The organism is Thermomonospora catenispora (assembly GCF_006363815.1).
Taxonomy (GTDB): domain Bacteria; phylum Actinomycetota; class Actinomycetes; order Streptosporangiales; family Streptosporangiaceae; genus Thermomonospora; species Thermomonospora catenispora.
The window spans coordinates 1-55,442 of sequence record NZ_RRYT01000018.1 but is presented as its reverse complement, the minus strand read 5'-3'; the positions used below and the strand labels follow the sequence as shown (position 1 = coordinate 55,442).

General features: G+C 73.5%; 54 protein-coding genes and 1 pseudogene (1 of these 55 running past the window's edge). 36 read left to right on the top strand and 19 right to left on the bottom strand.

The genetic code is table 11. The features are described 5' to 3' along the window. Both EIO00_RS15330 and EIO00_RS15325 read right to left on the bottom strand, forming a co-directional pair. On the bottom strand, positions 1–176 hold the start of the coding sequence (locus tag EIO00_RS15330; protein ID WP_140179517.1) for a carboxylate-amine ligase. The gene continues 937 nt to the left of window position 1, outside the view; the window shows 176 of its 1,113 coding nt (coding positions 1–176); the start codon lies at positions 174–176; the stop codon falls past the left edge of the window. Between the two features lie 258 nt (positions 177–434). After that, positions 435–2,093, bottom strand: coding sequence for a PucR family transcriptional regulator (locus EIO00_RS15325; protein ID WP_140179515.1), 1,659 nt, complete (start codon positions 2,091–2,093; stop codon positions 435–437). A gap of 116 nt (positions 2,094–2,209) precedes the next feature. On the opposite strand from EIO00_RS15325, the gene EIO00_RS15320 reads away from it, so the two are divergent. The 5 genes from EIO00_RS15320 (at position 2,210) to EIO00_RS15300 (ending at position 8,100) form a co-directional block, all read left to right on the top strand. Continuing rightward, positions 2,210–2,491: a 4a-hydroxytetrahydrobiopterin dehydratase gene (locus tag EIO00_RS15320; protein WP_140179513.1), complete on the top strand. Its 282-nt coding sequence runs from the start codon at positions 2,210–2,212 to the stop codon at positions 2,489–2,491. Positions 2,492–2,597: 106 nt separating this feature from the next. Further along, a complete protein-coding gene (locus tag EIO00_RS15315; protein WP_140179511.1) occupies positions 2,598–3,893 on the top strand; it encodes an aspartate aminotransferase family protein in 1,296 nt (431 codons plus the stop codon). Next, positions 3,890–5,413: a CoA-acylating methylmalonate-semialdehyde dehydrogenase gene (locus tag EIO00_RS15310; protein WP_241661369.1), complete on the top strand. Its 1,524-nt coding sequence runs from the start codon at positions 3,890–3,892 to the stop codon at positions 5,411–5,413. Before EIO00_RS15315 ends, EIO00_RS15310 begins: the two co-directional genes overlap by 4 nt. 382 nt (positions 5,414–5,795) lie before the next feature. Beyond that, positions 5,796–6,161, top strand: a complete 366-nt coding sequence (locus tag EIO00_RS15305) for a hypothetical protein (RefSeq protein WP_140179509.1) — start codon at positions 5,796–5,798, stop codon at positions 6,159–6,161. Positions 6,162–6,867: 706 nt separating this feature from the next. After that, positions 6,868–8,100, top strand: coding sequence for an ABC transporter substrate-binding protein (locus EIO00_RS15300; protein WP_241661368.1), 1,233 nt, complete (start codon positions 6,868–6,870; stop codon positions 8,098–8,100). Positions 8,101–8,746: 646 nt separating this feature from the next. Here the strand turns inward: EIO00_RS15300 and EIO00_RS15290 are convergent. Continuing rightward, positions 8,747–9,679, bottom strand: coding sequence for a trypsin-like serine peptidase (locus EIO00_RS15290; protein ID WP_140179503.1), 933 nt, complete (start codon positions 9,677–9,679; stop codon positions 8,747–8,749). Positions 9,680–9,949: 270 nt separating this feature from the next. Between EIO00_RS15290 and dxr the strand changes: the two genes are divergently transcribed. The 6 genes from dxr to EIO00_RS15260 all read left to right on the top strand — a co-directional run bounded on the left by dxr (position 9,950) and on the right by EIO00_RS15260 (position 18,200). Beyond that, a complete protein-coding gene (gene dxr / locus EIO00_RS15285) occupies positions 9,950–11,194 on the top strand; it encodes a 1-deoxy-D-xylulose-5-phosphate reductoisomerase (protein WP_241661367.1) in 1,245 nt (414 codons plus the stop codon). A 79-nt stretch (positions 11,195–11,273) separates the two neighbouring features. Then, positions 11,274–12,464: a M50 family metallopeptidase gene (locus tag EIO00_RS15280; protein ID WP_140179501.1), complete on the top strand. Its 1,191-nt coding sequence runs from the start codon at positions 11,274–11,276 to the stop codon at positions 12,462–12,464. 124 nt (positions 12,465–12,588) lie between these two features. Next, entirely contained in the window at positions 12,589–13,758 is a 1,170-nt protein-coding gene (gene ispG, locus EIO00_RS15275) for a flavodoxin-dependent (E)-4-hydroxy-3-methylbut-2-enyl-diphosphate synthase (RefSeq protein WP_140179499.1), read from the top strand. Between the two features lie 201 nt (positions 13,759–13,959). Continuing rightward, positions 13,960–15,531 (top strand): alpha/beta hydrolase, encoded by a 1,572-nt coding sequence (locus EIO00_RS15270; RefSeq protein ID WP_241661366.1) that lies wholly within the window; start codon positions 13,960–13,962, stop codon positions 15,529–15,531. Between the two features lie 130 nt (positions 15,532–15,661). Beyond that, positions 15,662–17,308 carry an alpha/beta hydrolase gene (locus tag EIO00_RS15265; protein WP_241661365.1) on the top strand — a complete coding sequence of 549 codons (1,647 nt, stop codon included), beginning with the start codon at positions 15,662–15,664 and terminating at the stop codon, positions 17,306–17,308. A gap of 49 nt (positions 17,309–17,357) precedes the next feature. Further along, positions 17,358–18,200 carry a GNAT family N-acetyltransferase gene (locus EIO00_RS15260; RefSeq protein WP_206664153.1) on the top strand — a complete coding sequence of 281 codons (843 nt, stop codon included), beginning with the start codon at positions 17,358–17,360 and terminating at the stop codon, positions 18,198–18,200. A 36-nt stretch (positions 18,201–18,236) separates the two neighbouring features. Here EIO00_RS15260 and EIO00_RS15255 read toward each other — a convergent pair whose 3' ends face one another. Together EIO00_RS15255 and EIO00_RS15250 are read right to left on the bottom strand one after the other, a co-directional pair. Then, positions 18,237–18,617, bottom strand: a complete 381-nt coding sequence (locus tag EIO00_RS15255; protein ID WP_140179494.1) for a DUF3037 domain-containing protein — start codon at positions 18,615–18,617, stop codon at positions 18,237–18,239. Further along, complete coding sequence (locus EIO00_RS15250) at positions 18,614–19,444, bottom strand: HipA family kinase (RefSeq protein ID WP_140179492.1); 831 nt, start codon at positions 19,442–19,444, stop codon at positions 18,614–18,616. The genes EIO00_RS15255 and EIO00_RS15250 overlap by 4 nt, the downstream gene beginning before the upstream one ends. Before the next feature lie 20 nt (positions 19,445–19,464). On the opposite strand from EIO00_RS15250, the gene EIO00_RS15245 reads away from it, so the two are divergent. Continuing rightward, positions 19,465–20,112: a cyclase family protein gene (locus EIO00_RS15245; protein ID WP_140179490.1), complete on the top strand. Its 648-nt coding sequence runs from the start codon at positions 19,465–19,467 to the stop codon at positions 20,110–20,112. A gap of 6 nt (positions 20,113–20,118) precedes the next feature. Here the strand turns inward: EIO00_RS15245 and EIO00_RS15240 are convergent, their stop codons facing one another. Continuing rightward, positions 20,119–20,607 carry a DUF4870 domain-containing protein gene (locus EIO00_RS15240; RefSeq protein ID WP_140179488.1) on the bottom strand — a complete coding sequence of 163 codons (489 nt, stop codon included), beginning with the start codon at positions 20,605–20,607 and terminating at the stop codon, positions 20,119–20,121. A 158-nt stretch (positions 20,608–20,765) separates the two neighbouring features. Here EIO00_RS15240 and EIO00_RS15235 point away from each other — a divergent pair, with 158 nt between their 5' ends. After that, positions 20,766–21,476: a response regulator transcription factor gene (locus EIO00_RS15235; RefSeq protein ID WP_140179486.1), complete on the top strand. Its 711-nt coding sequence runs from the start codon at positions 20,766–20,768 to the stop codon at positions 21,474–21,476. Continuing rightward, complete coding sequence (locus EIO00_RS15230) at positions 21,473–22,804, top strand: sensor histidine kinase (protein WP_140179485.1); 1,332 nt, start codon at positions 21,473–21,475, stop codon at positions 22,802–22,804. Before EIO00_RS15235 ends, EIO00_RS15230 begins: the two co-directional genes overlap by 4 nt. Before the next feature lie 46 nt (positions 22,805–22,850). On the opposite strand, the gene EIO00_RS15225 is transcribed toward EIO00_RS15230, so the two are convergent. Beyond that, positions 22,851–23,315 carry an ATP-binding protein gene (locus tag EIO00_RS15225; protein ID WP_161602729.1) on the bottom strand — a complete coding sequence of 155 codons (465 nt, stop codon included), beginning with the start codon at positions 23,313–23,315 and terminating at the stop codon, positions 22,851–22,853. 245 nt (positions 23,316–23,560) lie between these two features. On the opposite strand from EIO00_RS15225, the gene EIO00_RS15220 reads away from it, so the two are divergent. Further along, positions 23,561–24,793, top strand: a complete 1,233-nt coding sequence (locus tag EIO00_RS15220) for a helix-turn-helix domain-containing protein (protein WP_175596237.1) — start codon at positions 23,561–23,563, stop codon at positions 24,791–24,793. 10 nt (positions 24,794–24,803) lie between these two features. Further along, a complete protein-coding gene (locus tag EIO00_RS15215; RefSeq protein ID WP_140179479.1) occupies positions 24,804–25,280 on the top strand; it encodes a hypothetical protein in 477 nt (158 codons plus the stop codon). Between the two features lie 281 nt (positions 25,281–25,561). Here EIO00_RS15215 and EIO00_RS15210 read toward each other — a convergent pair whose 3' ends face one another. After that, a complete protein-coding gene (locus tag EIO00_RS15210; protein WP_140179477.1) occupies positions 25,562–26,173 on the bottom strand; it encodes a TetR/AcrR family transcriptional regulator in 612 nt (203 codons plus the stop codon). Between the two features lie 89 nt (positions 26,174–26,262). Here EIO00_RS15210 and EIO00_RS15205 point away from each other — a divergent pair, with 89 nt between their 5' ends. Beyond that, the gene (locus tag EIO00_RS15205; protein ID WP_140179475.1) at positions 26,263–27,672 is read left to right on the top strand and encodes an amidase; all 1,410 of its coding nucleotides are present in this window, start codon (positions 26,263–26,265) and stop codon (positions 27,670–27,672) included. Between the two features lie 106 nt (positions 27,673–27,778). On the opposite strand, the gene EIO00_RS15200 is transcribed toward EIO00_RS15205, so the two are convergent. The 3 genes from EIO00_RS15200 to EIO00_RS15190 all read right to left on the bottom strand — a co-directional run bounded on the left by EIO00_RS15200 (position 27,779) and on the right by EIO00_RS15190 (position 30,563). Then, positions 27,779–28,540 (bottom strand): glucose 1-dehydrogenase, encoded by a 762-nt coding sequence (locus EIO00_RS15200; protein WP_140179473.1) that lies wholly within the window; start codon positions 28,538–28,540, stop codon positions 27,779–27,781. A gap of 71 nt (positions 28,541–28,611) precedes the next feature. Beyond that, positions 28,612–29,289 carry a deoxyribonuclease V gene (gene nfi, locus EIO00_RS15195; RefSeq protein ID WP_140179471.1) on the bottom strand — a complete coding sequence of 226 codons (678 nt, stop codon included), beginning with the start codon at positions 29,287–29,289 and terminating at the stop codon, positions 28,612–28,614. A 35-nt stretch (positions 29,290–29,324) separates the two neighbouring features. Then, positions 29,325–30,563 carry a serine hydrolase domain-containing protein gene (locus EIO00_RS15190; RefSeq protein ID WP_140179469.1) on the bottom strand — a complete coding sequence of 413 codons (1,239 nt, stop codon included), beginning with the start codon at positions 30,561–30,563 and terminating at the stop codon, positions 29,325–29,327. A gap of 170 nt (positions 30,564–30,733) precedes the next feature. Here EIO00_RS15190 and EIO00_RS15185 point away from each other — a divergent pair, with 170 nt between their 5' ends. Next, positions 30,734–31,186 (top strand): flavodoxin family protein, encoded by a 453-nt coding sequence (locus EIO00_RS15185; protein ID WP_140179467.1) that lies wholly within the window; start codon positions 30,734–30,736, stop codon positions 31,184–31,186. A 38-nt stretch (positions 31,187–31,224) separates the two neighbouring features. Next, entirely contained in the window at positions 31,225–31,524 is a 300-nt protein-coding gene (locus tag EIO00_RS15180; protein ID WP_140179465.1) for a Dabb family protein, read from the top strand. A gap of 99 nt (positions 31,525–31,623) precedes the next feature. On the opposite strand, the gene EIO00_RS15175 is transcribed toward EIO00_RS15180, so the two are convergent. Both EIO00_RS15175 and EIO00_RS15170 read right to left on the bottom strand, forming a co-directional pair. After that, complete coding sequence (locus tag EIO00_RS15175; RefSeq protein ID WP_277752884.1) at positions 31,624–32,283, bottom strand: TetR/AcrR family transcriptional regulator; 660 nt, start codon at positions 32,281–32,283, stop codon at positions 31,624–31,626. A 49-nt stretch (positions 32,284–32,332) separates the two neighbouring features. Beyond that, positions 32,333–33,010, bottom strand: coding sequence for a DUF6348 family protein (locus EIO00_RS15170; protein ID WP_140179461.1), 678 nt, complete (start codon positions 33,008–33,010; stop codon positions 32,333–32,335). Positions 33,011–33,206: 196 nt separating this feature from the next. Between EIO00_RS15170 and EIO00_RS15165 the strand changes: the two genes are divergently transcribed. Then, positions 33,207–34,544, top strand: coding sequence for a serine hydroxymethyltransferase (locus EIO00_RS15165; protein ID WP_140179459.1), 1,338 nt, complete (start codon positions 33,207–33,209; stop codon positions 34,542–34,544). Between the two features lie 21 nt (positions 34,545–34,565). Further along, on the top strand, positions 34,566–35,174 hold the full coding sequence (locus EIO00_RS15160) for an HAD family hydrolase (RefSeq protein WP_140179457.1): 609 nt from the start codon (positions 34,566–34,568) through the stop codon (positions 35,172–35,174). 96 nt (positions 35,175–35,270) lie between these two features. Here EIO00_RS15160 and EIO00_RS15155 read toward each other — a convergent pair whose 3' ends face one another. Further along, the gene (locus tag EIO00_RS15155; RefSeq protein ID WP_175596236.1) at positions 35,271–36,422 is read right to left on the bottom strand and encodes a hypothetical protein; all 1,152 of its coding nucleotides are present in this window, start codon (positions 36,420–36,422) and stop codon (positions 35,271–35,273) included. 193 nt (positions 36,423–36,615) lie between these two features. Between EIO00_RS15155 and EIO00_RS15150 the strand changes: the two genes are divergently transcribed. The 5 genes from EIO00_RS15150 (at position 36,616) to EIO00_RS15135 (ending at position 40,374) form a co-directional block, all read left to right on the top strand. After that, complete coding sequence (locus tag EIO00_RS15150) at positions 36,616–37,287, top strand: peptidyl-tRNA hydrolase (protein WP_241661364.1); 672 nt, start codon at positions 36,616–36,618, stop codon at positions 37,285–37,287. A gap of 110 nt (positions 37,288–37,397) precedes the next feature. Further along, entirely contained in the window at positions 37,398–38,426 is a 1,029-nt protein-coding gene (locus tag EIO00_RS15145) for an aromatic ring-hydroxylating dioxygenase subunit alpha (RefSeq protein WP_140179455.1), read from the top strand. Further along, on the top strand, positions 38,423–38,584 hold the full coding sequence (locus tag EIO00_RS24560) for a hypothetical protein (RefSeq protein ID WP_175596235.1): 162 nt from the start codon (positions 38,423–38,425) through the stop codon (positions 38,582–38,584). Before EIO00_RS15145 ends, EIO00_RS24560 begins: the two co-directional genes overlap by 4 nt. After that, on the top strand, positions 38,574–39,512 hold the full coding sequence (locus EIO00_RS15140) for a PDR/VanB family oxidoreductase (protein ID WP_140179453.1): 939 nt from the start codon (positions 38,574–38,576) through the stop codon (positions 39,510–39,512). The genes EIO00_RS24560 and EIO00_RS15140 overlap by 11 nt, the downstream gene beginning before the upstream one ends. A gap of 28 nt (positions 39,513–39,540) precedes the next feature. Next, positions 39,541–40,374: an IclR family transcriptional regulator gene (locus tag EIO00_RS15135; RefSeq protein WP_140179608.1), complete on the top strand. Its 834-nt coding sequence runs from the start codon at positions 39,541–39,543 to the stop codon at positions 40,372–40,374. Positions 40,375–40,431: 57 nt separating this feature from the next. Here the strand turns inward: EIO00_RS15135 and pcaDC are convergent, their stop codons facing one another. Genes pcaDC through pcaH form a run of 3 tightly spaced genes read right to left on the bottom strand, consistent with a single transcriptional unit; the run spans position 40,432 to position 42,822 of the window. Beyond that, positions 40,432–41,598: a bifunctional 3-oxoadipate enol-lactonase/4-carboxymuconolactone decarboxylase PcaDC gene (pcaDC, locus tag EIO00_RS15130; protein ID WP_140179451.1), complete on the bottom strand. Its 1,167-nt coding sequence runs from the start codon at positions 41,596–41,598 to the stop codon at positions 40,432–40,434. Then, positions 41,585–42,145, bottom strand: a complete 561-nt coding sequence (pcaG, locus tag EIO00_RS15125; protein WP_140179449.1) for a protocatechuate 3,4-dioxygenase subunit alpha — start codon at positions 42,143–42,145, stop codon at positions 41,585–41,587. The genes pcaDC and pcaG overlap by 14 nt, the downstream gene beginning before the upstream one ends. Then, positions 42,145–42,822, bottom strand: coding sequence for a protocatechuate 3,4-dioxygenase subunit beta (gene pcaH, locus EIO00_RS15120; RefSeq protein ID WP_206664151.1), 678 nt, complete (start codon positions 42,820–42,822; stop codon positions 42,145–42,147). Before pcaH ends, pcaG begins: the two co-directional genes overlap by 1 nt. Positions 42,823–43,085: 263 nt before the next feature. Between pcaH and EIO00_RS25815 the strand changes: the two genes are divergently transcribed. Continuing rightward, entirely contained in the window at positions 43,086–44,744 is a 1,659-nt protein-coding gene (locus EIO00_RS25815) for an IclR family transcriptional regulator domain-containing protein (RefSeq protein WP_140179445.1), read from the top strand. Here the strand turns inward: EIO00_RS25815 and EIO00_RS15110 are convergent. After that, entirely contained in the window at positions 44,670–45,626 is a 957-nt protein-coding gene (locus EIO00_RS15110) for a PaaX family transcriptional regulator (RefSeq protein ID WP_140179443.1), read from the bottom strand. The genes EIO00_RS25815 and EIO00_RS15110 overlap by 75 nt on opposite strands. 206 nt (positions 45,627–45,832) lie before the next feature. Here EIO00_RS15110 and EIO00_RS15105 point away from each other — a divergent pair, with 206 nt between their 5' ends. The 9 genes from EIO00_RS15105 (at position 45,833) to EIO00_RS15065 (ending at position 54,675) form a co-directional block, all read left to right on the top strand. Beyond that, on the top strand, positions 45,833–47,014 hold the full coding sequence (locus tag EIO00_RS15105; protein ID WP_140179441.1) for an ABC transporter substrate-binding protein: 1,182 nt from the start codon (positions 45,833–45,835) through the stop codon (positions 47,012–47,014). A 5-nt stretch (positions 47,015–47,019) separates the two neighbouring features. Continuing rightward, positions 47,020–47,790, top strand: a complete 771-nt coding sequence (locus EIO00_RS15100) for an ABC transporter ATP-binding protein (RefSeq protein WP_140179439.1) — start codon at positions 47,020–47,022, stop codon at positions 47,788–47,790. Beyond that, entirely contained in the window at positions 47,787–48,560 is a 774-nt protein-coding gene (locus tag EIO00_RS15095; RefSeq protein WP_140179437.1) for an ABC transporter ATP-binding protein, read from the top strand. Before EIO00_RS15100 ends, EIO00_RS15095 begins: the two co-directional genes overlap by 4 nt. Further along, positions 48,557–49,420 (top strand): branched-chain amino acid ABC transporter permease, encoded by an 864-nt coding sequence (locus EIO00_RS15090; RefSeq protein ID WP_140179434.1) that lies wholly within the window; start codon positions 48,557–48,559, stop codon positions 49,418–49,420. The genes EIO00_RS15095 and EIO00_RS15090 overlap by 4 nt, the downstream gene beginning before the upstream one ends. Then, positions 49,417–50,451, top strand: a complete 1,035-nt coding sequence (locus EIO00_RS15085; protein ID WP_140179433.1) for a branched-chain amino acid ABC transporter permease — start codon at positions 49,417–49,419, stop codon at positions 50,449–50,451. The genes EIO00_RS15090 and EIO00_RS15085 overlap by 4 nt, the downstream gene beginning before the upstream one ends. A 362-nt stretch (positions 50,452–50,813) precedes the next feature. Then, complete coding sequence (locus EIO00_RS15080) at positions 50,814–51,737, top strand: SDR family NAD(P)-dependent oxidoreductase (protein WP_277752883.1); 924 nt, start codon at positions 50,814–50,816, stop codon at positions 51,735–51,737. A 5-nt stretch (positions 51,738–51,742) separates the two neighbouring features. After that, positions 51,743–52,627 carry an amidohydrolase family protein gene (locus EIO00_RS15075; RefSeq protein ID WP_175596234.1) on the top strand — a complete coding sequence of 295 codons (885 nt, stop codon included), beginning with the start codon at positions 51,743–51,745 and terminating at the stop codon, positions 52,625–52,627. Positions 52,628–52,675: 48 nt separating this feature from the next. Continuing rightward, positions 52,676–54,223 (top strand): acyl-CoA synthetase, encoded by a 1,548-nt coding sequence (locus EIO00_RS15070; protein ID WP_140179429.1) that lies wholly within the window; start codon positions 52,676–52,678, stop codon positions 54,221–54,223. Further along, a complete protein-coding gene (locus EIO00_RS15065; protein ID WP_140179427.1) occupies positions 54,220–54,675 on the top strand; it encodes a MaoC family dehydratase in 456 nt (151 codons plus the stop codon). Before EIO00_RS15070 ends, EIO00_RS15065 begins: the two co-directional genes overlap by 4 nt. Here the strand turns inward: EIO00_RS15065 and EIO00_RS15060 are convergent. Continuing rightward, a pseudogene (locus tag EIO00_RS15060) lies at positions 54,666–55,442 on the bottom strand (hypothetical protein); the annotation flags it as partial. The gene EIO00_RS15065 and the pseudogene EIO00_RS15060 sit on opposite strands and share 10 nt — an antisense overlap.

Below are 55,442 nucleotides of genomic sequence, written 5' to 3'. Positions count from 1 at the left end.
AGCTGCTCGCGCTGCAGCTCGCTTCCGATCCCGCCGTCGACCAGCGGGCTCGCGTGCAGCCCCTCCCCCTGGAGGCGGGCGCGGCGAAGGACCGCCCCGGACATCGCACGGGGAGCCCCGCTCTCCGGGTCGACGAGCAGCAGCTCCTCCTCGACCCCGAAACTGCGCAAGCCCACATCACGGTTCTGCCCCAGAGAACCCCATGTCAGGGGGAAGAGCTCGCCAACGCAGGCAAAGTCCGCGCCCGTTCCGCTCCCGGCGACGCTCCCGGCACCGGCGCCGCCGGCGCTCCGGCACGGCGACCGCCTCGAGGAGGGCGCCCTCGGGAGCGCCGTCGGAGGGCGCCCCGGTCCCGTCCCGCATTCGCACGGGACCCGCCCGTGGCGGCCGCCGGCCGCTCCGTCGCCCCGCCGGCGTGCGCGACGCCGGGGCCGTCAGGACGGGCGCTGGCGGATGGAGTCCAACGCCATCAGGGCGACGTGCAGGGAGACGCAGGAGTCGACGTCGTCCAGATCGACGTCCAGGATGCGGGAGATGCGGCGCAGACGCTCATAGAGCGCGGGACGGGACAGGTGCGCCCGCTGGGCGGCCAGGGCCTTGTTGCGGCCGGCGGCCAGATAGACGGACAGGATGCGGGTCAGGTCGGTGCCGCGCCGGGCGTCATGGTCCAGCAGCGGGCCGAGCTCCCGTTCCACGAACGTCTGCAGCCGGGCGTCGTCCCGGAGCAGGTGCAGCAGGCCGCGCAACCGCAGATCGGGCAGACGGTACAGGAAACGGTCGTCCGAGTCGCGGCGGGCCGCGTCGGCGACCTGGTCGGCCTCCAGGAACGACCGGCGCACGTCGCGGATGGACTCCACCACCGATCCGGCCGCCATCACCGCCCCGGAAGGGCAGGAGGCGCGGATGCGATCGGCGATCCGGCGCAGCGCCCGCTCGGCGTCGACGCGGGCGGGCAGGGAGATCAGCACCCCGACCCGCGCCTCCTGCGGCCCGGCCTCGTCCAGCAGGCCGACCAGGGCAGGGAGCCGGGCGTCGCGGCAGGCGGCGGTGGCGGCCTCGGCCAGCGCGGCCAGCGTCTGGTGCTCGCCCGCACCGCCGAGGGCGCCGTCGGCGGCGCCGGAGGCGGTCTCGGCGGAGCCGTCCCGGGGGCGCAGCACGACGCCCAGCAGCCGACGGCCGACCAGCGGGACGCCGAGGGCGCGGGCGCGGGCGGCGGCCTCGGCCGGGTCGGCGTAGGCGCGGGCCAGGATGCCGGAGATGATCGTGCCGTGCGCCTGGCGTTCCAGGCTCTCGGCCTGCCGGTCCAGCAGCCGGACCAGCGCCAGCGTGGTCGCCGCCCGTTCGATCAGCACCACGTCGCGCGGGGTGGGCGGCCCGCCGCCGACGATGATCAGCCGGCCCCAGTCCTCGTCGCGGGCGCCGACCGTGGCGACCAGCCAGCCGGAGGCCGGGTCGTAGGCGGTGCGACGGTCCGGACGCACCGCCCGGGACCGGGTCTCCCACACCGCCAGCAGCTCCGCCGGGTCGGCCCCGGCGGTCTCCACGGCCAGCACTTGATGGGCCAGGTTCTCCAGCACCACCGGGCGTCGCGCCAGCGCGGCCACCTGGCGGATCACCTCCGCGGGGGAGGCGCCCTCCACCGACAGCCGGGTGAAGATCTCGTGCAGCTGCTCGGAAGCCCGCAGCTCGTCCAGCTGGGCGTCCAGGATCCGGGCGTGCACCGCCTCGGTGATGTCGATGAACACCGTCTCCCGGGCGAGCGCGATCACCGGCAGGCCGTGCTCCTCGGCGGCGTCGCGCAGCGCGGCGGGCAGCTCTTCGACATAGCGGCGGCCCAGCTCGATCATCAGCCCGCTGGCGCCCGCCTCGGCCAGCTCGGCCACGTATCCGCGCAGCCGGTCCGGTTCATCGGGCAGGGCGATGCCGGTGGTCAGCACCAGTTCGCCGCCGTGCAGCAGGTGGCCGATGTCGGCGATCTCGGCGACGTGCACCCAGCGCACCCGGGTGTCCAGCCGGTCCGCCCCCGCCACCACCCGGGGCTGTCCGCGGCGGACGGCCTCCAATTCCAGCACGTCGGCCAGGCTGGGGTGCATTCCAGCGAGAATATCCTCCGCATGTCGCGGGCGGCCCGCCCAGGTGGCGCCGCCCGCCCGGAGCGGTGTCGGGGCCGCCGGCCCGGGCATGATGGCGCGCAGGGAGGAGAGGACCCATGAGCCTGCTGGACGAACGGTCGATCGCCGCCGAGCTGGAGACGACGCCCGGCTGGGAACGGGACGGGGAGGCCATCGTCACCACGGTGCGCCTGGCCGACTTCGCCGAGGCCATGGCGTTCGTCAACCGGGTCGCCGAGCTCGCCGAGGAGGCCGACCACCACCCCGACATCACGATCCGCTGGAACACGGTGACGCTCAGCCTGTCCACGCACTCGGCGGGCGGCCTCACCGGCAAGGACTTCGACCTGGCGCGGCGGATCAACGGGCTGCGCGGCTAGCCGCGCCCGCCCGGACGCGCCCGCCCGGACACACCGTCAAGGAACGTCCCGCGGAGCCGACACAGTGTCTCTGGTGCCGCCGGTCCGGCGGCACCAGACTTGACCCATGTCGGACTTGCTCGCACGTCACCGCGCGGTCATGCCGGACTGGGTCGCCCTGTACTACGAACGGCCCATCGAGATCGTCTCCGGCCGAGGGAGGCGGGTCACCGACGCCGACGGCCGCACCTACCTGGACTTCTTCGGCGGCATCGTGACCAACATGCTCGGCTACGACGTGGCCGAGGTGCGGGAGGCGGTGGAGCGGCAGCTGGCCACCGGCGTGGTGCACACCTCGACCGCGTATCTGCTGCGCGGTCAGGTCGAGCTGGCCGAGAAGATCGTCCGGCTGTCGGGCATCGAGAACGCCAAGGTGTTCTTCACCAACTCCGGCACCGAGGCCAACGAGACGGCCCTGCTGCTGGCCACCTACGCCCGCAAGAGCGACCAGGTGCTGGCGATGCGGCAGAGCTACCACGGCCGCTCGTTCGGCGCGCTGGGGGTGACCGGCAACCGCTCTTGGCGCAACAACTCCTACTCGCCGCTGAACGTGCACTTCCTGCACGGCGCCGACCGGCGCCTGCCGCAGTTCGCCGGCCTGTCGGACGCCGACTACATCAAGGTCTGCGTCGAGGACCTGCGGCATCTGCTGGCCACCGCCACCGGCGGCGACGTGGCGGCGCTGATCGCCGAGCCGGTGCAGGGGGTGGGCGGCTTCACCATGCCCCCCGACGGGCTGCTGGCCGCCTACAAGGAGGTCCTGGACGAGTACGGGGCGCTGCTCATCTCCGACGAGGTGCAGACCGGCTGGGGGCGGACCGGGGAGACGTTCTTCGGCATTCAGGCCCACGGGGTGACGCCGGACATCATGACCTTCGCCAAGGGGCTGGGCAACGGCTTCGCGATCGGCGGCGTGGTGGCGCGCGGAGAGCTCATGGACGCGCTGCACGCCTCGGGGCTGTCGACCTTCGGCGGCAACCCGATCGCGATGGCCGCCGCCAACGCCACCTTGGACTACGTGCTGGAGCACGACCTGCAGGCCAACGCCGCGAAGCTCGGCGCGCTGATCATCGGCGGGCTGCGGGAGGCCGCCGGGCGGCTGCCGGTGGTGGGGGACGTGCGCGGCAAGGGCCTGATGTTCGCCGTCGAGCTGGTCGACCCCGGCACCGGCGAGCCCGCCCCCGCGCTGGCGGGCCGGATGATGGAGGAGACCCGCGAGCGCGGCCTGCTGGTCGGCAAGGGCGGCCTGTACGGCAACGTCGTCCGGATGGCGCCGCCGCTCACGTTGACCGAGGACGAGGCCCGCGAGGGCCTGGGCATCCTGATCGACTCCCTGGAAGCGACGAACGAGGCCGCCAAGTGAACGCAGGCACGGTGAACGCGGACAAGCACGTCCGGCACTGGATCGACGGCAAGCCCTACGACGGTCCGGCCGACCGGCAGGGCGACATCTGCGAGCCCACCACCGGCCGGGTGGCGGGGAAGGTCGACTTCGCCGGACCCGAGGAGGTGAACGCCGCGGTCGCCGCCGCCAAGGCCGCCTGGCCCGCCTGGCGGGACGCCTCGCTGGCCCGGCGCACCGCGGTGCTGTTCCGCTTCCGGGAACTGCTGGCCGCGCACCGCGACGAGCTGGCCGCGCTGATCGGCTCCGAGCACGGCAAGGTCCGCTCCGACGCCCTCGGGGAGGTGACCCGCGGCCTGGAGGTGGTGGAGTTCGCCTGCGGGATCCCGCATCTGCTCAAGGGCGGGTTCTCCGAGAACGTCTCCAGCCGGGTGGACGCCTACACGATCCTGCAGCCGCTGGGCGTGGTCGCGGGGATCACCCCGTTCAACTTCCCGGCGATGGTGCCGATGTGGATGTTCCCGATAGCGATCGCCTGCGGCGACACGTTCGTGCTCAAGCCGTCGGAGAAGGACCCCTCGGCCTCGGTGCGGCTGGCCGAGCTGTGGGTCGACGCCGGGCTGCCGGACGGGGTGTTCAACGTGGTGCACGGGGACCGGATCGCGGTGGACGCCCTGCTGGAGCATCCGGACGTCAAGGCGGTCAGCTTCGTCGGCTCCACCCCCGTCGCCCGGCACGTGTACGCGACCGCCGCGCGGCACGGCAAGCGGGTCCAGGCGCTCGGCGGCGCCAAGAACCACATGGTGGTGCTGCCCGACGCCGATCTGGACCTGGCCGCCGACGCGGCGGTGTCGGCCGGGTTCGGCTCGGCCGGTGAGCGGTGCATGGCGATCTCGGTGGTCGTCGCGGTCGAGCCGGTGGGCGACCGGCTGGTGGACAAGATCCGGGAGCGGGCGGCGGACCTGCGCGTGGGCCCGGGCGACGACCCGCGCTCGCAGATGGGGCCGTTGATCACTCGGGAGCACCGCGACCGGGTCGCCTCCTACATCGACGGGGCCCGGCGGCAGGGCGCCGCCGTGGTGGTGGACGGGCGCGAGGTCGCGGTGGAGGGGGCCGAGTACGCCGAGGGCTTCTGGCTCGGCCCGACCGTGCTGGACCGCGTGACGCCGGCGATGGACGCCTATCGGGACGAGATCTTCGGCCCGGTGCTGTCGGTGGTGCGGGTCGGCTCCTACGACGAGGCGATGGCGCTGATCGCGGCCAACCCCTACGGGAACGGAACGGCGATCTTCACCAATGACGGCGGGGCGGCCCGGCGGTTCCAAAGCGAGGTGGAGGTCGGCATGGTCGGCATCAACGTGCCGATCCCGGTGCCGATGGCCTACTACTCGTTCGGCGGCTGGAAGGACTCGCTGTTCGGCGACAGCCACGCCCACGGCATGGAGGGCGTGCACTTCTACACCCGCACCAAGGCGGTGACCGCCCGCTGGCTCGACCCCGGCCACGGGGGAGTGAACCTGGGCTTCCCCACCAACGGCTGAGCCTCCGGGCGGCCCGTGCGCACCGATCCCGCCGGACCTGACTCCGGCGGGATCTTCTTGTCACCCCGAGAGTCGGGACCCTCACAGGGAATCTCAGAAAATCGTGCAAATCACCCGGCGTCGTTCATCGTCGAGGGGTGGCGGCGGCGTCGCGCAGCGTCACCCCGCGCAGGTGTCGGGGGCGGTGTTTTCTCCCGACGGTAGGTTTCCGGCGTGGGAATATGCCGACTCGGTGCGACTGAACAATGGTTCTCCCCCATTGACCCGTCCTAATGCCGTACGACACACTCGGGACCGTCGTAATTGAACGAGCGGCTGAAAAGACGGGACCCGGGGCGGTCGAGGCCGTGTTCGGATTCCGGAATCCTCCAGGGAGCGTCCGGTGCAGACCGAAAACAGCGTACCCATGGACGACCACGCGGCCGAGGTCGAGGCGCTGAGCCGCCGTTATCCGGGATGGTCCATCTGGTTCGGCCTGTCCACCCGCCGTTGGTGGGCGTTGCCGCCCCGTTCCCAGGACATCGGCGATTTCATCGAGGCCGAGACTCCGCAGCGCCTCATCGCCCGCATCGAGGCCCATCCGGTCCCGTCGCCCGCCGCGCCCCGGCCGGCTCCGCCCCGTCCCGCCCCGCCTCAGCCGGCCCCGCACGGCCGGGAACCCGCCCGCTTCTCGCACCTGCCGGACCCGAACCCGCCGACGGCGCACCACGCCGGAGCGGCCGCCTGGCCCGGCCGTCCCGGCCGCTGACCTCCCCCCGCGGCGCCGAGCGGGCCCCCGCGCGAACGCTCCGGGGCGTCCGCCGTTGCGCCGGCCCGGAACCGACCGGGGTGCGGACGACCGCCGTTTCGGCGAGGGACCGGGTTCCGGGAGGGTTCCGAGGGAGTTCCAGAGAGTTCCGGGGGAGTTCCGGGGGAACGGTCCGACGAAACGGCCGGACGCACGGACGGGCACGCCCGGGGAGACCGGGGGAGACGCGTGCTCCCCCTCATCGGAGTCCGTGCGTTCTCCACGGCGTCCGACTTCTCCGCCGCGGCGCGCCGATCCGGTGTTCGGGGCTTTTCCGCCGGACGGCGGAAACGGGCGGCGGTGAATCACCGGGCGGAGGACCGTTCCGACGATCGGCGCGCATGACGCGGGCGGCCCCGCCGCCCGCGGCGGGGGCGGGGTGCGTCGATGACGCGAGCCCGAGGTCGGTACGCTGCGACGATGACAGGGCCCGCGGTCGCGGTGCGATGATCTTCACGCCGCCGGGGACGCGCCGCGACTACGCTGCGCCGTGAACTCTTGTCGACAGGTCACCGGATCCGGCCGCACGGCCGGCCTCCGTTCCGGCCCGCCGCCGGGGACCCGGCGGAGACGGCGGCGTCGCGGAGGCTTCGGTGCCCAGCGGTGGCCGGGCTCGTCCGGCGGAGGTTGTGGGAGAGGTATGAGCCGGTCTGATCCCGTGAGCCGGGTGTCCCGTGCGGCGCGCGGGGCGGCGAAGACGCTGCGAGGGCTGAGCGTTCGTCACCGGGTCGCGGCGGTCCTGGCGGTGCTGCTGGTGGCGGTGGTGATCGTGGTGTCGGCCGCCCGCGACGGGGAGGATCCCCCGGTGAGCACGGCGCGGCCGCTGCAGACGCTCGGGCCCGGCGAAGGCTCCCTCAACCTGGTCACCATGCCCGGGATGGTGGAGAACGGCGGCAGCGACGAACGCGTCAACTGGGTCGTCCCGTTCGAGGAGCGCACCGGGTGCAAGGTCAATCTCCGGTCGGCGGACTCCGCCAAGGAGATGATCGACCTGATGTCCAACCCGGAGCGGCGCTACGACGGGGTGCTGGCGCCCCCCGAGGTGGCCGACCAGCTCATCGACACCGGGCACGCCGCGCCGGTGAACGCCGACCTCGTCGACGGCTACAAGCAGCTGGCCTCCCGGCTGCGCAATCTGTACAAGCGCGACGACACCGTCTACGGCGTCCCGTACGTATGGGGCGCCAATCTGATCATGTACAACCGGCAGGTCGTGCGTTCGGCCCCCTCCGGCTGGGCCGATCTGTTCGACCCCGAGCGCGCCAAGCGGTACGGCGGCCGCCTCATCATGCGGGACACCCCCCTCGTCCTCGCCGAGGCCGCCCTCTACCTGAGGTCCAGCGAGAAGTCCCTGAACATCACCGACCCCTACGCGCTCAATCGGGAGCAGCTCGACGCCGCCGCCGAGGTCGTCCGCGGGCAGCGCCCGCACGTCCGGGAGTACTGGTCCGAGCCCGCCGAGGCCGTCAGCGCGTTCGCCGGGGGAGAGGCCGTCTTGGGGCAGGTCTCCTCCTACCAGCTCGACGTGCTCACCCGGGCGGGCCGTCAGGTCGCCGGCATCGTGCCCGAGGAGGGGGTGACCGGGTGGGTCAACACCTGGCTGATCGGCGCCCGGAGCGAGCACCCCAACTGCATGTACGAGTGGCTCAAGTGGGCCTCGTCCCCGGACGTGCAGCAGCAGGTCGCCGAGTGGGCCGGGGTCGCCCCCGCCAATCCCGAGGCCTGCAAGGGCGACCGCCTCGACGGGGCGTTCTGCGCCGCCCACCGGGTCGGCGACGACGCCTACCTCAAGAAGGTCATCTTCGCCCGCGCCCCCGGCAAGAACTGTCGGAACGGCCGGCACGAGTGCACCGACTACAACGACTGGATCCGGGCCTGGGAACGCGCTCACGCCCGATAGCCCCGCCGCGGCCGCCGAGACCCGTCCTCGGGCGATGAGCGCCCCGGAGAGATTGCGGCCCGCGGGCGGAGGGAGAAAAGAGAGAGGGCGTGTCCGGCCGCCCCCTGCCGAACACGCCCTCTCGTGGAGCCGGGTGCTCTGGGCAACCCCCCGAAAACCCAGAACACCCTCCTGTGGAGCAATCAGCGGTGGGACACCGCTTCTCCCGGGGCCGGACCGTTGACCGGCCGGTCCGCCCCGCTCCCCGGTTCCGGCGGGCGGGGCCTGGGCAGTGCGGGTGCGCAGTCCTCGCACGCGAACACCCCTGAGCCGCTCGGCAGGCGCCCCACCCGCACGCGCGGGCGAGGCCACCTCTTGTGGCAGGCGACGCAGGCGTCACCGGCGCACTGCGCGGCGCCGAGCGCACCGGGGTCGAACACGAGTTCGCCCATGCGTCCCATTCCTCACCCCCGCGATGCGGGAACCGGTTAACGTGATTCCTTTATAGGTGACCGGCCGTGTGCCGGCCGTTATCCCGCCTCCAAGATGCGGCAAACTCTGTTCCCCGTCCGCCGGCGCGGCCGGAGGGGGGAGAGGTCGCCGGAGGGGCGACGGCCCCTCCCGGACGGGGATGCGGCCGCGGCGGGAGGGACCGTGCGAAGGCGGTTCAGGCGCTCTGCGCGCGGTAGTACAGCGCCCGCTCGGAACCGCCGAAGTAGGTGCCGAACAGCTGGTCGGGCAGGGACCGGTACCGGAAGCTGGTGACCGAGTTGATGACGCCGGTGCCGGACGACTCGCTGAAGTTGATCAGCCAGGGACCGCCGCTGGCGCCGCCGACCATGCCGCAGCGCATGCCGATGGCGCGGGTGCGCAGGGAGTCGTCGAACGTGCCGCCGCTGCAGTAGATCAACCGCTCGCCGGTGTAGGGCGTCTGCGCCGGGTAGCCGAAGGCGTACATGTTCCGGCGGCGCGGCTGGTTGAACGCGATGCCCTGACCGCCGACCACGTCGACCAGCCGGCGCCCGTTCAGCGGGTTGACCACGGCGGCGCCGACGTCGTGGTCGAGGTTCTCGTCGGCGGCCCATTCCCCGGTGGTCATCGTCTGGCGCGCGGTCCAGACCCCGTACGGGCGGTCGCCGTTGTCGTAGCCGGGGACGAAGACCCAGTTGGTGTGCCAGGCCCCGTCCAGCTTGACGCAGTGCCCGGCGGTGATGACGGTGCTGCGGTTGGCGCTGGCGACCGCGCTGGCCGAGCAGGAGGCGTCCCGGCCCTGGTAGGTGAAGAACACCCGTCCGGCGGTGCGGGCGATCACCCCGCCGGCCCGCCACGGCGCGCCCGTGGTGGGGAACTCCCGCCGCCGATCCGCGGTGGCGGGGGCGCTCTGCGACGGCCGCAGCAGGCGGTCCATCGGCGTGGCCTGCTGCATGCGGTCGAGGGTCCAGTACTGCAGCACCTTCTGCTGCGCCGTGGCCGTGGTCGCCTGAGCCTTGACCGTCGGCTGCGGATCGGCGGGCGCGTGCGCCCATGCGGGGGACGCGGTCGAGGCCGCCAGGAACGCGACCGCGATCACCCCCGTCCTCCGGGACGTTCTTCGCTTCATCTGGGTTGTCCACCTTTCCCGCCAGGCGGGTTCGCCCGGCCGTGATGCCGGATCTGCTCGTGATGCCGGATCTGCTGCCGTCCGCCGCGTCGCGGACGACGGCCGGTCAACACGGTATGAGATCAATTGATTACTCGCTGCATATGGAGGCCGCTCAATCCGTAAGGAATGCGGGAAGCCGCCTTCAGGACCGGCTGGCGTTCAGGGCGAGCCGGTCGAATCCGGCATCCGGTGCTCAAGGAGGGTCGGGCGGACGCGACAATGGGCGGCATGATGGCTGCCTCCTCAGTGCCCCCGGATTCCGGCGCGACCGGCCCCCGTGACGTCGTGCTGTTGGGCTCGACCGGTTCGATCGGCACCCAGGCCCTGGACGTGATCCGCCGCAACCCGGACCGTTTCCGGGTGGTCGGGCTCGCCGCCGGGGGAGGACGGGTGGACCTGCTGGCCGCGCAGGCCCTGGAGTTCCGCCCCGAGGTGGTCGCGGTGGCGAAGGCGTCGGCCGTCCAGGACCTGCAACTGGCCTTCTACGCGGAGGCGGCCAAGCACGGCTACAGCTCCGGCGACTACCCGATCCCCAAGATCGTGGCCGGCCCCGACGCGGTCGCCGAGATCGCCGCCTGGCCGTGCGACGTGGTGCTGAACGGGGTGACCGGAGCGCTCGGCCTGTCCTCCACCCTGGCCGCCCTGGACGCCGGCCGCACGCTGGCACTGGCCAACAAGGAGTCCCTGATCATCGGCGGTCCGCTGGTCAAGGAGCGCGCCGCCCCCGGCCAGATCGTCCCGGTCGACTCCGAGCACTCCGCTCTCGCCCAGTGCCTGCCCGGCTGGAGCTATGGGGACTCCGCCGCCACCGAGCGCGTGCGCCGGCTGGTGCTGACCGCCAGCGGCGGGCCGTTCCGCGGCCGGACCCGCGCCGAGCTGGCCGATGTGACCCCCGAGCAGGCGCTGGCCCACCCCACCTGGGACATGGGCCCGGTCATCACCATCAACTCCGCCACCCTGGTCAACAAGGGCCTGGAGGTCATCGAGGCGCACCTGCTGTTCGACGTGCCGTTCGACCGGATCGAGGTGATGGTGCACCCCCAGTCGGTGATCCACTCGCTGGTGGAGTTCATCGACGGATCCACCCTCGCCCAGGCCAGCCCGCCGGACATGCGGCTGCCGATCGCGCTGTCGCTGAGCTGGCCGGAGCGGCTGGCGGACGCCGCGCCCGCGGTGGACTGGACCAAGGCGCACACCTGGGAGCTGCTGCCGCTGGACGACGAGGCGTTCCCGGCGGTGTCGCTGGCCCGGCACGTCGGTGAGCTGGGCGGCACCGCCCCGGCGGTCTACAACGCCGCCAACGAGGAGTGCGTGGAGGCGTTCCGCGCGGGACGGCTGGCGTTCACCGGGATAGTGGACACGGTCGCGCGGGTAGTAGGCGAGCACGACGTGGTGGCCGGTGCCGGCGTCACCCTCGACGACGTGCTCGCAGCCGACGCCTGGGCCAGGGCGCGCGCCCGCGAACTGACCTGACGCCCCGCGGCCCCGGGGGCGCCTCCGGGCGTTCCCCGCCGGGCGCCGGACCGGCCGGTGGAAGGGCGAGAGGAGGCCGATGGGGTATCTCCTCGGCGTCGTCGCGTTCGCGGCCGCCCTGGTGCTGTCGGTGATGCTGCACGAGGCGGGCCACCTGCTCACCGCCAAGCGGTTCGGCATGAAGGCCACCCAGTTCTTCGTCGGGTTCGGCCCGACCCTGTGGTCGACGCGGCGCGGTGAGACCGAGTACGGCGTCAAGGCGATCCTGCTCGGCGGCTTCGTGCGGATCGTCGGCTACACCGCGCTGGAGAGGGTCGAGGAGGCGGATCGGCCGCGGGCCTTCTACCGGCAGCCCGCCGGACGGCGAGCGGTGGTGATCGGCTCGGGGGTCGCGGCCAACTTCCTGGTCGCGTTCCTGCTGCTGACGACGCTGGCGATGACGATCGGGGTGCGCGAGGAGGGCGCGGCCACCACCACGGTGCAGAAGGTCAGCGCCTGCGTCCCCGAGGCCCTCGGGAAGAGGTGCGACGCCGCATCCCCGCCCTCGCCCGCCCGGCGGGCGGGGATGCGGGCCGGCGACCGGGTGGTGGCGTTCGGGGGAGTCCCGGTGGCCGACTGGACGGCGCTGCGGGAGCGGATCCGCGCCGCGCGGCCCGGTCAGGAGGTGCCGGTGGTGGTCGAACGCGACGGCCGCCGGTTCACCGTGCGGGTCGTCCTCGCCGAGGTCGGCGGCGAGCCGTTCCTCGGCATGACGGCGCGGGTCGCGGGAGCCGGGTACGACCGGCTCGGTCCGCTGGAGGCGGCCGGCTTCGCCGTCGGCGGGATCGGCCGGACCGTCGTGGAGACGGTCCGCGCCCTGGCCGCGCTTCCCGCCGCCGTGCCGGAGCTGTTCTCGCCCGAACGCGCCGAGACCCCCGGCGGCCGGGTCGGCAGCGTGGTCGGCGCGGGTCAGGCGTCCGGCGAGATCTTCTCCGCCGACGCCTCCTGGCGGGACAAGACCGGCGCCTATCTGGCCCTGACCGCGTCGATCAACGTCTTCCTCGGCGCGTTGAACGTGCTGCCGCTGCTCCCGCTGGACGGCGGGCATCTGGCGGTGCTCGGCTACGAGCGGCTGCGGGCGCGGGCGGCACGGGCCCGCGGACGGCCCGATCCGGGCCCGGTGGACCTCACCCGCCTGCTCCCCGTCGCCTATCTCGTCATCGTGCTGTTGGTGGGACTGTCGGCGCTGCTGATCCTGGCCGACCTGGTCAACCCGCTCGGCGCGCCCTGACGGACGCCGGCGCGCGTGCGTCCCGGGACGGAAGATCCGCCCCCCGCGCCGCGGACGCTCCCGGGCGCATAGGCTTGGGAGCCGACCTAACCGACCCGCGACCCTGCAGCTTGAGAAGAGAGCGATGAGCGTTCAACTCGGAATGCCCGCAGTCCGCGCCCAGACCCCCCCGGTGGCCACCCGCCGCACGTCGCGACAGGTGATGGTGGGGTCGGTGCCGGTGGGCGGTGACGCACCGGTGTCGGTGCAGTCGATGACGACCACGCCGACCGCCGACGTCAACGCCACTCTCCAGCAGATCGCCCAGCTCACCGCGGCAGGGTGCCAGATCGTGCGGGTGGCGGTGCCCTCTCAGGACGACGCCGACGCGCTGCCGCAGATCGCGCGCAAGTCGCCGATCCCGGTGATCGCCGACATCCACTTCCAGCCCAAGTACGTGTTCGCGGCGATCGACGCCGGATGCGCCGCGGTGCGGGTCAACCCGGGCAACATCAAGAAGTTCGACGACAAGGTCGGTGAGATCGCCCGGGCGGCCAAGGACGCGGGCGTGCCGATCCGGATCGGGGTCAACGCCGGGTCGCTGGACAAGCGGCTGCTGGCCAAGTACGGGCGGCCGACCGCCGAGGCGCTGGTGGAGTCGGCGCTGTGGGAGTGCTCGCTGTTCGAGGAGCATGACTTCCGCGACATCAAGATCTCGGTCAAGCACCACGACCCGGTGGTGATGATCCAGGCGTACCGGCTGCTGGCCGAGCGCTGCGACTACCCGCTGCACCTGGGGGTGACCGAGGCCGGCCCGGCGTTCCAGGGCACCGTCAAGTCGGCGGTGGCGTTCGGGGCGCTGCTGTCGGAGGGGATCGGCGACACCATCCGGGTGTCGCTGTCGGCGCCTCCGGTGGAGGAGATCAAGGTCGGGATCGCGATCTTGGAGTCCCTCGGGCTGCGCGAGCGGGGCCTGGAGATCGTGTCCTGCCCCTCCTGCGGGCGGGCCCAGGTGGACGTCTACACCTTGGCCGAGGAGGTCTCCGCCGGGCTCAAGGGATTCCCGGTGCCGCTGCGGGTCGCGGTGATGGGCTGCGTCGTCAACGGCCCCGGCGAGGCCCGCGAGGCCGACCTGGGAGTGGCCTCCGGCAACGGCAAGGGCCAGATCTTCGTCAAGGGCGAGGTCATCAAGACCGTTCCGGAGTCGCAGATCGTCGAGACCCTCCTGGAGGAGGCCATGCGCATCGCCGAGGAGATGGGCGTGGAGGTCGACCCCGACGCCGACGACGGCGCCGCCCAGGTCGTGGTGTCCTGACAACCGCGGTGAACTCCGCTCGGCCCCGGCCCCACCGGCCGGGGCCGAAGTATGTCCGCAATGTCAGGAGAATTCGTAGATCCATTACGATTTGACAACCGTCTGTTGAGTCCCTTCTGTACTTTCCATCACCGAGCGCACAATCTCCACCTGTTGTCCGAGTGAGGTCCACCCCGGACTTCACACGACAGAGGGAGTCAAGTGAGAAGGCTCGGACTCGTCACGGCCATGGCCTCCCTGGGAGCCGGCCTGCTGGTCGGCCTCCCGGCGAGCGCAGCAGCGGCCGCCACCCCCGCCATCACGTGGGGCAAGTGCGCGGTCAGCGGTCCAGACGACCCCATGAACCAGGCCGAATGCGCCCAGGTTCCGGTGCCGCTGGACCACGACAAACCCAACGGCCGCAAGATCTCCATCGCGATCTCCCGCATCAAGGCCACCGACAGGGCCAACTACCAGGGCGTCCTGCTGGTCAACCCGGGCGGCCCGGGCGGCAGCGGGCTGGCCTACTCGGCCGGGCTGGCGCGCTGGCTGACCGCCGTGGGGCACGCCGAGACCGCCGCCCGCTACGACATCATCGGGTTCGACCCGCGCGGCGTCGGCTCCAGCGAGCCCGCCATCTCCTGCGACCCGGGCTACTTCACCCCGGTGCGCCCCGACTACAACGTCACCACCGCCGCTCAGGAGAAGGCCTGGCTGGACAAGTCCAAGGCCTACGCCGACGCGTGCGCCGAGAAGTACGGCTGGATGCTGCCGTACATGCGCACCACCGACACGGCCCGCGACATGGACGTGATCCGCCGGGCGCTCGGCCAGGACAAGATCAGCTACTACGGCTTCTCCTACGGCACGTACCTCGGCGCCACCTACGGCACGCTGTTCCCCACCCGCGTCAAGCGGATGGTGCTCGACGGCAACGTCAACCCCAAGGAGGTCTGGTACCAGTCCCAGCTCTCCCAGAACGTGGCGTTCGAGCGGAACATGAAGCTGTGGTGGCGGTGGATCGCCAAGTACGACTCCCTCTACCACCTCGGCGCCACCGAGGAGGCGGTGGAGGAGAAGTACTACGAGATCCGCGCCGCCGCGAAGAAGAAGCCCATCGGCGGCATGGTCGGCCCGTCCGAGCTGGACGACATCATGCTGACCGCCGCCTACAGCACCGGCTGGTACCAGCTGCTGGCCACCGCGCTGTCGGACTGGGCGACCGAGCAGGACCCCGAGCTGCTGCTGGCGCTGGTCAACCCCGGCGGTGAGGACAACGACTTCGCCGTCTACAACGCCGTGCAGGCCGCCGACGCCAAGTGGCCGAAGCAGTGGTCCACCTGGCACCGGGACGCGGTCCGCACCTACCCCAAGGCCAAGTTCATCACCTGGAACAACGTCTGGTTCAACGCCCCCATCCACTTCTGGAAGGTCAAGGGCGGCCCCGCGCTCAAGCCGAAGGGCAAGGGCCTGCCCGGCGTGCTGCTGGTGCAGTCCGAACTGGACGCCGCCACCCCGTACCAGGGCGGCCTGGAGATGCACAAGGCGCTCCCGTCGTCCCGGCTGGTGGTGGAGCTGGGCGGCAAGACCCACTCCAACACCCTGAACGGCAACGCCTGCCTGGACGACAAGGTCGCGGCGTATCTGAACGACGGCACGCTGCCCCCCTCCAAGAAGGGGCCCGACGCCTACTGCCAGGCCGTGCCGGAACTGAACGACCCCGACCCGCTCGCCGCGCGCACCATGGCCGCCACCCGCGTGCCCGGCAAGGACCTGCCGATCGGCATCCGGTAAACGCCTCCTCTCCGCCGAAGGGCCCCGGCCACTCGCCGGGGCCCTTCGCTGCGTTTCGCTGCGTTTCGCGGCGAACCTCCCGTTCCCCCGGTTCCACCGGCGGCGCGACCCGGGCGGTTACAACGACGGAGTGCTGAGCAACACGCCATCGAGGAAGCCGTCGAGGAAGCCGTCGAAGAAGGTCGCCGGCCTGGCCGCCGCGGCGGTGCTGGGCGCCGTCCCGGCCGCGCCGCCCGCCCCGGCCCACGCCGCTCCCGTCATCAGGTGGGAATCCTGCCCCGCCGACGACCCCATCGAAGGGAAGGCCCTCAAAGGCCTGGAATGCGGCACGCTGTCGGTGCCGCTGGACCACACCCGTCCCGCCGGCCGGCGGATCACCCTGGCGCTCACCCGGGCCAGGCACACCGGCAAGCGGTACCGGGGAGCGGTGCTGCTCAACCGGGGCGGTCCCGGCGCCCACGGCCGCGACCTCCCCGCCCTGTTCACCAAGGCGCTGCCGAAGAGGCTCGCCGCCTCCTACGACTGGATCGGCTTCGATCCGCGCGGCGTGGGGGCCAGCGAACCCGCGCTGACGTGCGACCCGACGTACCTGAATCCCGACGGGCCGCGGGCCGACACCCTGCCGCGCACCGCGGCCGAGGAGGAGGCCTGGCGGGCCAGGGCCAAGCGCTACGCCGACGACTGCGCCCGCAGGCACCGCGACCTGCTCCCGTACATGGGCACCCGGAACCAGGTCGCGGACCTGGAGGCGGTCCGCAGGGCCCTGCGCCACGAGCGGATCGACTTCTTCGGCTTCTCCTACGGCTCCTACCTGGGCGCCGCCTACGCGACGGCCCATCCGCACCGGGTGCGGCGCATGGTGCTGGACAGCGTGGTCCGCCCCAGCGGGGTCTGGTACGACAACAACCTCGACCAGAACGTGGCCTTCGAGAAGCGGATCCGGGCGTTCTTCCGCTGGATCGCCGACCACCACGACGTCTACGGGCTCGGCACCACCGCGGAACAGATCGCCCAGGCCTACTACCGGGTCCGCGCCGATCTGGCGCGCGAACCCCTCCGCGGGGAGGTCGGCCCCTCGGAGCTGGACGACGTCTTCCTCACCGACGGCTACTCCACCCAGCAGTGGAGCAAGCACGCCTGGGCCCTGTCGGACTACGTCGTCCGCGACGACTCCACGGCGCTCGCCGCGCTGTGGCGCCCGCCCGGCGAGCTCGGCCAGAACAACTACGCCATGTACCTGGCCACCGAATGCCGGGACGCCCCCTGGCCCCGGGACTGGTCCGTCTGGAGCCGGGACGCCAGCCGCCTGTACGCCGCGGGCAACCGCTTCGAGACCTGGAGCAACACCTGGTACAACGCTCCGTGCGCCTACTGGCCGGTGGAGGGCGGGCCGCGGCCGGAGATCGGATCCCCCGTGCCGCGGATACTGCTGGTGCAGGCCTCGGAGGACGCGGCCACCCCCTACCCGGGCGCGGTGGAGATGCACCGGCTGTTCCCCGCCTCCCGGCTGGTGGTCCAGCGCGGCGGCGGCAACCACGGCATCTCGCTGAGCGGCGACGCCTGCGTGGACGAGACGGTGGTGGCGTACCTGCGCGACGGCGCGCTCCCACCCGACCGTCCGGGCCCCGACCGCGTCTGCCGGGCCCCCGCCCCGCCGCGCCCCGGGCCGAGGCCGGACCCGGACGCGGAGCCGAAGAAGGACTCCGCGTCCGACCGGGGAGTGCCGGCGGCCGCTTCGGGCATCCCCGCAGAGGCGGTGATCCCGCCGACGGCATAGGCTTGAAGGCGTGGTGCCGAGGCGGGTTCGGGACGTGTGAGCCATGCGGATACTGGGAGCGACGCCGGTCCGGGTCCTGGACGATCGGCACAGGGACGAGGTCCTGGAGATCCTGGACGCCGATCCGGTGTCGAACGTGTTCGTGAGCTCTCGCGTGCACGCGGCGGGGCTGGACCCCGGCAGGCTCGGCGCCCAGATGTGGGGCTATGTCCGCGACGGTCGACTGACCTCGCTGTGCTACTCGGGTGCCAACCTCATCCCGATCAACGCCGACGACGAGGCGATCCGGGCGTTCGCCGAACGGGCCCGGCGCCAGGGCCGGCGCTGCTCGTCGATCGTGGGTCAGGTCGACGCGGTGAGCCGGCTGTGGGAGCTGCTCGGCCCGTACTGGGGGCGCCCCCGGGCGATCCGCGCGGTGCAGCCGGTGATGGCGACCTCCCGGCCCGCCCCGGTCCCTCCCGACCCCAAGGTCCGGCGGGTGCGGGTGGAGGAGTTCGACATCGTCTATCCGGCCTGTGTGGAGATGTTCACCGAAGAGGTCGGCGTCTCCCCCAACGCCGGGGACGGCGGGGCGCTGTACCGGGCGCGGGTGGCCGAGCTGATCCGGACGGGACGCGCGTTCGCCCGGATCGAGGACGGCCGGGTGGTGTTCAAGGCCGAGATCGGCGCCGCCACCCCGTACGCCTGCCAGGTGCAGGGCGTGTGGGTGCATCCGGAGCTGCGCGGCCGCGGCCTGTCGGTGAGCGGCATGGCGGCACTGGTGGACGAGGCGCTGCGGTCGATCGCCCCCACGGTGTCGCTGTACGTCAACGACTACAACGCGCCCGCCCGCGCCGCCTACCGCCGGGTCGGCTTCGAAGAGGTCGACACGTTCATGTCGGTCCTGTTCTAGCCGGTCCCGGCCGGTCGCCCGTGGGGCGTCCCGGGCTCAGCGCACCAGCAGGTGCAGCAGCCGGTCCAGCTCGGCGGCGGGGTCGTCGGTGAGGCCGGCGTGCACCGGACCCGGCTGCACGACCGTGCTGCGCGGGGCGGTCAGCCAGCGGAACCGGCTGCCGGGCGACTCGGCGGCGGCCTGCCCGGCCGCATCGCCGCCCCGGCACACGCACTCCACCGCGTGCAGGGCCGAACGCACCCCGGCCAGGTCCAGACGCCGGTCCAGCGCCCGCAGCCGCTCCTCGTCCACATGGGTGCGGCAGCCGAGGAAGTCCTTGGCGCGGCAGTAGACGACCACGCCCACGTTCATCGTCTCGCCCCGCTCGGGACGGGGGATCACCCGGATCACCGCGTACTCGAACACCGAACGGGTCATCGGACCGGCCCTTTCAACCAGTCGGGACGGTTCGCGCCGGGCGCGGGGTCGGGGGAGGGGCGGCGGCCGCCGACCGACAGGTCGGGCAGCCAGGCGCGAGGCTCGGCGGCGCGGGCCAGCAGCAGGTCGCGGTAGGCGGCGCGGACCTCCTCGGGACCGGAGAACCCCGGCTCGTCCGCCAGCCAGGCGTCCGGGACCAGCGCGATGACCTCGGTCAGCAGCTCGCCGGTGAGCCGGGGCAGCAGCTCCTCCTCGGCCTCCTCGAGCCGGGTCGCGTACGGGGCCATCACGTGGTCGTCCGTGTCGTAGGGCCGCAGCACCAGCGTGTCCGCGGTGGCCCAGGCGTGGTGGAAGTACAGGCTGGCGCCGTGGTCGATCAGCCACACCCGGCCGTGCCAGACCAGCAGGTTCGGATTGCGCCAGCTGCGGTCCACGTTGCCGAGGAAGGCGTCCAGCCACAGCAGCCGGGACGCCAGGTCGGGGTCGGCGGTCCAGCCCGCCGGGTCGTAGCCGAGCGAGCCGGGCAGGAAGTCCACCCCCAGGTTCCAACCGACGCTGGCCTTGAGCAGGTCCTGCACGTCCGGATCGGGCTCGTGCCGGGCGATCGCCGGGTCCAGGTCGATGAGCACCAGATCGGGCACCCGGAAACCGAGCCGGCGGGCCAGCTCCCCGGCGATGATCTCGGCGACCAGCGCCTTGCGGCCCTGGCCCGCGCCGGTGAACTTCATGACGTAGGTGCCGAGGTCGTCGGCCTCCACCAGTCCGGGCAGCGACCCGCCCTCGCGCAGCGGGGCCACATAGCGGGTCGCGGTGACGAGAGACAGCACGCGACCTACCCTAGGGGCTCATGACGTGGATCGACCTGTCGGTTCCGGTGGTGGCCGGGATGCCGGTGTATCCGGGGGACCCGCAGGTCGAGGTGGGGCCCGCGCTGACCGTCTCAGAGGCGGGCGTGAACGTGGCGCGCGTCCATCTGGGCTCGCACGCCGGGACGCACGTGGACGCCCCCTTCCACGTGGACGGCTCCTGGCCGCCCCTGGAGGAGGTGCCGCTGGACCGGTTCGCCGGCGAGGCGGCGGTGATGGACGTACGGGGCCTGCCGCCGCGCGCCCCGATCGGCCCGGAGCTGGTGCCGCCCGGGCTGCGGCCGGGCCGGATGCTGCTGGTCGTCACGGGCTGGTCGGAGCACTGGGGGACGCCGGAGTACCTCGCCCACCCCTATCTGACCCCCGAGGCCTGCGAGCGGATCGTCGCCTGCGGCGTCCGCACGGTCGGCGTCGACGCGCTCAGCGTGGACCGCACCCCCGGCCCGGGGGAGGAGGAGTTCTCCCTGGCCGCCCACCGGGCGCTGCTGGGGGCGGGTGCGGTGATCGTGGAGAACCTGACCGGCCTGGACCGGCTGATCGGGGCGACCCGCGTGGAGGTGTTCGCGTTCCCGATCCGGCTCATCGGCGACGGCGCGCCGGTCCGCGCCGTGGCCCGGGCGCGCCGCTGAGCCGCGTCAGCGGATCAGCGGGAAGCACAGCCAGGCCGGCATCCGCCAGTACTCACCCCTCCCGGCCTTGATCGCGCCCATGATCAGCAGCACCCATTGGGCGACCATGTGGAACAGCAACACCGGGACGATCAGGATCAGCCAGGCCGCCTGACCCGCGATGAGCGCCAGCGGGATCGCGACCGCCAGCGGCGCCAGCATCTGGATGAGGCTGGTGATCGTGTAGTTCAGCGCCTGCGCCGCGTGGAACCGGGCGAGCGCCGACTGGTTCCGCTGGGCGAAGTAGATGACCAGCGGCGCGAGGAAGCCCACGAGCAGCATTCCGATGTAGCTCATCACGGCCCAGGTGGTGTCGTCGCCGGTCCGCGCGGCCTGCGGCGCGCCCCACGGCCCGTAGCCGGGCTGGGGCTGGACCCCGGGGCCGTACAGGTGGTCGTAAGGGCCGTGCCCGTACTGGTACTGGTAGCCGGGCGGCGGAGTCGGAGGGTGGGTCATCGCTCTCCCGAGGCTCGACGGGACGTCCTGGTAAAACTACTGACGCGTAGGGACCGTCGCCGGTTCAGTGCCGGCGACGGTCGCGGCCGCGCCGCAGGCCCTCGGTGATGAACCGGGAAGTGTGCCGCAGAAGGCGCATAGTGGTCTACGGTGCGGGCATGGCGACTGTGCTGGTTGTGGAGGACGACCCGAACCTCCGCGCGGCCCTGATCCGGGAGCTCGGCGCCCGGTCGCACACCGTGCGAAGTACGAGCACCGCGATGGGCATGCTGCGGGACGTCGCACAGAACCCGCCCGACCTGGTGATCTTGGATCTGGGACTGCCCGACCTCGACGGGGCGGAGGCGCTGAAGATGCTGCGCGGGGTCTCCGACGTCCCGGTCATCATCGCCACCGCCCGAGACGGCGAGGCCGAGATCGTCCGGCTGCTGCACGCCGGCGCCGACGATTATCTGGTCAAGCCGTTCACCGCCGAGGTGCTCAGCGCCCGGATGGCGGCGCTGCTGCGCCGCGCCGGCCGGGCCGGGTCGATGATGCGGCTGGCGGTGGGCGGTCTGCACATCGACGTGGACCGCAGGGAGGCCTCGTTGGACGGCAGGCCGTTGGAGCTGACCCGTCGCGAGTTCGACCTGCTGGCCTATCTGGCCGCCCGGCCCGGGCGCGTGGTCTCCCGGCGGGAGCTGCTGGCCGAGGTGTGGCACCAGGCCTACGGCGACGATCAGACCATCGACGTGCACCTGTCCTGGCTGCGCCGCAAGCTGGGGGAGACCGCGGCGTCCCCTCGCTATCTGCACACCGTTCGCGGGGTCGGCGTCCGGTTGGCCGCCCCGCCCGAGCATCGGCCGGAGAACGCCGCGGGCCCGTCATGAGGCGCGCCCTGGGCCTCGTCGCCCTCGCGGTGACCTCCATGGTGGCGCTGGCCTTTTTGATCCCGCTGGCGTTCACGGTGCGGGAGGTCGCCCGGAGCCGGGCGCTGGCCGGGGCCGAGCGCGAGGCCGCCGCGATGGGTCCGGCGCTGTCGCTGTCGCTGCGGCCCGCCGACGTGGAACGGGCGATGGCGGCCACCGCCGCGGGCTCCTCCGGCCGGATGGCGGTGCATCTGCCGGACGGCGCCGTGGTCGGCGCCCGCCGGGTCGCGCCCGGCGAGGTGGCCGAGACCGCCCGGCAGGGCCGGCAGCGCACCGTGGAGGCGCCCGGCGGGCTGACGGTGCTGCAGCCGGTCATGCTCGCCGAGGGCGGGGCGGTCGTGGTGGAGGTGTTCCTGCCCGGCGCCGATCTGGGCCGCGGGGTGCTGCAGGCCTGGCTGGCGATGGGGGCGGTGGGCGCGGTGCTGGTGGCCGGCTCGGTGGTCGTCGCCGACCGGATGGGCGCCCGGGTGGTGCGCGCCGCCCAGCGGCTGGCCGAGGCGGCCGCGGCCCTCGGCGAGGGGGATCTCAGCGTCCGCATCGAGCCCGACGGGCCGCCGGAGCTCGTCGAGGCGGGGCTGGCGTTCAACGCGATGGCCGATCGGGTCGCCCAGCTGCTGGCCGCCGAGCGGGAGATGGCCGCCGACCTGTCGCACCGGCTGCGCACGCCGCTGGCCGCCCTGCGGCTGAACGTGGAGGCGCTCGACCCCGGTCCGGTGGCCGACCAGACCCGCTCGGCCGTCGATCAGCTGGAACGCGAGGTCGACATGATCATCAGGGCGGTCCGGCAACCGGCCGGGCGGGGCAGCTGCGACGCCGCCCAGGTGCTGCGCGAGCGGGTGGAGTTCTGGTCGGCGCTGGCCGAGGACGAGGGCCGCTCCTATGAGCTGATCGGCGCGGAGGGCAGCGCGCCGGTCCCGCTGCCGGCCGCGGAGCTGGAGGCGGCGGTGGACGCGTTGCTGGGCAACGTGTTCCGGCACACCGACGAGGGCACCGACTTCGCGGTGACCCTGCACGTCGGCGAGGGCGTCACCGGCATCCTGGTGGCCGACGCCGGTCCGGGGATCGCCGACCCCGAGGCCGCGCTGGAACGCGGCCGCAGCAGCCGGGGGTCCACCGGGCTGGGGCTGGACATCGCCCGGCGCGCCGCCGAGTCCACCGGCGGCTATCTGCGGATCCACCGTTCGGTGCTGGGCGGGGCCCAGGTGCAGATGTGGCTGCGCACCGGCGAGCGCCCCACTCCCCGCCGGTCCCGTCGCTCCCGCCGGCGCAAAGGACGGGCGCGGATCTGACGGGCTCGTCGGCCGGGCCGGCCGGGCGCGGGCGGGTCGCCGGGGGTCAGCCCCGGCCGGGCCAGGCGATCAGCTCGAACCAGACGGCCTTGCCGCGCGGGGTGGCGTGCGCGCCGTGCTCCTCGGCCGTCGCGGCCAGCAGGAGCAGCCCGCGGCCGGCCTCGTCCAGGGCGTCGGTGTCGCGGGGGCGGGGCACCCGCGGGTCGCCGTCGTGGACTTCGCAGCGCAGACGCTCCCCGCGCCGGAGGACGACGAGCTCGAGCGGGGCGTCCGGCTCCGCCGCCGCGGCGTGCCGGTGGGCGTTGGTGACCAGTTCGGACACGCACAGCTCGGCGGCCTCGGCGACGCAGGCGGCCCGCCAGGCGGCGGTGAGCAGGCGGACGAAGGCGCGGGCCCGACCCGCGGCCCGCGGGTCGTTCGGCAGCACCAGCCTGCCCAGCACGCCGTCCGGGCAGGGGGAGGACACGGGGAACGGGGTCGGTTGCTCGGTCTCGCGGAGATCGACCGGCACGGGACACCTCCTTCGAAGCGGGATCCCGGATGCCGTCAGGGAGGGGGCCACGCTGCGAACCGGGGCACGGGATTCGGCTGTATGCACGAGCGTGCTGGCTCGGGCGCGCGTGCGGCGCGGAAATTCCTGAGGCGACTGAAGGGATTACTTGTCGAACTCGAGCGCGCACGAACAGTGATCTCTACCCTAGGGTCATGGACCGGACCCCACACAGCCTCCCGCCGGATTTCTGGTCCAGTCCTCCCGTGTCCGCGGCCCTGGCGTGCTGCGACATGCCGACGTTGCTGGACCGCATCCGGCAGGCGCACGGCTGGACGCAGACCGACCTGGCCGCCGCCGTCGGCTACTCCCAGAGCTGGGTCTCCAAGGTGCTGCGCGGCGTCCAGCCGCTCACCATCGACCAGGTGCGGGAGCTGTCCCGCCGCCTGGGCATCCCGGCCGGGCTGCTGCGGCTCGGCGACGCAGGAGGTGACGATCCCACGAACCGCCGCGACTTCGGCAAGGCCGTGGCGCTGGCCCTGCTGCCCGTGCCGAGCCGCACGCCGGTGGACGAGACCACCGCCGCCACGCTGACCGCCGTCACCGGCGGCCAGCGGCGGCTGGACGCCACCACGCCCGCCCGGGAGCTGGTGCGCGGCGTGGTCGCCCATGTCGAGATGGCCGATCGGCTGCATGAACGGGCCGGGGACGGACCGCTGGCCGCCGGCATCGCGGCGGCGCTCAGCGAGGCCGCCGGGCTGGCCGCTTGGCTGCACGCCGACATGCTCGACGTCGGCAGCGCCCGGAGGTACTACCGGCTGGCGGTGGACCGGGCCTGCCGGGCCGGGCACGACCTGCTGGCGGTCTACATGCTGGGCAGCCTGGCCGCGTTCGAGATCGAGGCCGACGACCCGGCGCTCGGCCTGGCCCACGTCGCCGAGGCCCGCCGTCGGCTCGACTCCTGCCCGCACCCCACTCCGCAGGCCTGGCTGCGCGCGATCGAGGCGCTCGGGCACGCCACCGCCCGCCGGGACGAGCAGCGGGCGACCCGGGCGCTGCTGGCCGCCGAACGGGCGGTGGAGGCCGCGCCCGCGACCGCGCCGCCGTGGCCGTGGGTGTTCCCCTTCGACGCGGCCAAGCTCGCCGGACATCGGGCGCTGGTGGCGGTCCGGCTGGGCCGGCCCGATCAGGCGCTGGCGGCGTTCGCCGAGTTCGCCGGCGGCCGGGGGAAGGCCGCCTGTCGGACCGCGGCGCCCAAGCAGCGCGCCGCGGTCATGCTGGAGGTCGCCACCGCGGTTCGGCAGAGCGGCTCCCGGTGGCGTGACACCGAGCGGGTCGACGAGGCGTTCCGCCTGGCGGGGGAGGCCCTGGAGACCGGGCTGACCTATGCTTCAGAGCGGATCGTCCAGCGGGCCCGCCGGTTCCGCCGCGAGTACACCGGTCCGGTGACCGAATCGGTTCGCGAGTTCGACGACCGGTTGGGCGTGACCTTCGGATGAGGCGACAGCCATGCCCCGTATCGCCATCTCCGGCCATCGTGGCCTCCCCCCCGACACCGAGCACCTGATCGATCAGGCCCTGCGCGCCGCCTTGGCGGAGATCGGCTCCGGCGTCATCGGGCTGTCCTGTCTGGCGGACGGCGCCGACCAGATCTTCGCGCGCGCCGTGCTGGACCACGGCGGCACGCTGGAGGCGGTCGTTCCCGCCGAGCGCTATCGCGCGGGCCTGCCGCCCGAGGCGCACGCCGAATACGACCGGCTGCTGGCCGCCGCGGCGCGGGTGCACCGTCTGCCGTACCTGGACTCCGAGCCTCGAGCGCACATGGCCGCGAGTGAGCGGATGCTGGACCTGGCCGACGAGCTGTGGGCGGTCTGGGACGGCAGGCCCGCCCGGGGCTTCGGCGGCACCGCCGACGTGGTCGACCGCGCTCGTGATCTCGGCATGGCGGTCCGGGTGTTCTGGCCGCCGGGCGCCCGGCGCGGATGAGCGCGGCGGATGCGGTGACGGGGCGGCATGAGCGCCGCTCAAAGGCCGCGTGACCGCGGGTGAGAAGCCTTCTCTCAGGCGGATCGGGCCGCCTGGCGTCATGGGCGTCGCAAGGGACGACCGCACCGTGCGCCATGACGGATGCGCCGGCCGGGCGCACCTGCCGGCCCGGTGCGGACGTCGGCCGGTGCCCGGCCCGGTTCCCGACGGGCGAGGCGGCCGGCTCGGACGGTCCGAACCCCCGGGCCCCGCGGGTCGGCCGCCGTCGGGGCCGCTCGGGCTCATCCGCCGCGGGACCCTCCGTGAGGCTTCTCGTGGGACTCCTCGCGGGGCAGGACCCCGTGCAGCAGCAGCCGGAGGGCGTCGGCGGTTCCGGAGGCGCTGTCGTCCCCGGTGGCCAGACGGCGGACGGCCAGCCCGTACAGCAGCGCCACGACGGTGGGGGCGTGCCGTTCGGCGTTCGGGATGCCCAGCGCGGTCAGCACGCCGACGGCCAGCCGGTCGTAGGCGGCCACCGAGCGGGCGGAGACGTCGCCCATGCCCGGGTCGCGGGCCGAGTGCAGGTGCAGTTCCAGGTTGGCGATCTGCTCGGGGCCGTAGGCGAAGTCCACGATCGCCTTCTCGACCTCCTCGGCCGCCTCCTCGGGGCCGATCCCGGCGTCGCGGAGCCGGTCGAGGCGGCCGCTGATGCGGGCGATCTCGTTGTCGACGAACGTCCGCAGGCTCTCCCGCAGCAGGTCGCTCTGGCTGGGGAAGTGGTAGGTCAGCGAGCCCAGTGAGACGCCGGCGGCCTTGGCGACCGCCCGGTTGGTGACCGCGCCGACGCCCTGCTCCCCGATCAGGCGTAGGGTGGCGTGCAGGATCCGGTCACGGACCGTAACAGGGGTATCCATCGCCGTTCAGTCTCTCGCACCGTGGGCCCCTTCCGTCCCTCCATGTCGACACCGTATCGTTCGTTCGAACGAACGATACGGGAGGCGGCGTGGATCTGGACGCACTCGGGTTGGCGGCCCAGGCCGAACTGCTGGCCCTGGGCGAGCTGTCGGCCACGGAGCTGGTCGAGCGCTCGTTGGAACGGATCGCCCACCTGGAAGGCCTGGGGGCCTTCCGGGTGGTGCGGGCCGAGGCGGCCCGGGCGGAGGCGGCCGAGGCCGACCGGCGGCTGGCCGCGGGGGAGCGGCTGCCGCTGCTGGGCGTGCCGATCGCCATCAAGGACGACACCGACCTGGCCGGGGAGACCACGCCGTTCGCGGTGCCCGGCGACCATCGGCCCAAGGAGCGCGACACCGAGCACGTCCGCCGGCTGCGCGCCGCCGGAGCGGTGATCATCGGCAAGACCACCACCTGCGAGCTGGGGCAATGGCCGTTCAGCGAGTCGCCGGGGTTCGGCAGCGCCCGCAACCCGTGGAACCCCGACCACACCCCGGGCGGATCCAGCGGCGGCTCGGCGGCGGCGGTGGCCGCGGGCATGGTCCCGGCGGCGGTCGGATCCGACGGGGCCGGGTCGATCCGCATCCCCGCCGCCTGGACGGGGCTGGTCGGGATCAAGCCGCAGCGCGGCCGGGTGTCGGCCTATCCGCTGCGCGACCCGTTCTACGGGCTGACGGTGTGGGGGCCGCTGGCGCGGTCGGTGGGGGACGCGGCGCTGCTGCTGGACGCGCTGTGCGGCAGCCATCCCGAGGACGTCCACCGGCTGGACCCGCCGGTCGGCTCGTTCGCCCAGGCGGCCCGGCGCGACCCGGGCAGGCTGCGGATCGCGGTCTCGTTCCGCACCGCCTTCGGCGTCCCCGACACGGTGGACCCGGAGATCGTGCGCGCGGTGGAGCGGATCGCCCGGCGGCTGACCGAGCTCGGGCACAAGGTGTTCCCCGCCGACCCCGACTACGGGCCGGTCGCCCTCGGGCTGGTCGCCCGCGGGCCGGCGGGGGTGGCCGACTGGCTGGACTCCCTCCCCGGGGCCAGGCCCGAGCCCCGCACCGAGACGGAGGCCAAGGTCGGCCGGGTCCTCAGCCGCCGGCTGCTGCCGTTGGCCCGCCGCCTGGACCCGATGCTGCGCCGCAGGGCGGGCCGCATCTTCCAGATCGCCGACGTGGTGCTCACCCCCACCACCGCGCGGCTCCCGTTCCGGGTCGGCGCCTACGAGGGCGCCGGCTGGTACCGCACCCAGTCCGCCGCCGCGGCGGCCTGCCCGTACGCCTGGCCGTGGAACGTGCTGGGCTGGCCCGCCGTCAACGTGCCCGCCGGGTTCAGCTCCTCCGGGCTGCCGATCGGCGCTCAGCTGCTGGGCCACGACTCCGACGAGGCCCTGCTGATCTCGCTGGCCGCTCAGCTGGAGGCGGTCGAGGGCTGGCACGAACGCCGCCCGCCCCTCTCGACGCCGCAGGCGGCCTGACGGGGAGGCGTGCAGGGAGGCGTGAGGGGGCGGCGGGCGGCGGCGGGCGTCGGGCCCGGCCGGCGCCCGGGCGGCCCTCTTCCGCCCGCCGGAGCCGGCGGCCGGTCTAATAGCCGGCGCCGGTGAGCATCCCGCCGTCGACCAGCACCTCGCTGCCGGTGCAGTAGCTGGAGTCGTCGGAGGCCAGGAACACCACCAGCCCGGTCACCTCGCGGGTGCGGCCCATCCGCTTGAGCGGCAGCGCCTTGAGGAACGCCTCGGCGCTGTCGGCGGTGGCGGCGACCACGTCGGGGTCGGAGACCATGGGGGTGAGGATGCCGCCCGGGTGGATCGAGTTGACCCGGATGCCGTACTCGCCCAGCTCCCGCGCCGCGGCCTTGGTCAATCCGCGCACCCCGAACTTGCTGGCGCTGTAGGCGGCGAGCCCGGCGGCCCCGATGAAGCCCTCGGTCGAGGAGACGTTGATGATCGAGCCGCCGCCGGCCGTCTTCATCGGCTCGATCACCGCCTTGACGCCCAGCCACTGCCCGATCAGGTTGACCTCCAGGACCCGCCGGAACTCCTCCAGCGGCATGTCCTCGATGCGCCGGTGCCGGATGATCCCGGCGTTGTTGACCAGCACGTCGAGCCCGCCGAACTCCTCGGTCGCGGTCCGCACGGCGCGCTCCCAGTCCGGCGGCGAGGTGACGTCCATCCGCACGAAGCGGACCTCCTCGCCCAGCTCGGCGGCGAGCCCGGCGCCCTCCTCCCGCAGGACGTCGCCGAACACCACGCGGGCCCCTTCGGCCACGAACCTCCGCACATGCGCCCTGCCCATGCCGCGGGCCCCACCGGTGATGAGCGCGACCTTGCCGTCCAGCTGCCCCATCGGCGTTCCTTCGCTCCGGGTGATCGCCGGTCACGCTAACCGCGCGGGAACGGGCCGGACAACGCGGTGTCTCACTCAGCGGCGAGCGCCCGGCGGCTCAGCCGGTCGGCGCGCCGGGTGGTCTCCGGCAGCCGGTAGCGAGGGGACAGGGCCAGCACGTGACGGCAGGCGGTGTCCAGGTCGATCCGGTGCCCGGCGGACACGAACACCGGGCGCACGCCGTCCTGGGTGCGCAGCACCCGCCCGATCACCTCGCCCCCGTCGACCAGATCGGACACCGAGCCGCGCGCCCGGGCCGGAGGGAGGTACTCGCCCACCAGGCGGGTCTTGCCGACCCCCAGCGACGGCAGCCCGGTGAGCACCCCGAGGTGGCAGGCCAGCCCGAACCGTCGCGGGTGCGCCAGCCCGTGGCCGTCGCACACCAGCAGGTCCGGCACCACGGTCAGCCGCTCCAGCGCCTCGACCAGCGCCGGCAGCTCCCGGAAGGCGAACAGCCCCGGCACGTACGGGAACGTCGCCGTGCCGATCACCACCGACTCCTCGACCTGCCGCAGCGTCGCCGCGTCCAGCACCACCACCGCGGCGGCCAGCCGGTCCGTGCCCTCCTGATACGACACGTCCAGCCCGGCCACCGTCTCGATCTCGGCCGGACCGGGCCCGTCCAGGTCCAGCAGCGGACGCAGCCGGTCCTGAACGGCCTCGGCCTCCTGCGGGGTCTCGGGCCACGAATGCAGCGCGCGCACCTTCACGGCCGCGTACGCTACCGGCCCGGCCGGCCCGGCGGTCAGCCCAGCGAGGAGTACACCGCCTCCACCAGCCGGTGGGCGCGCAGGTCGATCGAGAACCGGCCGCCCAGCAGATTGGGGATGTAGGCGACCGCGACGCCCGCCTCGACGTCGCCCATCCCGATCGAGCCGCCGGCGCCGCTGTGCCCGAACGCCGTCTCCCGCGCGGCCTTCGGCATGAAGAACGTCGTCGCCGGGCGCATGTACCCCAGGCCGAACGAGGTCTCGACGGTCAGGACCTTGTCGGGGCCCTGCACCCGGCGCCGCAGCGCCTCCCGCAGCGTGTCGGGCGCCAGGATCCGCCCGCCGATCAGATCGCGGTAGAACGTCGCCAGCGCGGACGCGGTGGTCACCATTCCCGCGCCCGGCCAGCCGCCCGCCAGCACCACCGGGTTGTTGAAGCCCCCCTTGCCGGTGGAGGGACGATTGAGCGCGCGGTTCAGCAGGTCGTCCGGGGCGGCGGTCTTTGCGGCGTCCGCCGAGGCGGCCTCGCGCCCGGCGGACGCCTCGGCGGACGCGCCGGCCTGTGCACCGCCCCGTGCTTCGTCGGCCTGCGCGTCGGCCCGCGTCCCGGTCCGCGCGCTCGGCGGGCGCCGGTCGGCCGACAGCCGGGCGGCCCGCTCGATCACCTGCGGCGGAGCGCCGATCCACAGGTCCAGCTCCCCGGCGAACTCACGGCGGACGAACTCCCCGACGGTGCAGCCCGCGTGCCGCCGCACGATCTCCCCGGCCAGCCAGCCGAACGTCACCGCGTGATAGCCGTGTCCCTCGCCCGGCGTCCACAGCGGGGCCTGCGCGGCGAGCAGCGCCGCCATCGCGGCGGGGTCGGCGGCGTCCTCGGCGGTCACCGGGTCGTCGAAGGCCGGCAGCCCCGCCTGGTGGGTGAGCAGGTGCTCGGCGGTCGTGCGGTCCTTGCCGTGCGCGGCGAACTCCGGCCACCACTCCGCCACCGGGCCGGTCAGGTCGTAGGCCCCGCGCTCGGCCAGCAGCAGCGCCGCCGTCGCGGTCACCGCCTTGGTGCACGAGAACGCCGCGCACGGGGTGTCGCGCAGCCAGGGACGTCCGGTCCGGCGGTCGGCCACGCCGCCCCACAGCTCGGCGACCAGGCGGCCGTCCGCGTACACCGCCACGCCCGCGCCCAGCTCCCGGCCGCGGGCGAAGGACTCCTCGAACGTCTCCCGCACCGCCTTGAACGCCGGGTCGCAGTGTCCCTGGATCGTGCTCTGCTCACTCGCCACTGGGGGTCCTTCCGGGGTGTTTCGGGGGATTTGCAGTGAATCATGCTCCCTGTCCCGGTGTCCGGTCGATGGGCGCGCGGCCCCGATCGGGCGCCGACGGCGGTTCCCGGTCACAACCCCCGGCCGCGGGCCCGGACGCGCCGCCGGGTCCGGCGCTAGGCTCGACACCGATGAAGACCCTGCTGATCGTGCACCACACCGCCTCCCCGAATCTGCAGGCGATGTTCGAGGCGGTGCGGGACGGGGCGAGCACCGACGAGGTCGAGGGCGTCGAGGTGGTGGCGCGGCCGGCGCTGACCGCGAGCGCCGTGGACGTGCTGGAGGCCGACGGGGTGATCCTGGGGACCCCGGTCAACATCGGCTACATCTCCGGCGCGCTCAAGCACTTCTTCGATCAGATCTACTACCCCTGCCTGGAGGCCACCGTCCGTCGCCCCTACGCCGCGTACCTGCACGGGGCGAGCGACGCGAGCGGCGCGCTCCGGGCCATCGAGACGATCACCACCGGGCTGTCCTGGCGGGCCGTCCGCCCCCCGCTGGTGGTGACCGGCGAGCCCACCAAGGCGGACCTGGAGGCCTGCTGGGAACTGGGCGCGATCACCGCCGCGGAACTGGCCGGATGACGCCCCCGGGGCGGGGCCGGGTCCACTACGGTGGCAGAATGAGCGGATTGCGACATGTGGCGCTGTTCCGCTGGGCGGAGGGGACGACCACCCGCCAGCAGGAGGAGGTCGCCGCCCGGCTTTCTGAGCTGCCCGCCAAGATCCCCCAGATCCGGTCCTACAGCCTGGGCAGGAACGCCGGGATCAACCCCGGCGGCTACGACTTCGCCGTGGTCGCCGACTTCGACGACCGCGAGGGCTACCTGGCCTACCGCGACCACCCCGAGCATCGGGCCGTCGTGGAGGAGGTCATCGCCCCGCTCGTGGCCGATCGTGCCGCCATCCAGTACGAGCTGTGAGCCGGCGGGCCGCCCTCCGGCGAGGGGGCGCCCGAGGCCCCGGCCGACGGGCGCCGTCCGCCGGCCGATGAGCGGGCCGTCGGCCGGGGCGGGGCCCGCCTATCGGCCGGGGGCGGCGATCCCGTCGAACATGACCTTCAGGTAGTGCTCGGCCAGGTCCGCCGTGCTCAGCGGGCCGCCCGGCCGATACCAGCGGACGGTGACCCAGATGGTGTCGCGGATCATGCGGTAGGTGAGCCTGGCGTCGATGTCGGCGCGGAAGGCGCCCGTCCGCCGGCCCCGCTCGATGGTGTCCACCCACATCTTCTCGACGTCCTGCTCCACCTTGGTCAGATAGGCGAAGCGGGGCATCGACCGCAGGTAGGCCCAGTCGTTCTGGATGACGGTGACGGCCGCGCGATGCGGCTCCAGGGTGCCGAAGGCGATGCGCACCAGCTCGGCGAGGGTCTCGCGCGGGTCGCCGCCCTTGTCGACGGCGGCCCGGTAGGCGGTCAGGACCTCGTCGAAGAAGCCCGACAGCACCTCGTCGACGATCGACTCCTTGGAGTCGAAGTGGTGGTACAGGCTCCCGGACAGGATCCCCGCCTCGCGGGCGATGTCGCGCACGGTCGTCGCCTGGAACCCCTTCTCGGCGAACAGGTCGGCGGCCAGCCGGACCAGATGCTCACGCCGCTCGGACGGCGGTGCGGCGGATCGGCCGCCGCGCCGTCGCCGCCCCTCGCCGTCGGTGCGGGCGGACCGGGTGCCTGTGGTCGTCACCTTCCCAGTATGTACGCCCCCGGCGGGCATGCCGCCGCTTCGGCGGCCGTCAGCGCGGCACCGCCAGCGCCCAGGACTTCACCGTGCCGTGCCCCTGCCAGGGGAGGTGGTCGGCGATGTGCCCGAATCGGGTGCCGATGTCGCTGTTGAGCAGGGTGACCTCGGTGATCGGGCCGCCGGGCATCCGGGCGCAGAAGGTGAAGAGCCAGATCGGCCGGTCCGGCAGCGCGTATCCGGTGAACAGCTCCTCGACCACCGCCATCGTCGGCGGCCGGTCCGCCACCGCCTGGTGGAACTCCTCGGTCAGACCGCCGAAGTCGCGGATCGTCGCCGGCCCGTAGTGGACGTCCATGGCGCGGGTCCCGTCGTGGAAGCGCGCCGTCCAGGCGCGTTCGGCCAGGTCGCTGTCCGGCAGCGCTATCGCGGCGAACACCGGCAGCACGTTGTGCACCCATCCGTCCAGCGCGTCGGCGACCGGGTGGCGGTCCCGCCCGCCGATTCCCACCGCCTGGTCCCAGGCGAACTCCCCGCTCCAGCGGGGATGCCCGACACCGATGGGCAGCTGGACGACCAGTCCGTTGTCCTGCATCCGAGGGGCGTCCACCGTGATCCGCAGTCCGCACTCGCCCAGATCGATCATCGCACCGTCGCGGCGGGCGGACAGGCCGTGCCCCTCGGCGCACAGACGTGCCAAGAGATCGGCGGCGGTCTCGGCGGTGATGTCCATGATCGCACTTCCTTCGCAGAGCGTTCGGCGGGACACGGTAGCGGCGCCCTCCGCGGAGATCGAACGAAATATCGGACAAGGTCGGGCGAGGTCGGCGAGGCGGCGAGCGGAACGAATGAGTACGGCGGGTGATGCCCTGGAATTGGCAACTATGTCCCTGGCGTCCGGTGCATGGTGTTCTCTACCGTTCGTCGGTATGGAACAGCAGAGTGGAACGGTCCCACACGTCGCCCCATGGGCCCCGCCGGTCGCCCACGCCCGCATCGCGGAGGTGGCCGCCGACCTCGCCGACCTGTGGCGCGACCCCTCGGCCGACCGCGTCGCGCGGGCCGCCCGGGAGGCGTTGGACGAGCACGCCCGGCAGTTCGACGACGAGGGCATCGTCCTGTACGCCGGGACCAATGTGATGAGCGAGGCCGCCCGGCGGGTGTCCGAGTCCACGGTGAGCGGGCGGCCCAGCATGGGGTGGCCGGGGGACAAGTACCAGGCGGGCCTGGACCGTCTCGACCGGTTGGAGGTGCTCGCGCCCGCCCTGGTGGCCCGGCTGGTCGGAGCGCGCTTCGCCGAGGTCCGCAGCCACAGCGCCACCATGGCCAACCTGGCGGTCTACACGGCGCTGACCCGGCCCGGCGACACCATCGCGGTGCTCCCCGAACGCGCCGGCGGGCACACCAGCCACCACGCCGCGGGCGTGCCGGGCGTGCGCGGGCTGCGCGTCGTCGACCTGCCCTACGACGTGGACGCCTACGACGTGGACCTGGCCGCGCTGCCGCGGTTCCTGGAGCGCGAACGGCCCCGGCTGGTGGTGATCGGCGCGAGCCTGCTGCTGTTCCCGCACCGGGTCGCGGCGATCCGGGAGGCGACCTCGGCGGTGGGGGCGCATCTGCTGTACGACGCCTCGCACATGGCGGGACTGGTCGCCGCGGGGAGGTTCCAGCGCCCGCTGGCCGAGGGAGCCGAGGTGCTCACGTTCTCCACCTACAAGTCGTTCGGCGGGCCGCCCGGCGGGGTCATCGCCACCGACGATCCCGAGCTGGCGGAGCGGATCTCCACCGCGGTGTTCCCCGGGCTGACCGCCAACTACGACGCCGGGCGCCTGGCCCCGCTCGCCGTCACCGCCGCCGAGATCGCCGACGACGGCGGCGCGTACGCCGACAGGTGCATCGCCGCCGCCCGGACGCTGGCCGCCGCGCTGCACGAGGAGGGCTTCGCCGTCGCGGGCGCCGACCGGGGCTTCACCGACTCCCATCATGTGGCGGTCGACGCGGCGGCCCTGGGCGGCGGTCGTGCGGCGATGGCCCGGCTCGCCGAGGCCGGCATCTACCTCAGCGCCATCGGGCTGCCCTGGCAGGCCCCCGGAGAGCCCGACCGCGGCCTGCGGATCGGCACCCAGGAGGTGGTCCGCCGCGGCCTGGGCGAGGCGGAGCTCCGGCAGGTCGCCGTGCTGATGGCGGATCTGCTGCTGCGCGACACCGACCCGCGGACCGTGCGCAAGGCCGTGGTGCGGATCAGGGAGGAGGCCCGACGCGCCTAGGCCGCGCATAGGCTGGGCGGCATGCCCGAGGCGATCGTTTTCGACCTCTACGGAGTGCTGGCCCGGGACCAGTCCGAGGCGGACAAACGGGTCATCGAACGGCTGGCGGGCGTCGCGGACGGGCGCGCCCGCCGGTTCTGGGAGGCCTACTGGGAGCTGCGCCCCGCCTACGACGCCGGCCAGCCCACCGCCGAGTACTGGCGGGCCGTCGCCGCCCGGCTGGGCACGGTCTTCCCCGATGTCGCCGCCCTCGCCCGCGCCGACCTGGAGAGCTGGACCAGGGTCGACGAGGAGATGGTGGCCCTGGTCGAGGAATTGGCCGACCGCGGCCACCGCCTGGGCCTGCTGTCCAACATCATCAGCGACCTGGTGCCGCTGATGGAGGAACGGCACGGCCGGTGGTTGGGGCGTTTCCACGCCCTCACCTACTCCTGTCGCATCGGAGTCGCCAAGCCCGACCCGCGCGCCTACCGGATCTGCGCCGACCGGCTCGGCGTGCCCGTCTCCCGGGTGCTGTTCTTCGACGACCGCGCGGAGAACGTCGAGGCCGCCCGCCGCGTCGGCATGCTCTCGGAGGTCTTCACCTCCCCGGCCCAGGTCCGCCGGGTCGTGGCCGAGCACTTCTCCTGACGTTCTCCGCCGTCCTCCCCGACGTTCCGGACGGCGGCCTCCGACGCCCCGGCGCGGAACCGTCGAGCCGGGGAGCGAGCCCGCCGGATGAGGCGTTCACCGGCGCGGATGGCCGTCCGGCCCGTCCGCGGTCGCCCCGCCCGGCGCGGGAGGGCCGCCGGTGAGATCACCGGGGAGGGCGTCGGAGAGGCCGCCGGCGGCTCCGGCGGCCTCGGCGAGGTCGGCGCGCAGGCGGTGCAGGAGCGACTCGCCCTCGGCGGTGAGGCGTTCGATGACGGGGAGGGCCAGCTCGTCGCGGACGGTGGCGGCCAGCAGGTCGTCGTACTCGTGGGCGGACGAGGCCAGCTCGCGCAGCCGACGGTGGACGCCCAGCAGCCGGTCGGCGGCGCGGACCCGGTCGGCGTACCGTTCCAGGGCCTCGATGCGACGGGTCACGGCGCGCACCGAGGCGGCCAGCCTGCCGCGCCGATCCTCCAGCACGTCCTCCAGCACGGCGGCGAGCTCGGGCACGGCGAGGTCGGCGGAGTCGGCGATCTCCCGCTCCCGGCGGCGCAGGACGGACTGGCGGGCCAGCGCCTGGGCGATCTCCCACTCCTGCTGGGGAAGGGTGCGGGCGTTGTCGGCGGCGTCGAGCAGGCCCTCGCGGCAGACCGCCGAGTCCAGCACCGCGCGGACCGCCCCCTGCGCCCGCACCAGCAGGGCCTTGGCCTCCTCGTCGAAGTCCTCCGGCAGCAGATAGCGGTCGCGGCGGCGGTCCAGCGCCCGGGCGCGCCGCAGATCGTCCGACAGGCGCGCACCGAACACGGCGGTCAGCCCGACCGGCGCGGCGAACATCAGCCAGGCCGGGCCGAGCGCCGGCACCCCCGCCGCGCACGCCAGCGCCGCCAGCGCCGGGACCAGCCGCGCCGGGAGCCGGTGCCGGGCCACGATCCGGTCGAGCTCGGCGCGCAGCGTCGGGTCCGCCACCGGGCGGGGCTCGGGACGCCGCCGGCCCGGCTCCCCGGCGGGCCCCACCATGCGCCAGTTCGTGCGGGTCCGGGTCTCGAACGCGAAGTCGGTGGGCTCGATCTCCACCTCGGTCGGCCCGGCGGGCAGCGGCCAGGACCCCACCGGCTCGCCGCCGTCGGGGCCGGTGAACCGCACCCACCAGCCGCCCCTGCCGTCCTCGCAGCGGTAGCGGCCCGGCTTGATGTCGACGCCCACCAGGAACGTGCCGGCACGGGGGATGGTGTCGCCCGGACTGGTCACCAGCGACCTCCGACCAGTTCTCGCGCGGTGTCGCCCCAGAGGCCGTGGAGACCGCCGGCACCGCGTGTCCCGTTTATGTCCTGTTGTGGACCCTCTCGGGTTCGATGTCCCGAGGGGGCTGAGAGATGCCGTACCCATTTCCCGGCCCGGGAAGTCGACCGGGCCCTCGGCGGGCGATGGAATACTCCTCCCCGTGGGAGGCGACATCGGGCCGTTCGACGATCCGCCGTGGGCGATGCAGCTCGCCGTGCGGGTGGAGAAGACCGCACCGCCCGCCCACGGGGCGGTCTGCGAGGCCGCCGCGACGGCGGTGGTCCGCCTGCTCACCGACCCCCGCGCCGCGGACCCCGGAGGCGAGTGGCGCGACCGGGTGCGCCGCTGGGAGTCCGGCCGGATCCGGAAGGTGACCAGACGGGGGCGCGGCATCCGCTGGCGCGAGGCGGCCGAGCTGCCGGGCGTGACCGTCGAGCACGCCGGCGCGCAGGTCCGCGCGTTCGTGCCCGGACCGGTCGACCGGGTGCCGCCGCCGCTGGCGAAGATGCAGGTCGCCGGGCTGGAGCTGGTGCGGGAGGAACCCGGGCCGCCGCCGGAGCCCCCGTACGCGGCGCTGGTCCTCAATCCGGACGTGACGATGAGCACCGGCAAGTCGGCGGCCCAGGCCGGACACGCCGCCCACCTGCTGCTGCGCAACGGCCCTCCCGCGGACGTCGCCGCCTGGGCGGCGGCGGGCGCGCCCGTCCGCCTGGTCGCCGGCGCCCCGTGGGAGGAGTGCCTGCGGCGCGCCGCGGTGGTGGTCCGCGACGGCGGCTTCACCGAGGTCCCGCCGGGGACGACGACGGCGCTGGCCTGGCTGGTCACCGCCTGAGGAACCGGCGATCCTTCCGTCAGACGGAAGCGCTGTGGCGTCCGTCACGGCCGGTGGGTGAGAGTCGGCTCACATCCCCCGTTTCCCCTGCGAGGCAGGAGCTGTGAGCCATGCCCTTTGTGCGGAACCAGTGGTACGTCGCCGCCCACTCCGAGGAAGTCGGTGACGAGCTGCTCGCCCGGACGATCTGCGGGGAGCCGATCGTCTTCTACCGGACCTCCGCCGGAGAGCCCGTCGCCCTGGCCGACCGCTGCGTGCACCGGCGCTACCCGCTGTCGGCCAGCCGGCGGGAGGGCGACCGGATCGTCTGCGGCTACCACGGCTTCACCTACGACCCGGACGGGACGTGCGTCGCCGTTCCCGGCCAAAAGCGCATCCCGCGGACCGCTCGGGTCCCCGTCTATCCCGTGGTGGAGCAGGACACGCTGGTCTGGGTGTGGATCGGGGACGCCGACAAGGCCGATCCGACGAGGATCCCGCGCGCGCCGTGGCTGGGATCGCCGGACTATGTGACGGTGCGCGGGATGGAGCCGCTGGCGGCCCGGTACGAGCTGCTGGTCGACAACCTGCTCGACCTGTCGCATGAGACCTATCTGCACGCCGGCTACATCGGCACGCCCGAGGTCGCCGAGACCCCCATCACCACCGAGGTCGACGAGGACGCCGGGATCGTCTACGTCAGCCGGCGGATGAAGGACGCCGAATGCCCGCCGTTCTACGCCAAGTCCACCGGCATCACCGGCCGCATCGACCGCTGGCAGGACATCGAGTACCACCCGCCGTGCCTGTACCTGCTGCACTCCCGGATCGCCCCGACCGGGGTGGAGCCGGGGCCGGACGGCGACGACCCGGCCGCCTGCCACGCCGAGATCGTGTACGCGATCACCCCGGAGACCGAGACGACCACCCACGACTTCTGGATGGTCTCCCGCGACTTCGCCCTGGATGACGAGGAGGTCTCCAAGTTCCTGGCCGAGAGCAACCGGACTGTGATCCTGCAGGACGTGGCGGCGCTCAACCTGCTGGAAGAGGTCATCGCCGGCGAGCCGGAGGGCTACCAGGAGCTGAGCATCAACATCGACACCGGCGGTCTGGCGGCCCGCCGCATGCTCAAGAAGATGCTCGAGGCGTCCTCGTGAGCAGGCGGCTCCAGGTGGTGTGGGAGCCCGGCTCGGATCTGCTGATCGGCGTGTGCCACTGCGGCGCCGAGAGCCGGGCCGCCGACCCCGTCGAGATCTGGCACTGGCTGCTGTCCCACCCCGACCATCCGAGCCCTCGGACGGAGCATGAGCACTGAACCGTGGATCGAGGTCGTGGTCGACCGCCGGGAGCGGGTCGCCGAGGAGGTGGTGGCGCTAACGCTGCGCGCCCCCGCCGGCGGTCCGCTCCCGGCCTGGTCGCCGGGAGCGCACATCGACCTGCTGCTCACCGAGGACCTGGTGCGCCAGTACTCGCTGTGCGGCGATCCCGCCGACGCCTCCGCCTGGCGGGTGGCGGTGCTGCGCGAGCCGGACGGGCGGGGCGGCTCCGCCTACGTCCACGACAAGCTGTCGGTCGGCGACCGGCTGACGGTCCGCGGCCCGCGCAACGCCTTCCCGCTGGTGCCGTCGGAGCGGTACCTGTTCATCGCCGGCGGCATCGGGATCACCCCGATCCTGCCGATGGTGCGGGCCGCGCGGGCCGCCGGGGCGGACTGGCGGCTGGTCTACGGCGGGCGCCGTCGGGCGACCATGGCGTTCACCGGCGAGCTGGCCGCGCTGGACGCCGACCGGGTCGACCTCCGGCCGCAGGACGAGACCGGCCTGCTCGACCTGGACGGCCTGCTGGGCGACCTGCCGGCCGGCACGCAGGTCTACTGCTGCGGACCCGAGTCCCTGCTGACCGCGGTGGAGGAGCGCTGCCCCCCGGAGGCGCTGCACGTCGAGCGGTTCGTCCCCCGCGCCGTCGAGGGGCCGGAGAGGGAGTTCGAGGTCGAGCTGGCCGCCAGCGGCCTCACCCTGACCGTGCCCGCCGGGAGGTCGATCCTGGAGACGGTCGAGGCCGCCGGGGTGCAGGTCCTCTCCTCCTGCCGGGAGGGCACCTGCGGCACCTGCGAGACCGGGGTGCTGGAGGGCGTTCCCGACCACCGGGACTCGATCCTGTCCGGCCCGGAGCGCGACACCTGCGAGTTCATGATGATCTGCGTGTCGCGCGCCCGGTCGCCCCGGCTGGTGCTGGACCTGTGAGCCGCGGTTGGATGAGGCGGTGACCGCGATGACGGGGCCGGACCGGCGGACGGGGACCCGACCGCCGGTGACCCGGCGGGTGCTGGGCATCCTCGAGGCGTTCACGCCCGAGCGTCCGGCGCTCACCCTGACCGAGATCTGCCGCCGGACCGGGCTGCCCATGGCGACCGCGCACCGCCTGGTGAACGAGCTGGTCGCCTGGGGCGCGCTGGAACGCGGAGCGGATGGCGCCTACCGGGTCGGGCTGCGATTGTGGGAGGTCGCGTCGCTGGCCCCGCGCGGGCCGGGGCTGCGGGAGGCGGCGCTGCCGTTCATGGAGGACCTCTACGAGGCCACGCACCAGAACGTGCAGCTGGCCGTGCTGGACGGGCTGGAGGTCGTCTATCTGGAACGCCTGTCGGGTCGGGACGCGGTGCACGTGTTCACCCGGGTCGGCGGCCGGTTCCCCGCGCACGCCACCGGGGTCGGCCTGGCGCTGCTCGCGCACGCCGATCCCGAGCTGCAGGAACGTGCCATCGCCGGGCCGCTGCGGCGGTTCACGCCCAAGACGATCTGCTCGGGGCGTCAGCTGCGCCGGGTCCTGGCCGAGGTGCGCCGCACCGGGGTGGCGATCAGCGACGGGCAGGTGGAGCTGTTCGCGTTGTCGGTGGCCGCGCCGGTGCACGGGCCGGACGACTCGGTGGTGGCGGCGCTGTCCATCGTCGTGCCGTCCGACGCCTATGACCCGCGTGCTCTCGTGCCGGCGGTGCGCGCCGGGGCCCGGGGCATCTCCCGCGCCCTGGGCGCCCCCAGCGCGCGCCGGCCTCCGGCGTCGGCCGCCCGGGAGAGCGGCCCGCCCCCGCGGATCGCCGAGGGAGGCTGAGGGGCGGCGCGGCCGGTCCGCCCGCGGGCCGGGACGGGGCCGCGGGCGGACGGCTCCTCACCCGTCTCGGCGCTCGCCGCGCTCCTCCCGCAGCACCCGGTCGGCGACCGCGAACGCCGAGTTGGCCGCCGGGACGCCGCAATAGATCGCCGACTGCAGCAGCACCTCGCCGATCTCCTCCGGGGTGAGGCCGTTGCGCAGCGCCGCCCGCACGTGCATGGCCAGCTCCTCCAGATGTCCGCGGGCCACCAGCGCGGTGAGCGTGATGCAGCTGCGGGTCTTGCGGTCCAGCCCGGGACGGGTCCAGATCTCGCCCCACGCGTACCGGGTGATCAGATCCTGGAACGGCGCGGTGAACTCGCTGGTCCGCGCGACGGCCCGGTCCACGTGCGCGTCGCCGAGCACGGCCCGCCGCACCGCCATCCCGGCGGCGTGCCGGGATCCGTCGTCGGTTCCGGCCGACAGGTGGTCGACGAGCGCGGCGGTGACCGGCCCCGGCCTCTCCACCCCGGCCAGATGGGCCGCCCCGGCGACCTCCACCAGGCCCGCGCCGGGGATCGCGTCGGCCAGCGCCCGCGCCTGGGCGGGCGGGGTGGCCGGGTCGTCGCGCCCGGCGATCACCAGCGTGGGGGCGGTGATCCGCGGCAGCGCGTCCCGCAGGTCACAGTCCGCCAGCGCCTCGCAGCAGGCCGCATAGCCCGCCGGGTCGGCGCTCCGCAGATCCTCCAGCAGGTCGGCGGCGGCGGGGGAGTCGGCGAAGCCGGGGGTGAACCAGCGTCCCGCCGAGCTCTCGACCAGCGGTCCGGTGCCCTCGGCGCGCACCAGCGCGGCCCGCTCGTGCCAGCCCGCCGGCTCGCCGAACCGCGCCGCCGAGCACACGATCGCCAGCGAGGCGATCCGATCGGGATGGTGGGCCGCCAGCCAGGCCCCGACGGCCCCGCCTAGGGAGATTCCGGCGTAGGCGAACCGGTCGAGGCCGAGCGCGTCGGCCAGTTCCAGCACCAGCCGTCCCAGGTCCGCGATGGCGGGCCGGTCCGGCAGCAGCGCGGCGGGGGAGCCGCCGTGGCCGGGCAGGTCCCAGCGGATCACCCGGTGGGTGCGGGCCAGCGCGGGCACCTGCGGCGCCCACACCTGCAGCGAGGTGCCCAGCGAAGGCCCGAGCAGCAGGGGCGCGCCCGCCCCGTCGACGCGGTGGTGGAGCACGCCGGTGTCAGTCGAAGGCAAGAAAGACCGTCTCCTCGTGGTTCTCGTCGCCCTGCAGGCGGATGTCGAATCGGTACACGCGGTCCCGCTCGGGCGTGGCGATCAGGGTCTTGCGGTCGCGCGGCTCCAGGGAGTCCAGCAGCGGGTCCCCCTCCGGCTCGCCCAGGTACGCCCGGGTGAACAGATGGTGCAGCAGGCCGCGGGCGAACACGCACACCGAGATGTACGGCGGCCCGCCCGGCGGCAGCGTCCGCAGCGCATAGTGGCCGTCCGCGTCCGTCGGCACCCGGCCGAACCCGGTGAAGGCGACCCCGTCCCGGCCGATGACCGCTCCGGTCGTGGGGTCGCGGCGCAGCGAGCCGGGCGCCCCGGACCGCGAGCCGTCCGGGCCGGCCTGCCAGAACTCCAGCAGCGCGTCGGGGATCGGCTGCCCGGCTCCGTCGAGCACATGGCCGTGCAGCGTGATGGTGCGCGGGTCGCCGGGCGGGGCGATCTCGCCGCCCTTGGCGAACGGCAGCGCGTATCCGTAGAACGGCCCGACGGTCTGCGACGGGGTGGGCGGAAGCATCAGCGACCCTCCTCGAACACGGTGGCGGTGGGCCCGTCCAGCACGATGTCCCAGCGGTAGCCCAGCGCCCACTCGGGCTTGGACAGATCGTGGTCGTAGGCGGCGACCATCCGCTGCCGGGCGGCGTCGTCGGTCACCGATTGCATGATCGGGTCATAGGGGAACAGCGGGTCGCCCGGGAAGTACATCTGGGTGACCAGGCGCTGGGTGAAGGCGGTGCCGAACAGCGAGAAGTGGATGTGCGAGGGCCGCCAGGCGTTGTCGTGGTTGCGCCACGGGTAGGGGCCCGGCTTGATCGTGATGAACGTGTACCGGCCCTCGTCGTCGGTCAGGCAGCGGCCCACCCCGGTGAAGTTGGGGTCCAGCGGGGCGGGGTGCTGGTCGCGTTGGTGGATGTACCGACCGGCGGCGTTGGCCTGCCAGATCTCCACCAGCTGCCCGCGCACGGGGCGGCCGTTGCGGTCGATCACCCGGCCGGTGACGATGATCCGCTCGCCCAGCGGCTCGCCGGTGTGCTGGCGGGTCAGGTCGTTGTCCCACTCGGTCACGTCGGTGTGGCCGAACACCGGTCCGGTCAGCTCCACCGCCTCCGGGTCGCGCACCGGCACCGGCGGCCGTTTGGGGTGCCGCAGCACGCTGCTGCGGTACGGCGGGTAGTCGCGGTGGGGGTGGTCCATGCGCGGGGCGCCGTCCGCGACCGCCTTGGCGTAGGCGTCCCGGCGTTCGGCGATCTCCGCGCTGATCTCCTTTTGGGTGGGCGAAGTCAACGGGGGCTCCCTTCACGCGGCTCCGGGTGCGCTCGAGCGCGCCACCGGACCCGACGCTTCGACCAGAGATGTTCGCCTAGTGAACTAGTGTTCATTATCGTGGTCATGAGTGTCATCGCCCGCCTGCCCGCTGTCAATGCGGGCTTGCGCGGAATGGAAGATCTGGAGCGGACATGCCGGTGAGCGATTCCTCTGCCGTTCCCCCCGCCGAGGCGGTCGGCCCGCTGATGCGCGGGTTGGCGGTGCTGCGCGCGCTGACCGCGGCCGGCGGTCGGCGCAGCGCGGGCGACCTGGTGCGCGACACCGGCCTGGCCCGCTCCACCGTCGACCGGGTGCTGAGCACGCTGGAGCGGCTGGAGTACGTGCGGATCGCCGGCCGGGACGCCCTGCTCGCACCGCCGGTGATGGAGCTGGGCAACGCCTACCTGGCCGCGGTCCGGCTGCCCGCGCTGCTCGGCCCGGTGGCCGATCGGCTGGCCGATGTCCTGGAGGAGTCGGTGTCGATCGCGGTGGCCGACGGCGACGGCGCCCGGTTCGTCCATCAGGCGCCCAGGCGGCGGACGATGTCGGTGGCGTTCGGGGTCGGGGACCTGCTGCCCGCCGAGTGCGGGGCGATGGGCGCGCTGCTGGCCGCCGACTGGACCGAGGCCGACTGGGCGCGCTGGCGGGAGCGGCGGGCCGCCGACCCGGATCTGCGCGGCTTCCCGGCGGTGCCGCCGGGGGCGGCCCGCGCCGCCGACTCCTTCGCCGAGCGGGTCGCCTTCGCCCGCCGGAGCGGCTGGGCGCTGGACGACCAGCTGATCGAGCCGGGGCTGGTGGCGCTGGCGATGCCGGTCCGCGATCCGGCCGGGCGGATGTGCGCGGTCAGCGTGGTCAGCCACACCAGCCGACACACCGCCGAATCGCTGCGGGAGGCCATGCTGCCCCGGCTGCGCGAGACGGTCGCCGAGATGGAACGGATCCTGGCCGAGGAGCGGGTCCGGTCCGGCGAGACCGACCGGGGGCCGACCGGGACCGCCGAGCGGGCGCGGGAGTCCAAGCGGGCGCTGGGCGCGGAGTTCCTGCAGTCCCTGGCCCGCGGGCTCGGCGTGCTGGCCGCGTTCGACGAGCACCGGCCCGAGCCGACGCCGGCGGCCCTGGCGCAGGCGACCGGGCTGCCCCGGGCCACCGTGCGGCGCTCTCTGCTCACCCTGGCGCACCTGGGGTACGTGACCGCGGCGGACGGCCGGTTCCGGCCCGCTCCGCGGGTGCTGGACCTGGGGTTCACCCCGTTGAACGGCCTCACCCTGCCCCGGATCGCCCGGCCGCATCTGGCCCGGCTGGTCGAGCGGGTGCACGACTCGGCGTCGATGGCGGTGCTGGACGGCGACGACATCCGGTACGTCGCCCGGGTGCCGACCGTGCGGATCATGAGCGTGGAGATCACGGTGGGCACCCGCTTCCCCGCGTACGCGACCTCGATGGGGCGGGTGCTGCTGGCCGGGCTGCCGGAGGAGGAGCGCGCCGGGCGGCTGGTGCGGACGGACCTGCGTCCGCTGACCCGGCGCACCGTCACCTCGCCCGAGCGGCTCGCCGCCCTGCTGGACCGGGCCGCCCGCGACGGCTACGCGCTGGTGGAGGAGGAGCTGGAGGAGGGCCTGCGCTCCATCGCGGTGCCGGTGCGGGACCGGGACGGGCGGGCGGTCGCCGCCATCAACGTCTCCTCCCACGCCGGGCGGCGTTCCGCCGAGGAGACGCGGGAGACGGTGCTGCCGCCGCTACGGGAGGCGGCGGCCGCCATCGAGCGCGACCTCCACATCGCGGGCCGGTTCGTCCGCGTCCCCGTCGGGTGAGATCTGCACCGGCGGGACCGTGATGTACTCGATCGCCTCGTTGGCCAGCCGCCGCGCCGGCTCCTCATAGCGCTCCCGCAGCTCGTGCACCCGCTGCTGGGCGCGCACCCCCGGCCAGCCGGCGGGCAGGTGCTCCACCGGCAGCCCGGGGTCCATCCGGACCAGCTGCAGCCACTCGGTGGTCATCCACAGGTAGCGGGCCAGGTCGTCGGGCGCGTCGGGGATGGGGTCGGGCCGGTCCCAGCGCTCCAGGAACGCCCGGTACCCGGAGGCCAGCGCGTCCAGGTCGAAGGCGTCGCGGATCATGGCGGTCACGTCGGTGGGCTCCTCGGCCCGTCCGGTGAACACCTTGACGTGGTCGCGCAGCCCCAGCCCGTCGATCAGCGGGCCGACCTCCACCCGGCGGGGGGCGATCCACAGGCCGTTCCCGATCGATCCGAACCCGGCCCAGATCAGCGCCGACCGCAGGTCGTGCCGGCGGCTCTGCCAGGACTCTGGCATGGAGAACGCCAGCACCGTCCAGCGGCCGTCCCAGTCGGCGTTGATCACGCTGCGCCGCCACACCCGCCGCTCACCGTCGGTGAGGATGCGCACCGACCGGGGGGTCAGCCCGAAGTGCATCCGGCGGCCCCGCCGGTGCCGGGACAGCAGGTCGCGGGTCACCATCCGGCTGAGCGTGGAGCGGATGGCGTGCTCGCCCACCCCGAGCCGGGCGAAGATCTCGATGAAGCTGCTCGAGGAGACCGCGATGTTCCTGCGCAGCACATAGTTGCCCAGGAACGTGAGCATCAGCGACTGTGGACGTAGCCGCGGCGACGGGCCGTCGGCTCCGGCGGCGCCCTCGGGTGCGGGCGGCCGGTCATCGGTGGTGAAAGCGTCCATCACCCGTTCGGCTCCCATCTGTCGGTTCGGCGGAGCGGCGGCCCCTCGAGGATCCGGTGGTCTCAGTCAATGTTCGGCAGACTATTGACCGCCGTGACATATCTGCCTAAGTTCAGCTTACCCCCCTGATCGGGCCCCGGGCGGTGCCCCCGCTCCGGGATCCGGTCCGGCCCGGCAGGAGCACGCACACCCCCAGGAGGACTCCTGTGCGCAGACTCATCCCGTTCCTCACCGCCGCCGCGTTGGTGCTCGCCGGCTGCGGCGGATCCGGCGGATCCTCCGGCGACACCATCAAGATCGGCTTCATCGAGTCGCTGACCGGCAACTACGCCCCGCTCGGCAGCGAGGCCAAGAAGACCGTCGACCTGGCCGTCGAGCAGATCAACGCGCGCGGCGGCATCAAGGGCCGCAAGATCGAGCTGATCACCCTCGACGACAAGACCGCTCCCGATCAGGGGGTGCTGCACTTCAACAAGCTCAAGGCCGAGAAGGTCACCGCGATCATCGGCTCCACGTTCTCCAACGTGGGCCTGGCGGTGGAGCCGCTGGCCGAGCGCGAGCGCATCCCCTACATCTCCCTGGCGCCCGCCGACGAGCAGGTGAACCCGATCCGCAAGTACACCTTCGTCGTCCCGGCGCTGTCGTCCACCTACGCCGAGGCGATGCTGCAGTACTGGCAGGCCCACAAGATCACCAAGGTCGCCGTCGCCTATGACACCAAGAGCGCCTACTCGGTGGCCGGCCTCAACGGCATGAAGAAGCGCGCCGCCGAGTACGGCGTGCAGATCGTCCGCGAGGAGCCGTACGAGACCACCGCCTCGGACTTCAGCCCCATCTTCGCCCATGTCCGGGGCAGCGACGCACAGGCCTTCATGGTCTGGGCCAGCGGCGCCCCCGGCGTCACCATCGCCAAGCAGTACCCCACCTCCGGGCTCAAGCTGCCGCTCTTCATGACCGGCTCGCAGGCCAGCAAGCTGTGGCTGGACCCGGTCGGCCAGGCCGCCGAGGGCGTCTACGTGCAGAGCGCCATCGGCGTGGTCGGCGAGCACCTGCCGGACGGGGCGCTCAAGAACGCCATCAAGGAGATGGCCGAGCCGTTCCGGCAGAAGTACGGCTATGAGCCGCCCCAGTTCGCCCAGGACGGCTACGCCGGCGTCAAGCTGCTGGCCGCCGCGATCGAGAAGGCCGGCACCGACCGGGAGAAGATCCGCGACGCCCTGGAGGGCCTGACCCTGGTCACCCCGAACGGCAAGTACTCCTACAGCCCCACCGACCACTCCGGGCTGCGTTCCACCGACATCTCCATGAACCGGGTGGAGAAGGGCAAGCTCGTGCCCACCGAGTGGTCCAAGGAGCGGCTCGCCGAGACCGCCCGGGCGGCGGAGTGAGCCCGATGCTGCAGATCGACTCGGTCAGCCGGGCGTTCGGCGGCGTGTACGCCGTCCGCGACGTCAGCCTGACCGTGGCCGAGGGCGAGACCCGCGCCGTGATCGGCCCCAACGGCGCGGGCAAGTCCACCCTGTTCAACCTGATCAGCGGCCATCTGCTGCCCGACTCGGGCACGGTGTCCTACGGCCCGGAGGGGGAGCGCAGGCGCATCGACCGGCTCACCCCGCACGCCCGGGCCCGCCTGGGCATCGCGATCGTCTTCCAGGGCGCCCGGCTGTTCGGCGGGATGACCGTCCTGGAGAACGTGATGGTCGGCGCGCACGCCCGCACCCGGCACGGCTTCCTGTCCGCCGCGCTGCGGCTGCCCCGCCATCGCGAGGAGGAGGCCCGCATCGAGGCCGACGCGCTGGCCGCCCTCGACCGGGTGGGGCTGCGGGATTGGGCGCACCGGACCGCCGACGCCCTCCCGCTCGGCCAGCAGCGGTCCCTGCAGGTGGCCCGCGCGCTGTGCGCCAGGCCCCGGCTGCTGCTGCTGGACGAGCCCGCCTCCGGGCTGCGCGCCGCCGAACGCGAAGCGCTCGCCCAGCTCATCGAGAGCCTTCGCGAGGAAGGGCTGACCACCATGCTCATCGAGCACGACGTGGCGTTCGTGTCCCGGCTCGCCGACCGCGTCAGCGTGCTGGACCTCGGCCGGCACATCGCCGAGGGCACCGTGGAGGAGATCCGGCGCGACGAGGCCGTGCTGAGCGCCTACCTCGGGGAGGGCGTCTCGTGAGCGGCCCCGTCATCGAGGTGAGCGACCTCGTCGTCCGGTACGGCACCGCCACCGCCCTGGACCGTGTCGACCTCACCGTCGGCGCGGGAGAGCTGGTCGCCCTCATCGGCCCCAACGGCGCGGGCAAGTCCTCCCTGGTCAACGCCGTGATGGGGATCGTCCGCCCGGCCGGGGGACGGGTCCGCCTGAACGGCCGGGCGGCGCTGGTGCCCGAAGGGCGGCAGATGTTCGCGGACCTGACCGTCGACGACAACCTCAAGCTCGGCGCGTGGCGCCGGCGCCGCGTCCCCGGCGCCCGCGACACCGCCCGGGTGTACGAGGTGCTGCCGGAGCTGGCCCGCGTCCGCGGCCAGCGGGCCGGCACCCTCTCCGGCGGCCAGCAGCAGATGGTGGCCTTCGGCCGCGCCCTCATGGCCGACCCCGACGTGATCGTCGTGGACGAGCTGTCGCTGGGCCTGGCCCCCAAGGTCACCGCCGGGCTGGCCGAGCACCTGCGCGACCTCAACCGCGAACGCGGGCTGGCGGTGCTGCTCATCGAGCAGAACGCCCGGCTCGCCCTGGAGTTGTGCGGCCGCGGCTACGTCCTGGAGGCGGGACGGATCCGCGCGCAGGGGACCGCGGCCGACCTCCTCGCCAGCGAGGAGGTCGCCGCCGCCTACCTCGGCGGTCCCGCGGGCGACGTCGCGGCGGCGAAGGAGGCCGCGATGGAGACGGCCAAGGAGACGGCCAAGGAGACGGCCAAGGAGACGGCGAAGGAGACATCGCCATGAGCGACTTCCTGCAATACCTGATCTCCGGGCTGGCCGTCGGCTGCGGCTTCGCGTTGCTGGCCAGCGGGCTGGTCACCATTCACCGGGTGACCCACGTGGTCAACTTCGCGCAGGGCATGTTCGCCGTCGTCGCCGGGCTGACCGCCGGCTCGTTCCTGTCCGTCGGGCTGCCGCACGGGCTGGCCGAGGTCGCCGCCGTGGCGGTGGCCGGGGCGGTCGGGCTGCTGGTGGGGCTGATCGCCATCGGCAAGCCCGGCACCAGCGCCCAGTCCGCCCTGATCGCCACGCTCGGCCTGGGATTCGCGGCCTACGCGGTGGAGATCATGATCTGGGGCGACAACCCTCGATCCCACCCGGGGCTGCGCGGCACCGTGGAGATCGCCGGGGCGTACGTGCAGAAGCAGTCGTTCCTGGTGATCGGCGTGACCGCGGCGGTGTTCGCCGCGCTGCTGGCCTTCTTCACCCGCACCTACCTGGGCAAGGCGCTGTCGGCCTGCGCCGCCAACCCGTACGCCGCCCGCGCCGTCGGCATCAACGTGACCCGGATGGGGCTGGTCGCCTTCGTCCTCGGCGGGATGCTGGGCGGCGCGGCCGGCGTGCTGCTCACCCCGCTGATGCCCATCTCCTACAACAGCGACGTCCTGCTGATCACCAACGGGTTCGCCGCCGCGGTGCTGGGCGCCCTCAACCGGCCCGGCCTGGCGCTGATCGGCGCGCTCACCCTCGGCGTCGCCGAGACCATGGTGGCCGGGTACTACGAGGCCAGCTACCAGACCGTGGTGGCGCTGGCGCTGATGCTGGTGATCATGATCTGGCAGTCCTCGCGCCGCACCGCACTGCAGGAGGAGGCCGCCCGATGAAACCGTCCCCCCGATGGGCGGCGGCCGCCGCGGTGTGCGCCGCGGCGCTGCTGGCCCCGCTGCTGCTGTCGGAGACCCAGCTGCCGGTCTACATCGTGCTGGTGCTGGCCGCCTGCGTGGTGACCGGCCTGTCGATGCTGATGGGCTACGCCGGACAGGTCTCGCTGGGCCAGGCCGCGTTCTTCATGATCGGCGGTTACACCGCCGCGCTGATCGCCCTGGAGGAGCTGCCGACCTGGCTGGGGCTGGCGGCCTCGCCGCTGGTCGCCGCCGTGCTCGCCGCGGTGATCGGCGTGCCGCTGCTGCGGCTGCGCGGCCACCAGCTCGCCTTCGCCACCTTGGCGGTCCAGCTGATCCTGCTCAACCTGGTCGGCCAGCAGGAGTGGACCGGCGGCGACATCGGCCTGCAGGGCGTGCCGCGGCTGGCGATCGGCGGATACGAGTTCGCCGACGACGTGGCGTACGCCTATCTGGCGCTGGCGGTGCTGGGGCTGACCGTGCTGATCACCCGCAACATCGTCAAGTCCCGGCCCGGACGGGGACTGCGCGCCCTGGCCACCAGCGAGGTCGCCGCCGAGTCCTCGGGCGTGCCGGTCGCCGGCTACAAGCTGGCGGTGTTCAGCCTCTCGGCCGGGTTCGCCGGGTTGGCGGGCGGCGTCTACGCCTTCTACTTCGGCTATGTCGCACCCAGCTCCTTCCCGGTGCTGCTGTCGTTCGAGTACGTGGTGATGGTCGTGGTCGGCGGGGCCGGCACCATCTACGGCGCGCTGGTCGGCGCCACGGCGGTCACGCTGCTGCTCCAGCTGCTCAACAACATCGGGACCATGGAGGGCATGCCGGCCGCCGCCCCGACCGTGCTGTCGTACGCGGTGTACGGGGTGCTGCTGGTGCTCGTGGTGCTGTTCATGCCGCGCGGCCTGGTCCCCACCGCCGCGGCCTGGTGGGAACGACGCAGATCCGCCCGCCCCCGCGGCGACGACCCCGCGTCCGACGGCGCCGAACGGCCCGCCCCGGCCCCCGCCTCGGTCTGACCGGCTCCTTCCACCCCCTCACCGAGCCGTACGAAGAACCGCACAGAAAGCGAATCGGCCATGTCCTTACCCTCGTGCGCCCTTTTTCCGGACCCGCCCGCGGCGCCGCCCGCCGCGCCAGGACCATGCCCGAGGCCCCGGCCGCCGCGCGTCCGCCTCCGCATCGCGCACCCTCGGGCGCCGCATCACCGCCGGCCGCCGGGGCACCAGCACCTCTCCCGCCGCGGCCGACGTCCGGTCCGCCCGGACCGGCCCGGACGGGAGACGCTTCACCGCCCGATAGCCGGGTCCCCTCCCGCGGGCCCCCTCCGCGGCCGACCCGGCCCCGCGCAACCGACCGCATGCGAAAGGAAGCGACATCCATGACCGCCACCTCTATCGATCTCACCGGCAAGGTCGCCGTGGTCACCGGCGCCGGGCGCGGGCTCGGCCTGGCCTACGCCGTCGCCCTCGCCCGCCACGGAGCCTCCGTCGTCGTCAACGACGTGGACGCCGACGCCGCCGACGCGGCCGTCAAGGCCATCACCGAGGCGGGCGGCGCCGCCGTCGCCGAGGCCGCGCCAGTCGGGTCCGCCGAGGTCGCCGACCGCCTGGTGGAGCGGGCCGTCGCCGAGTACGGCCGGCTGGACGCCATGGTCACCAATGCCGGCATCCTCCGCGACCGCGTGCTGTGGAAGATGAGCGACGAGGACTTCGACGCGGTCATCGACGTTCACCTGCGCGGCACCTTCACCTGCGCCCGCGCGGCCGCCCGCCGGATGCGCGAGCAGGGCGAGGGCGGCTCGCTGATCATGGTCGGCTCGCCCGCCGGACAGCGCGGCAACTTCGGCCAGACCAATTACGCCGCGGCCAAGGCCGGCATCGCCGCCATGGTCCGCACCTGGTCGATGGAGCTGGCCAAGGCGAAGATCACCGTCAACGCGATCATCCCGGTCGCCGCCACCGCGATGACCGAGACGATCCCCGCCTTCGCCCCGTTCGTGGAGGCCGCCCGCCGCGGCGAGCCGTTCCCCGACGCCCTGCGCAAGGGGGAGGGGTTCGGCACGCCCGAGGACTGCGCGGCGCTGGTGCCGTTCCTGGCGTCGGACGCAGCCCGCGACGTCACCGGCCAGTGCATCGGGATCGGCGGCGACAAGCTCTCCCTGTGGTCGCACCCGGAGGAGGTGGCGGTCGCCTACGCCGACGGCGGCTGGACTCCCGAGTCCATCGCGGCCGTGTGGTCCGCCTCGGTCGGCCGGAACCCGCAGTCCGTCGGCATCCCCGCACCCGTCCTCCCGGAGGCCTGACCGCGATGAGCACCGCCCTGAACGTGGCCGAACTGACCGCGATCGACGTCCACACCCACGCCGAGATCAGCAAGGACGGGCACGGCTCGCTGAGCCCGGAGCTGTTCGGCGCCTCGGAGAAGTACTTCAAGGCGCACGGGCACCGGCAGCCCACCATCGCGGAGACGGCCGCCTACTACCGCGAACGGAAGATGGCCGCGGTGGTGTTCACCGTGGACGCCGAGCACGCCACCGGATGGCCGCGGATCTCCAACGAGGAGGTCGCCGAGAGCTGCGCCGAGCACGCGGACGTGCTGATCCCCTTCGCCAGCATCGACCCCTGGAAGGGCGAGGCGGGCGTGCGGGAGGCCCGGCGGCTGGTCGAGCGGTACGGGGTGAAGGGCTTCAAGTTCCACCCCAGCATCCAGGGGTTCGCCCCCAACGACCGGATGGCCTATCCGCTGTACGAGGCGATCGAGGAGCTCGGGGCGATCGCGCTGTTCCACACCGGGCAGACCGGGATCGGCGCGGGCGTGCCGGGCGGCGGCGGGATCCGGCTGAAGTACTCCGACCCGATGCTGGTCGACGACGTGGCGGTGGACTTCCCCGGGCTGCGGATCGTCCTGGCGCACCCGTCGTTCCCCTGGCAGGACGAGGCGCTGGCCGTCGCCACCCACAAGCCGCAGGTCTACATCGACCTGTCGGGCTGGTCGCCCAAGTACTTCCCGCCGCAGCTGGTCCGGTACGCCAACAGCCTGCTGCAGGACAAGGTCCTGTTCGGCTCGGACTACCCGGTCATCACCCCGGACCGCTGGCTGGCCGACTTCGAGCGGCTGGAGATCAAGCCCGAGGTCCGCCCCAAGATCCTCAAAGGCAATGCCGCCCGGCTGCTCGGCCTGGTCGAGGACTGACGCCCCGGAACCGGACACCCGACGACCGACATCGCGAAGGAGCGTTCCGTGCGCAATCAAGGACTGGGATCATGGCCCGCGCGCCGGGCGCGCAAGACCCCGCACCGCACCGCCCTCGTCTATGAGGACCGCCGGCTGACCTACGCCGAGCTGCACGAGCGCGTCACCCGGCTCGCGCATGCGCTGCGCGGACTGGGGATCCGTCGCGGCGACCGGGTCGCCTACCTGGGCCCCAACCATCCGTCCTTCCTGGAGACCCTGTTCGCCGCCGGGGCGCTGGGGGCGGTGTTCGTCCCGCTGAACATCCGGCTGGCGGGACCGGAGATCGCCTTCCAGCTCGCCGACTCGGGGACCTCCGTGCTGGTGTACGCCCCCTCCCACGCCGAGTTGGTCGACGGGCTGGAGGGGACGCCGTCGGTGCGGGAGCGGATCGCGCTGGCCGGGGAGCGGCCCGGCGCGCACGGGTACGAGGACCTGCTGGCGGGGGCGCCCGCCGACCCGATCGACGAGCCGGTCTCCCTGGAGGAGACCTGCATGATCATGTACACCTCCGGCACCACCGGCCGGCCCAAGGGCGCGGTGCTCAGCCACGGCAACATCACCTGGAACGCGATCAACGTGCTGGTCGACCACGACCTGATCGCCGACGAGGTGGCGCTGGTGTCCGCCCCGCTGTTCCACACCGCCGGGTTGAACATGCTCACCCTGCCGGTGCTGCTCAAGGGCGGCTGCTGCGTGCTGGTGCCGTCGTTCGACCCGGACGCCACCCTGGAGCTGATCGAGCGGCACCGGATCACCTTCATGTTCGGGGTGCCGACGATGTTCTGGCAGGTGGCCCGCTCGCCCCGGTGGGCGGAGGCCGACCTGTCCTCGGTGCGGCTGATGACCTGCGGCGGGTCGCCCGTCCCCCCGGCGCTGATCGAGATCTACGCCGAGCGGGGGCTGACGTTCCTGCAGGGCTACGGGATGACCGAGGCCTCGCCCGGGGTGCTGTTCCTGGACGCCGAGCACGCGGTCTCCAAGACCGGGTCGGCGGGGGTGCCGCACTTCTTCAGCGACGTGCGGGTGGTCGGCCCCGACATGACCGACGTGGCGCCGGGGGAGACCGGCGAGGTCATCGTCAACGGCCCGCACGTGATGTCCGGCTACTGGGGCCTGCCGGAGGAGACCGCGCGCGCGTTCACCGACGGCTGGTTCCACACCGGCGACGCCGCCCGGATCGACGAGGACGGCTACGCCTACATCGTCGACCGGATCAAGGACATGATCATCTCGGGCGGGGAGAACATCTACCCGGCCGAGGTGGAGAAGGCGATCCTGGCCGATCCCGACGTGCTGGACTGCGCCGTGATCGGCGTGCCCGATCCGACCTGGGGCGAGGTCGGCCGGGCTGTGGTGGTGCCCCGGCCGGGCTCGGACCTGACCGAGCAGCGGGTGCTGGAGGCCCTGGCCGGACGGCTGGCCAAGTACAAGATCCCCAAATCGGTGGTGTTCACGGACGAGCTGCCGCGCAACGCCGCCGGAAAGATCCTCAAGTCCGTGGTGCGCGACCGCTACGGCTCCACGGCGGAACCCCCTGCGAAGGAGACCCCATGACCACTCGCGTGCACATCGACGACCTCGCCGACCTGGCCGGCAAGGACCTGGGGGCCAGCTCCTGGCTGGAGATCCCCCAGAGCCGCATCGACACCTTCGCCGACGCCACCGACGATCACCAGTGGATCCATGTGGATCCCGAGCGGGCCGAGAAGGGACCGTTCGGCGGCACCATCGCCCACGGCTTTTTGACGCTGTCGCTGTTCATCCCGATGTTCACCGAGCTGCTGGAGGTCGACGGCGTCACCACCAAGGTCAACTACGGGCTGAACAAGGTCCGCTTCCCGGCCCCGGTGCCCGCCGGCTCCCGCATCCGGCTCCTCGCCAAGGTCGCCGACGTGGCGGAGGTGGGAGGCGGCGGCGTGCAGATCACCGTCGACGGCACCATCGAGGTCGAGGGCGGCGGCAAGCCCGCCTGCGTGCTGCAGAGCGTCTCCCGTTTCTACCGCTGACCGGGCGGAGCCTGCGGGGAGGCCTGCTGACCGGCCTGCTGACCGACCTGCTGACCGGCCTGCGAGGAGGCGGGCGGGGACGGCTGCGGGAGCGTCTGGTGCGGTGTCCCGGCCGGCCGCTGCGGCCCGGACTGGAACTGCCGCTGCCACCGCTCGAGCGCGGCCAGCGCGAGCTCCTGGGTGCGGCTGAGCCCGGGCTCGTCGCCGTCCGGCCCCGCCCGCCGCGCCGCCACCCGCGCCTTGACGCCCAGCGCGTACGACAGGCACAGCAGGAACGCGAAGCCCACCAGGTAGACGCCGTGTTCGACGAGGCCGGTCATCGTGCCCCCGACCCCGTCCAGCACGCAGAACACCGCGAACCCGGCCGTCCATCCGCACGACGCGGCCAGGAACCACACGTCCCGCCGACGCAGCAGGCCCATCACGGTCACCAGCACCAGCAGCACCTGGACGGCCTTGACCGCGATCAGCGCGGGCGCGGCGGCGTCCTCGCCGAGATAGTCCGACATCTCCCGCAGATGGGCGTCCCAGCCCAGGAAGGAGGAGATCAGCGAGGTGAGACCGTAGGCCGCCAGGAAGATCCCGATGGGGAGGTGGAAGCGGTGGAACCCGGCCGTCCGCCGCGTCGCGGGCGGCCCCGGGAGCGGCATGGCCGAAGGCGCGACCGCCTCAGGACCGCCGGGCGGTGCGGGCCGATCGGACGGAGGCCGGGGGGCGGGCGGCACCGCCTGCGGCGCGGTGGCCTTGGCGGGCTGCGGCGGGGACGG

What these genes read in the sequence shown, in the direction of transcription:
- EIO00_RS15325 (WP_140179515.1), bottom strand. Translation starts at nt 2,093, where the DNA reads ATGCACCCCAGCCTGGCCGACGTGCTGGAATTGGAGGCCGTCCGCCGC.
- EIO00_RS15320 (WP_140179513.1), top strand. Translation starts at nt 2,210, where the DNA reads ATGAGCCTGCTGGACGAACGGTCGATCGCCGCCGAGCTGGAGACGACG.
- EIO00_RS15315 (WP_140179511.1), top strand. Translation starts at nt 2,598, where the DNA reads ATGTCGGACTTGCTCGCACGTCACCGCGCGGTCATGCCGGACTGGGTC.
- EIO00_RS15290 (WP_140179503.1), bottom strand. Translation starts at nt 9,679, where the DNA reads ATGAAGCGAAGAACGTCCCGGAGGACGGGGGTGATCGCGGTCGCGTTC.
- dxr (WP_241661367.1), top strand. Translation starts at nt 9,950, where the DNA reads ATGATGGCTGCCTCCTCAGTGCCCCCGGATTCCGGCGCGACCGGCCCC.
- EIO00_RS15280 (WP_140179501.1), top strand. Translation starts at nt 11,274, where the DNA reads ATGGGGTATCTCCTCGGCGTCGTCGCGTTCGCGGCCGCCCTGGTGCTG.
- ispG (WP_140179499.1), top strand. Translation starts at nt 12,589, where the DNA reads ATGAGCGTTCAACTCGGAATGCCCGCAGTCCGCGCCCAGACCCCCCCG.
- EIO00_RS15255 (WP_140179494.1), bottom strand. Translation starts at nt 18,617, where the DNA reads ATGACCCGTTCGGTGTTCGAGTACGCGGTGATCCGGGTGATCCCCCGT.
- EIO00_RS15245 (WP_140179490.1), top strand. Translation starts at nt 19,465, where the DNA reads ATGACGTGGATCGACCTGTCGGTTCCGGTGGTGGCCGGGATGCCGGTG.
- EIO00_RS15240 (WP_140179488.1), bottom strand. Translation starts at nt 20,607, where the DNA reads ATGACCCACCCTCCGACTCCGCCGCCCGGCTACCAGTACCAGTACGGG.
- EIO00_RS15235 (WP_140179486.1), top strand. Translation starts at nt 20,766, where the DNA reads ATGGCGACTGTGCTGGTTGTGGAGGACGACCCGAACCTCCGCGCGGCC.
- EIO00_RS15230 (WP_140179485.1), top strand. Translation starts at nt 21,473, where the DNA reads ATGAGGCGCGCCCTGGGCCTCGTCGCCCTCGCGGTGACCTCCATGGTG.
- EIO00_RS15215 (WP_140179479.1), top strand. Translation starts at nt 24,804, where the DNA reads ATGCCCCGTATCGCCATCTCCGGCCATCGTGGCCTCCCCCCCGACACC.
- EIO00_RS15210 (WP_140179477.1), bottom strand. Translation starts at nt 26,173, where the DNA reads ATGGATACCCCTGTTACGGTCCGTGACCGGATCCTGCACGCCACCCTA.
- EIO00_RS15200 (WP_140179473.1), bottom strand. Translation starts at nt 28,540, where the DNA reads ATGGGGCAGCTGGACGGCAAGGTCGCGCTCATCACCGGTGGGGCCCGC.
- EIO00_RS15185 (WP_140179467.1), top strand. Translation starts at nt 30,734, where the DNA reads ATGAAGACCCTGCTGATCGTGCACCACACCGCCTCCCCGAATCTGCAG.
- EIO00_RS15180 (WP_140179465.1), top strand. Translation starts at nt 31,225, where the DNA reads ATGAGCGGATTGCGACATGTGGCGCTGTTCCGCTGGGCGGAGGGGACG.
- EIO00_RS15170 (WP_140179461.1), bottom strand. Translation starts at nt 33,010, where the DNA reads ATGGACATCACCGCCGAGACCGCCGCCGATCTCTTGGCACGTCTGTGC.
- EIO00_RS15165 (WP_140179459.1), top strand. Translation starts at nt 33,207, where the DNA reads ATGGAACAGCAGAGTGGAACGGTCCCACACGTCGCCCCATGGGCCCCG.
- EIO00_RS15160 (WP_140179457.1), top strand. Translation starts at nt 34,566, where the DNA reads ATGCCCGAGGCGATCGTTTTCGACCTCTACGGAGTGCTGGCCCGGGAC.
- EIO00_RS15145 (WP_140179455.1), top strand. Translation starts at nt 37,398, where the DNA reads ATGCCCTTTGTGCGGAACCAGTGGTACGTCGCCGCCCACTCCGAGGAA.
- EIO00_RS15140 (WP_140179453.1), top strand. Translation starts at nt 38,574, where the DNA reads ATGAGCACTGAACCGTGGATCGAGGTCGTGGTCGACCGCCGGGAGCGG.
- EIO00_RS15135 (WP_140179608.1), top strand. Translation starts at nt 39,541, where the DNA reads ATGACGGGGCCGGACCGGCGGACGGGGACCCGACCGCCGGTGACCCGG.
- pcaG (WP_140179449.1), bottom strand. Translation starts at nt 42,145, where the DNA reads ATGCTTCCGCCCACCCCGTCGCAGACCGTCGGGCCGTTCTACGGATAC.
- pcaH (WP_206664151.1), bottom strand. Translation starts at nt 42,822, where the DNA reads ATGGACCACCCCCACCGCGACTACCCGCCGTACCGCAGCAGCGTGCTG.
- EIO00_RS25815 (WP_140179445.1), top strand. Translation starts at nt 43,086, where the DNA reads ATGCCGGTGAGCGATTCCTCTGCCGTTCCCCCCGCCGAGGCGGTCGGC.
- EIO00_RS15110 (WP_140179443.1), bottom strand. Translation starts at nt 45,626, where the DNA reads ATGGACGCTTTCACCACCGATGACCGGCCGCCCGCACCCGAGGGCGCC.
- EIO00_RS15100 (WP_140179439.1), top strand. Translation starts at nt 47,020, where the DNA reads ATGCTGCAGATCGACTCGGTCAGCCGGGCGTTCGGCGGCGTGTACGCC.
- EIO00_RS15090 (WP_140179434.1), top strand. Translation starts at nt 48,557, where the DNA reads ATGAGCGACTTCCTGCAATACCTGATCTCCGGGCTGGCCGTCGGCTGC.
- EIO00_RS15085 (WP_140179433.1), top strand. Translation starts at nt 49,417, where the DNA reads ATGAAACCGTCCCCCCGATGGGCGGCGGCCGCCGCGGTGTGCGCCGCG.
- EIO00_RS15080 (WP_277752883.1), top strand. Translation starts at nt 50,814, where the DNA reads ATGACCGCCACCTCTATCGATCTCACCGGCAAGGTCGCCGTGGTCACC.
- EIO00_RS15075 (WP_175596234.1), top strand. Translation starts at nt 51,743, where the DNA reads ATGAGCACCGCCCTGAACGTGGCCGAACTGACCGCGATCGACGTCCAC.
- EIO00_RS15065 (WP_140179427.1), top strand. Translation starts at nt 54,220, where the DNA reads ATGACCACTCGCGTGCACATCGACGACCTCGCCGACCTGGCCGGCAAG.